This is a genomic window from Corallococcus sp. bb12-1 (assembly GCF_026626765.1).
Classification (GTDB): Bacteria; Myxococcota; Myxococcia; order Myxococcales; family Myxococcaceae; genus Corallococcus; species Corallococcus terminator.
This window is the reverse complement of the sequence record NZ_JAPNJZ010000007.1, coordinates 54,378-112,048: the sequence shown is the minus strand read 5'-3', so window position 1 is coordinate 112,048 and position 57,671 is coordinate 54,378. Positions and strand designations below refer to the sequence as shown.

At 69.4% G+C, this 57,671-nt stretch carries 48 protein-coding genes (2 of these 48 cut by a window edge); 21 read left to right on the top strand and 27 right to left on the bottom strand.

Annotation, left to right across the window (positions count from 1 at the left end):
* A protein-coding gene (locus OV208_RS11230) for an acetolactate synthase large subunit (RefSeq protein ID WP_267573826.1) crosses the window boundary here: on the bottom strand, positions 1 to 585 show its beginning. 1,047 nt of this gene lie to the left of the window's left edge; the window shows 585 of its 1,632 coding nt (coding positions 1–585); its start codon is at positions 583 to 585; its stop codon lies beyond the left edge, outside the window.
* Between the two features lie 101 nt (positions 586 to 686).
* Between OV208_RS11230 and OV208_RS11225 the strand changes: the two genes are divergently transcribed.
* Positions 687 to 1,571, top strand: coding sequence for a LysR substrate-binding domain-containing protein (locus tag OV208_RS11225; RefSeq protein ID WP_267573825.1), 885 nt, complete (start codon positions 687 to 689; stop codon positions 1,569 to 1,571).
* A gap of 39 nt (positions 1,572 to 1,610) precedes the next feature.
* Here the strand turns inward: OV208_RS11225 and OV208_RS11220 are convergent, their stop codons facing one another.
* The 5 genes from OV208_RS11220 to OV208_RS11200 form a co-directional block, all read right to left on the bottom strand.
* Positions 1,611 to 2,000, bottom strand: coding sequence for a hypothetical protein (locus OV208_RS11220; protein ID WP_267573824.1), 390 nt, complete (start codon positions 1,998 to 2,000; stop codon positions 1,611 to 1,613).
* Between the two features lies 1 nt (position 2,001).
* Positions 2,002 to 3,084, bottom strand: a complete 1,083-nt coding sequence (locus OV208_RS11215; protein ID WP_267573823.1) for a peptidylprolyl isomerase — start codon at positions 3,082 to 3,084, stop codon at positions 2,002 to 2,004.
* A 96-nt stretch (positions 3,085 to 3,180) separates the two neighbouring features.
* Entirely contained in the window at positions 3,181 to 4,227 is a 1,047-nt protein-coding gene (locus OV208_RS11210; protein WP_267573822.1) for a hypothetical protein, read from the bottom strand.
* Between the two features lie 93 nt (positions 4,228 to 4,320).
* Positions 4,321 to 5,223, bottom strand: coding sequence for a bile acid:sodium symporter family protein (locus tag OV208_RS11205; RefSeq protein WP_267573821.1), 903 nt, complete (start codon positions 5,221 to 5,223; stop codon positions 4,321 to 4,323).
* Positions 5,224 to 5,322: 99 nt separating this feature from the next.
* Complete coding sequence (locus tag OV208_RS11200; RefSeq protein ID WP_267573820.1) at positions 5,323 to 6,579, bottom strand: serine hydrolase domain-containing protein; 1,257 nt, start codon at positions 6,577 to 6,579, stop codon at positions 5,323 to 5,325.
* 187 nt (positions 6,580 to 6,766) lie between these two features.
* On the opposite strand from OV208_RS11200, the gene OV208_RS11195 reads away from it, so the two are divergent.
* From OV208_RS11195 to OV208_RS11150, 10 genes are all read left to right on the top strand, one after another.
* Positions 6,767 to 7,630 (top strand): hypothetical protein, encoded by an 864-nt coding sequence (locus OV208_RS11195; RefSeq protein WP_267573819.1) that lies wholly within the window; start codon positions 6,767 to 6,769, stop codon positions 7,628 to 7,630.
* A 31-nt stretch (positions 7,631 to 7,661) separates the two neighbouring features.
* On the top strand, positions 7,662 to 9,341 hold the full coding sequence (locus OV208_RS11190) for a hypothetical protein (protein WP_267573818.1): 1,680 nt from the start codon (positions 7,662 to 7,664) through the stop codon (positions 9,339 to 9,341).
* A 91-nt stretch (positions 9,342 to 9,432) separates the two neighbouring features.
* Positions 9,433 to 10,560, top strand: a complete 1,128-nt coding sequence (locus tag OV208_RS11185; protein WP_267573817.1) for an esterase/lipase family protein — start codon at positions 9,433 to 9,435, stop codon at positions 10,558 to 10,560.
* A 122-nt stretch (positions 10,561 to 10,682) separates the two neighbouring features.
* Positions 10,683 to 15,221: a hypothetical protein gene (locus OV208_RS11180; RefSeq protein WP_267573816.1), complete on the top strand. Its 4,539-nt coding sequence runs from the start codon at positions 10,683 to 10,685 to the stop codon at positions 15,219 to 15,221.
* 141 nt (positions 15,222 to 15,362) lie between these two features.
* Positions 15,363 to 16,691, top strand: coding sequence for a PQQ-dependent sugar dehydrogenase (locus OV208_RS11175; RefSeq protein WP_267573815.1), 1,329 nt, complete (start codon positions 15,363 to 15,365; stop codon positions 16,689 to 16,691).
* Positions 16,692 to 17,056: 365 nt separating this feature from the next.
* Positions 17,057 to 19,195 (top strand): Kelch repeat-containing protein, encoded by a 2,139-nt coding sequence (locus tag OV208_RS11170; protein ID WP_267573814.1) that lies wholly within the window; start codon positions 17,057 to 17,059, stop codon positions 19,193 to 19,195.
* 579 nt (positions 19,196 to 19,774) lie between these two features.
* Positions 19,775 to 21,898, top strand: coding sequence for a S8 family serine peptidase (locus OV208_RS11165; protein ID WP_267573813.1), 2,124 nt, complete (start codon positions 19,775 to 19,777; stop codon positions 21,896 to 21,898).
* A gap of 159 nt (positions 21,899 to 22,057) precedes the next feature.
* Positions 22,058 to 23,596, top strand: a complete 1,539-nt coding sequence (locus OV208_RS11160) for a hypothetical protein (protein WP_267573812.1) — start codon at positions 22,058 to 22,060, stop codon at positions 23,594 to 23,596.
* Positions 23,597 to 24,382: a DUF1588 domain-containing protein gene (locus tag OV208_RS11155; protein WP_267573811.1), complete on the top strand. Its 786-nt coding sequence runs from the start codon at positions 23,597 to 23,599 to the stop codon at positions 24,380 to 24,382. It begins immediately after the preceding gene.
* 4 nt (positions 24,383 to 24,386) lie between these two features.
* The gene (locus OV208_RS11150; protein ID WP_267573810.1) at positions 24,387 to 25,781 is read left to right on the top strand and encodes a DUF1552 domain-containing protein; all 1,395 of its coding nucleotides are present in this window, start codon (positions 24,387 to 24,389) and stop codon (positions 25,779 to 25,781) included.
* Between the two features lie 15 nt (positions 25,782 to 25,796).
* Here OV208_RS11150 and OV208_RS11145 read toward each other — a convergent pair whose 3' ends face one another.
* Both OV208_RS11145 and OV208_RS11140 read right to left on the bottom strand, forming a co-directional pair.
* Entirely contained in the window at positions 25,797 to 26,531 is a 735-nt protein-coding gene (locus tag OV208_RS11145) for an endonuclease/exonuclease/phosphatase family protein (protein ID WP_267573809.1), read from the bottom strand.
* Positions 26,532 to 26,625: 94 nt separating this feature from the next.
* A complete protein-coding gene (locus OV208_RS11140; RefSeq protein ID WP_267573808.1) occupies positions 26,626 to 27,747 on the bottom strand; it encodes a TPM domain-containing protein in 1,122 nt (373 codons plus the stop codon).
* A gap of 456 nt (positions 27,748 to 28,203) precedes the next feature.
* Between OV208_RS11140 and OV208_RS11135 the strand changes: the two genes are divergently transcribed.
* The 4 genes from OV208_RS11135 (at position 28,204) to OV208_RS11120 (ending at position 34,584) form a co-directional block, all read left to right on the top strand.
* Positions 28,204 to 29,244, top strand: coding sequence for a hypothetical protein (locus OV208_RS11135; RefSeq protein ID WP_267573807.1), 1,041 nt, complete (start codon positions 28,204 to 28,206; stop codon positions 29,242 to 29,244).
* Positions 29,245 to 29,535: 291 nt separating this feature from the next.
* On the top strand, positions 29,536 to 31,695 hold the full coding sequence (locus tag OV208_RS11130; protein WP_267573806.1) for a xanthine dehydrogenase family protein molybdopterin-binding subunit: 2,160 nt from the start codon (positions 29,536 to 29,538) through the stop codon (positions 31,693 to 31,695).
* Positions 31,696 to 31,697: 2 nt separating this feature from the next.
* Positions 31,698 to 32,183 carry a (2Fe-2S)-binding protein gene (locus tag OV208_RS11125; protein WP_267573805.1) on the top strand — a complete coding sequence of 162 codons (486 nt, stop codon included), beginning with the start codon at positions 31,698 to 31,700 and terminating at the stop codon, positions 32,181 to 32,183.
* A 121-nt stretch (positions 32,184 to 32,304) separates the two neighbouring features.
* Positions 32,305 to 34,584: a carboxypeptidase-like regulatory domain-containing protein gene (locus OV208_RS11120; protein ID WP_267573804.1), complete on the top strand. Its 2,280-nt coding sequence runs from the start codon at positions 32,305 to 32,307 to the stop codon at positions 34,582 to 34,584.
* Between the two features lie 116 nt (positions 34,585 to 34,700).
* Here OV208_RS11120 and OV208_RS11115 read toward each other — a convergent pair whose 3' ends face one another.
* The 3 genes from OV208_RS11115 to OV208_RS11105 form a co-directional block, all read right to left on the bottom strand.
* A complete protein-coding gene (locus OV208_RS11115; RefSeq protein WP_267573803.1) occupies positions 34,701 to 35,285 on the bottom strand; it encodes a DUF1152 domain-containing protein in 585 nt (194 codons plus the stop codon).
* A 138-nt stretch (positions 35,286 to 35,423) separates the two neighbouring features.
* On the bottom strand, positions 35,424 to 36,212 hold the full coding sequence (locus tag OV208_RS11110; protein WP_267573802.1) for a trypsin-like serine peptidase: 789 nt from the start codon (positions 36,210 to 36,212) through the stop codon (positions 35,424 to 35,426).
* 3 nt (positions 36,213 to 36,215) lie between these two features.
* Complete coding sequence (locus OV208_RS11105) at positions 36,216 to 36,986, bottom strand: zinc-dependent metalloprotease (protein ID WP_267573801.1); 771 nt, start codon at positions 36,984 to 36,986, stop codon at positions 36,216 to 36,218.
* A 373-nt stretch (positions 36,987 to 37,359) separates the two neighbouring features.
* Here OV208_RS11105 and OV208_RS11100 point away from each other — a divergent pair, with 373 nt between their 5' ends.
* The gene (locus OV208_RS11100; RefSeq protein ID WP_267573800.1) at positions 37,360 to 38,550 is read left to right on the top strand and encodes a DUF6068 family protein; all 1,191 of its coding nucleotides are present in this window, start codon (positions 37,360 to 37,362) and stop codon (positions 38,548 to 38,550) included.
* Between the two features lie 42 nt (positions 38,551 to 38,592).
* Here OV208_RS11100 and OV208_RS11095 read toward each other — a convergent pair whose 3' ends face one another.
* Both OV208_RS11095 and OV208_RS11090 read right to left on the bottom strand, forming a co-directional pair.
* On the bottom strand, positions 38,593 to 41,691 hold the full coding sequence (locus OV208_RS11095) for a poly(A) polymerase (RefSeq protein WP_267573799.1): 3,099 nt from the start codon (positions 41,689 to 41,691) through the stop codon (positions 38,593 to 38,595).
* A gap of 187 nt (positions 41,692 to 41,878) precedes the next feature.
* On the bottom strand, positions 41,879 to 42,610 hold the full coding sequence (locus OV208_RS11090; RefSeq protein WP_267573797.1) for an SIR2 family NAD-dependent protein deacylase: 732 nt from the start codon (positions 42,608 to 42,610) through the stop codon (positions 41,879 to 41,881).
* A gap of 68 nt (positions 42,611 to 42,678) precedes the next feature.
* Here OV208_RS11090 and OV208_RS11085 point away from each other — a divergent pair, with 68 nt between their 5' ends.
* Complete coding sequence (locus OV208_RS11085; protein ID WP_267573796.1) at positions 42,679 to 43,173, top strand: GAF domain-containing protein; 495 nt, start codon at positions 42,679 to 42,681, stop codon at positions 43,171 to 43,173.
* A 14-nt stretch (positions 43,174 to 43,187) separates the two neighbouring features.
* On the opposite strand, the gene OV208_RS11080 is transcribed toward OV208_RS11085, so the two are convergent.
* On the bottom strand, positions 43,188 to 44,105 hold the full coding sequence (locus OV208_RS11080; protein WP_267573794.1) for a pseudouridine-5'-phosphate glycosidase: 918 nt from the start codon (positions 44,103 to 44,105) through the stop codon (positions 43,188 to 43,190).
* A gap of 128 nt (positions 44,106 to 44,233) precedes the next feature.
* On the opposite strand from OV208_RS11080, the gene OV208_RS11075 reads away from it, so the two are divergent.
* The gene (locus OV208_RS11075) at positions 44,234 to 45,160 is read left to right on the top strand and encodes a DMT family transporter (protein WP_267573792.1); all 927 of its coding nucleotides are present in this window, start codon (positions 44,234 to 44,236) and stop codon (positions 45,158 to 45,160) included.
* 80 nt (positions 45,161 to 45,240) lie between these two features.
* Here the strand turns inward: OV208_RS11075 and OV208_RS11070 are convergent, their stop codons facing one another.
* The 3 genes from OV208_RS11070 to OV208_RS11060 are packed head-to-tail and all read right to left on the bottom strand — an operon-like array spanning position 45,241 to position 48,819.
* Positions 45,241 to 46,980 carry an FHA domain-containing protein gene (locus tag OV208_RS11070; protein WP_267573790.1) on the bottom strand — a complete coding sequence of 580 codons (1,740 nt, stop codon included), beginning with the start codon at positions 46,978 to 46,980 and terminating at the stop codon, positions 45,241 to 45,243.
* Between the two features lie 52 nt (positions 46,981 to 47,032).
* Complete coding sequence (locus tag OV208_RS11065; protein ID WP_267573788.1) at positions 47,033 to 48,208, bottom strand: DUF2314 domain-containing protein; 1,176 nt, start codon at positions 48,206 to 48,208, stop codon at positions 47,033 to 47,035.
* Positions 48,205 to 48,819, bottom strand: coding sequence for a deoxynucleoside kinase (locus OV208_RS11060; protein ID WP_120545249.1), 615 nt, complete (start codon positions 48,817 to 48,819; stop codon positions 48,205 to 48,207). The genes OV208_RS11065 and OV208_RS11060 overlap by 4 nt, the downstream gene beginning before the upstream one ends.
* Positions 48,820 to 49,006: 187 nt before the next feature.
* Between OV208_RS11060 and OV208_RS11055 the strand changes: the two genes are divergently transcribed.
* The 3 genes from OV208_RS11055 to OV208_RS11045 all read left to right on the top strand — a co-directional run bounded on the left by OV208_RS11055 (position 49,007) and on the right by OV208_RS11045 (position 51,895).
* Complete coding sequence (locus OV208_RS11055; protein WP_267574278.1) at positions 49,007 to 49,807, top strand: lysophospholipid acyltransferase family protein; 801 nt, start codon at positions 49,007 to 49,009, stop codon at positions 49,805 to 49,807.
* Between the two features lie 17 nt (positions 49,808 to 49,824).
* A complete protein-coding gene (locus OV208_RS11050; RefSeq protein WP_267573785.1) occupies positions 49,825 to 51,201 on the top strand; it encodes a tetratricopeptide repeat protein in 1,377 nt (458 codons plus the stop codon).
* A 133-nt stretch (positions 51,202 to 51,334) separates the two neighbouring features.
* On the top strand, positions 51,335 to 51,895 hold the full coding sequence (locus tag OV208_RS11045) for a hypothetical protein (protein WP_267573783.1): 561 nt from the start codon (positions 51,335 to 51,337) through the stop codon (positions 51,893 to 51,895).
* A 126-nt stretch (positions 51,896 to 52,021) separates the two neighbouring features.
* Here the strand turns inward: OV208_RS11045 and rplQ are convergent, their stop codons facing one another.
* The 10 genes from rplQ to secY all read right to left on the bottom strand — a co-directional run.
* Positions 52,022 to 52,438 carry a 50S ribosomal protein L17 gene (gene rplQ / locus OV208_RS11040; RefSeq protein WP_120543265.1) on the bottom strand — a complete coding sequence of 139 codons (417 nt, stop codon included), beginning with the start codon at positions 52,436 to 52,438 and terminating at the stop codon, positions 52,022 to 52,024.
* A gap of 196 nt (positions 52,439 to 52,634) precedes the next feature.
* Positions 52,635 to 53,657: a DNA-directed RNA polymerase subunit alpha gene (locus OV208_RS11035; RefSeq protein ID WP_120543264.1), complete on the bottom strand. Its 1,023-nt coding sequence runs from the start codon at positions 53,655 to 53,657 to the stop codon at positions 52,635 to 52,637.
* A gap of 202 nt (positions 53,658 to 53,859) precedes the next feature.
* On the bottom strand, positions 53,860 to 54,486 hold the full coding sequence (gene rpsD / locus OV208_RS11030) for a 30S ribosomal protein S4 (RefSeq protein WP_120543263.1): 627 nt from the start codon (positions 54,484 to 54,486) through the stop codon (positions 53,860 to 53,862).
* 66 nt (positions 54,487 to 54,552) lie between these two features.
* Positions 54,553 to 54,993 carry a 30S ribosomal protein S11 gene (gene rpsK / locus OV208_RS11025; protein WP_120532353.1) on the bottom strand — a complete coding sequence of 147 codons (441 nt, stop codon included), beginning with the start codon at positions 54,991 to 54,993 and terminating at the stop codon, positions 54,553 to 54,555.
* Between the two features lie 73 nt (positions 54,994 to 55,066).
* Entirely contained in the window at positions 55,067 to 55,450 is a 384-nt protein-coding gene (gene rpsM / locus OV208_RS11020) for a 30S ribosomal protein S13 (RefSeq protein ID WP_120532354.1), read from the bottom strand.
* 55 nt (positions 55,451 to 55,505) lie between these two features.
* The gene (gene rpmJ / locus OV208_RS11015; protein WP_002633586.1) at positions 55,506 to 55,622 is read right to left on the bottom strand and encodes a 50S ribosomal protein L36; all 117 of its coding nucleotides are present in this window, start codon (positions 55,620 to 55,622) and stop codon (positions 55,506 to 55,508) included.
* A 67-nt stretch (positions 55,623 to 55,689) separates the two neighbouring features.
* Positions 55,690 to 55,908: a translation initiation factor IF-1 gene (gene infA / locus OV208_RS11010; protein WP_002614803.1), complete on the bottom strand. Its 219-nt coding sequence runs from the start codon at positions 55,906 to 55,908 to the stop codon at positions 55,690 to 55,692.
* Between the two features lie 157 nt (positions 55,909 to 56,065).
* A complete protein-coding gene (gene map, locus OV208_RS11005) occupies positions 56,066 to 56,809 on the bottom strand; it encodes a type I methionyl aminopeptidase (protein ID WP_267573779.1) in 744 nt (247 codons plus the stop codon).
* Positions 56,810 to 56,918: 109 nt separating this feature from the next.
* Positions 56,919 to 57,569 carry an adenylate kinase gene (locus OV208_RS11000; protein ID WP_267573777.1) on the bottom strand — a complete coding sequence of 217 codons (651 nt, stop codon included), beginning with the start codon at positions 57,567 to 57,569 and terminating at the stop codon, positions 56,919 to 56,921.
* A 90-nt stretch (positions 57,570 to 57,659) separates the two neighbouring features.
* Positions 57,660 to 57,671, bottom strand: the 3' end of a protein-coding gene (gene secY, locus OV208_RS10995; RefSeq protein ID WP_267573775.1) for a preprotein translocase subunit SecY. 1,335 nt of this gene lie beyond the right edge of the window; only the last 12 of its 1,347 coding nucleotides appear in the window; its start codon lies beyond the right edge, outside the window — the gene reads right to left on this strand; its stop codon occupies positions 57,660 to 57,662.

Below are 57,671 nucleotides of genomic sequence, written 5' to 3'. Positions count from 1 at the left end.
CGAAGCGAGCGTCTCCACCGCCTGCGCGATGGCCGCCTCATCCGCCACGGGCCTGCGCGCGACTCCAGGCGACAGGGGCACGGCGTCGGTGGACTCGCGCGCGATGTCCTCGGGCAATTCCAGGTGGGTGGCGCCGGGGCGCTCCTCCTCCGCGCGGCGGAAGGCCTCGCGAACCGCCGAGGGGACGTGCTCCGCGGAGACGAGCGTGCGGGTGGACTTGGTGAGCGGCCGCATCATCCCGACGACATCGACGATCTGGAAGTGACCCTGCTTGCTGGCCTTGATGGGCTTCTGGCCGGTGAGCATCACCATGGGCATGGCGCCAAGCTGCGCGTAGGCGGCGGCGGTGACGAGGTTGGTGGCTCCCGGACCCAGCGTCGCCAGACACACGCCCGCGCGCCCGGTGAGCCGTCCGTGAGTGGCGGCCATGAACCCTGCCGCCTGCTCGTGTCGAGTGACGACGAGGCGCATGCCGGCGGCGCGCATGGACTCGAGCAGGTCCAGGTTCTCCTCGCCGGGGAGTCCGTAGACGCAGCGCACGCCCTCGGCTTCGAGCGCTTTGACGAACAGGTCGGATGCCTTCATGGGGTCCCTCTCCTTCATGACGAGGAAGATGTACCCGGGGGCCTCGATTCGTACATTCGTCTGTTCTCATCAACCCGATAGATGCCATCTATGATGGCACCATGGAGCTTCGACACCTCCGCTACTTCTCCGCCGTCGCCGACACGCTGCACTTCGGGCGCGCCGCGCGGCGGGTGCACATCTCGCAGCCCACGCTGTCGCAGCAGATCCGCCAGTTGGAGGAGGAGGTCGGAACACCGCTCTTCGAGCGGGCCCGCGCCGGGGTGCGGCTGACACAGGCCGGCGAGCTGTTCCGCACCTATGCGTCGCGCGCGCTGGAGGACGTGAACGCGGGCCTGTCGGCGGTGGGCGCGCTGCGGGGGCTCGCCACGGGGGCCCTCCGCGTGGGCTACCCACCGAGCATGCGCGGCATCGTGGTGCCGGCGCTGACGGCGGTGCTCCGCAGGCACCCCGGACTGGCGCTGAGCGCGGAGGAGGCGGTCGTCAGGAGGCTGGAGCAGCGGCTCGCGGACGGAAGGCTGGACGTGGGGCTGGGCTATGCGCCCGCGCGCCTGGCGGACCTGGATGCCGAGCCCGTCTTCGACAGCCGGCTCGCGCTCGTCGTCGCGCGCGGACATGCGCTGGCGGGGGCGGAGTCCGTGGGGGTGAAGCTGCTCGCGGAGGAGCCCTTCGCGCTGCTGTCGCGCGGGTTGCGGGTGCGCACCCGGGTGGACGCGCACTTCGCGGCGATGCGGTTCGCTCCCCGGATCGCGCTCGAATCCAACGCGGTGGCCACCGTGCTGGCCATCGTCCGCGCGGGCCTCGCCGTCACGGTGCTTCCCGAGCCGCGACTCGCGGACGCGGAGCGGCTGGTGGTGAAGCGGCTGTCCCCGGCGCCCCGCTCCGAACTGGCGGCACTGCTCTGGCGCAAGGGCGCACCCCGCACGCCCGCGGCGGAGCTGTTCGCGGCGGAGGTGCGCGCACGGGCGAAGGAGGACACCGGATGAGGTCTGCCCGTCTGCTAACCCCGGGGCAGCGCGCTGGGTTCAGGCTTCCCCGAACCACAGACCCAGGCCGCCCAGCAGGCCCAGTCCGACGAACATCGCCATGAGCAGCCACGCCTGGCGGCGCGACCACCCGAGTGCCTTTCCATACCGCCGGGCACACACCCCGACGAGGATGGCGAACCCCAGACAGATGGACACCGGCCCCAGCGCGACCAGCGCCTTGCGCGTCGGTCCGCTCACGTCCAGGAGCGCCAACAGCAACAAGGGCCCGAAGCCAATCACAAGCACGCCCAGCACGAGGCCCAGGCCCCACCACCCCGAGGGCCCGGACAGCTCCAGCGCGTCCAGGATCTGCCTTCCCAGGGAGCGGGGCGGCTCCCGGGCTGGCTCAGGACGGCGGCGCCGGCGTGGAGGGGGCAACGGCTCCATTTCAGCCCTGCTCGGCGCCCTCGAAGGTCACGCGGGCCTTCGACATGACGTGCTCGACGACCATCAGGTGCCAGCCCATGTCATGCAGCCGCTTCGTCGTCTCGGGGGACTCGCGCAGCGCGGCGCTCACGTCCGCGGACGTCAGACCGAAGGGCTCGGTGGACTCTTCGAGGAGCTCCTGGAGCTTCTGCGGCGTGAGCGTGAGCTGATCCCGCTCCGCCACGGCCTTGAGGCCCAGCCCGACGCGGATGCGGCGCTCGGCCTGCTCGCGCGTGGCGGGGTCCGTCAGCCAGCCCTGGACCGCCTCCTCCTGCTCCTCCACGCTGAAGTTCTGCTCGACCATGCCAAAGCCTTCGGCGGCGGCCCAGCGGCGGCGGATCTCCTCGTCCACCAGCTTGCGCGGAATCTCCACCTCGGTGCGGCGCGCCAGCTCTTCCAGGACCAGCTCCTGCGCCTGGACCCACAAGCTGTCGGAGAGCTCCTGCTCCAGTTCCTCCTGGAGGTGGTCCATGACCGCGTCCAGCGAGTCGCCGAGCGCCATCTGCTTCAGGAAGTCGGGGGCCTCCTCCTCCGGCATCGTCACCTCGCGCGCGGCGCGCACGTCGACGAGGAAGCGGACCGTCTTTCCACGCAGCGACTCCACCGGGTAGTCGTCCGGAAGGTCGAGCATGAGCTGGAGGCTGCCGCCCACGGTGCCACCTTCGGCCAGGCCCTCCGCGAAGCCAGGGAGGGCTTGCAGCGGGGCCAGCTCCATCCACTGTCCGAAGCGGGCGGAGAAGGGAATGAGCCGGCCGTCGGCGTAGCCCAGCACGTTGAGCTGCACGTCGTCGCCCGCCGCGAGGTGCTCGCCCTCGGCCCGCGCGCGCACGGTGGCCCGCTCGCGCTTCTTCTCGTGGAAGCGGGTGATGAGGTCCTCCGGCGTCAGGTCCCGGGCCAGGGGGACCTTCACCGCGAGGCCCTCCAGGGAGGGCGCCTTCGCCTCGGGCAGTGACACCGGCCCCGCCGCCATGAGGCTGGCGATGGGGCTCATCTTCAGGAGCCGCTCGACTCCCGGTCCTTCGCCTCGACCACTGTGGCTGCTCACGGGGACTCCAGGGACGTAGCCCGGCCCTCGCCCATGCCAATGCGGAGCGAAGGGCCGGTGCGCCATGGAAGCTCTTCTAGTGCAGCCGGGCGCTTATTAGAAGAACGCGCCGACGATGCTGGAGATGGTGGACACCGCCGCACCCACCTGGCTGACGATGGGGATGTTCGTCGCCGCGGCGATGGAGCCGACCGCGGTGATGACCGACGTCACCTTCTTGCCCGTGCTGGCATTGGAGTCCGCCAGGGTGGCCACCGCCTGAGCGGTGTCCACGGCCGCCATGGCGATGTTGAGGCCCGGAGCGAACCGGGCCGCCGCCTTGGCCGCCGGACCCGCCGCCGCGCGCGCACCGGCCTTGAGGGCGGCCTCGCCGGCCTCACGACCCGCCGCGCTCAGCACCGCCTTGCCCGCGGCGCGAGAGGCGCTGCCGGCGCCCCGGGCGATGGAGCCCGCCGCCTTCTGGGCCGTCTCCGTGGCGACCTCGGTGATGGCGCGCCGCGCCGCCTTGGCGGTGGCGCCCTCGAAGACCTGCTTCAGCGCCGTACCGGAGGCCGCCTTCGCGACCGCCTCGCTGGCGTTGGGGGCCACGCGCTTGAACGCTTCGAGCGCCGCCTTCTCCGCGCCCAGCTTCTGGGTGACGACCGCCGCGTGGAGGATGCCGCCCGCGACCTTGCTGCCCTGGATGCCGCCCGAGACGACGTTGAGGCCGGCCTTCGCCGCGTCCAGCGACGAGCGCGCCGCCTTGGTGATGTCCTCACGGCTGCCGGAGCGCACCGCGTTGCGGATGTCGCCCGCCGCGGTGGCGACGGCCTTGCCCGCGGTCAGGACGCTGAAGGCGGCCAGGGGGCCCTTCGCCTTCGACATCACCTTCTGGAAGGCGCCGAACTTGCCGGCATCGACCGTGGGGTTGGAGATGAAGCCCAGCCCCTTGGAGCCGAGGATGCCCTCCAGGGGCTTCTTGCCCACATTGCCCACCTGCTCCATCACGTCCTTGCCGAACGAGATGGCCTTCGAGGCCTGGCTCACGACCGCCGTGCCGCCCTTGATGAGGCTCTCGTTCTTCTTGACCGTGTCCTGCACGGTCGAGACGGCCTGCTTCGCCTGCTGGGTGGCGCTCTGGAAGATCTTCTTGATGGAGGTCATGGACTGCCTCGATTGGAAAGTTGAGTCTTGCTGCCATTATCGGGCTTGGGCGCAAGAAGTTGCATGGTGGGGATTTGATTACACCCACACACCTCAAGTCTGGCGCGTACCGAGGTCCGCCGAGGCGGCGCTCGCGGCCTGCCTCCGGGCGACGAGGGCACCGAAGACTCCCGCGGTGAAGAACATGATGACGCTGTAGATGGCCGCGGGGATGGCCATCACGCCGTCATTGAGCAGCCGGGGGCTGGACGCGATGGCGATGGCGAGCGTGCCGTTGTGGATGCCCACCTCCATCGCGATCGCCACCGCCTGCTTGCGCTCGATTCTCAGCAGCATGGGCACCACGAAGCCCACCGCCATGCTGGCCAGGTTGAAAGCGAGCGCCGCGAGCCCGACGCTCTGGAAGTAGGTCACCAGCTGATCCCGCTCCTTGAGCGTCGCCGCGAGCACCACCAGCACCAGGAACAGCGCTGACGTGATGCGCACCGGCCGGTCCAGTCCATCCGCCAGCGTCGGCCGCTTCGCGCGCACCCACATCCCCAGCGAGATGGGCACCAGGACGATGGCGAACACCTGGAGGATCTTCGCGAACTGCAAGGGAATGGCGCGCTCCTCGCCCATGAAGTGCGACAGGGAGAGGTTCACGATGAGCGGCAGTGTGAACAGCGACAGCACGCTGTTGACCGCCGTCAGGCTGACGTTGAGCGCGACATCGCCCTTGGCCAGGTGGCTGAAGAGGTTCGCGGTCGCACCGCCCGGCGAGGCCGCGAGCAGCATCAGCCCCACGGCGAGCTGCGGGGGCAGACCGAAGCCGCTCGCGATGGCGTAACAGACCAGCGGCATGAGCAGCGTCTGACAGCCCAGCCCCACCAGCGCCGCGCGCGGATACTGGGCCACGCGGCGGAAGTCCGCGAGGGTGAGGCTCAGGCCGAGCCCGAGCATGATCACCCCCAGCGCGAGCGGCAGGAACACCTCGGTGATGGCACTGGTCTGCATTGCGGGGGCCCCCAGCGAAAGCATCCACTCTGCCAGAAAGCCCTGTGCGGAGGATCCGATGCGCGCGCAATCCGTGCGCGGGTTCGGCACTGCGCTGCGTCAGGGCGCGGCCTGCAACCCGCCCATGGCCGCCGCGACGATGCGCGCGGCGATGTCCGGCCGGTCCTGCCCCATGCGCAGCGTGTTGACCGAATAGACGAGCCGCCGGCGCAGGTCGCGCGTGGCCCCCATGCCGTTGTTGTAGCCGTGCCGGTCACCGCTCTTGCCCCACAGCGTGAGCCCGCCCACCTGGATGCGGGACAGCCCCGCGCTGTAGATGGCGCGGCCGCCGTCCACGTTGGGCACGTCCGGGACGGTGAACAGCTCCTCCCGCTGCGCGTGCGGCAGCAACCGGCCCTGGAAGAGCGCGACGAGGAAGCGATCCAGGTCGGCCGTGCTGGAGACCATCTCGCCCGCCGCCCACGGGACGGACTGGCTGGCTTCGGTGACGTCCACCAGGCACCGCGCCTGATAGACGATGGCTCCCGCCGGGCACACCCCCGCTTCGGCCTGGATCTCCTCATAGCCTCGGGCATGCGGCCCCGGAATCGTCACCAGGTTGCCGGGCACGAAGGTGTCCCCCAGCCGCAGCGGGCGAAGGATGCGATCCCGCACCGCGTCACCGTAGGGACGGCCCGTCACCTGTTCGATGAGCAGCCCGGCGACGATGTAGCCGATGTTGCCGTAGTCCTGCTGCGTGCCCGGCGCGAACCGGGGCCCCTCGGGCAGCGCCAGCGCGATGAGCTCCCGGGGGCTGTAGCGTCGGAACCGGTTCACGAAGAACCAGTCCGGATCCTTCTGCGGCACCGGCACCCCGGGCAGGCCATGCGTGTGATTGAGCAACTGCCGCACCGTGATGGGTGCGTAGACGCCCGCCGGCAGGAGGCGCGGCAGGTACTCCTGGACGGGCCGGTCCAGGTCCACCCGGCGCTCAGCGGCGAGTTGCAGCACCACCGTGGCGGTGAAGACCTTGGTCATGCTGCCAATGCGGAAGCGTGCGTCCGCGCGCACCGGCGCCCCGGTGCGGACATCCGCCACGCCAGACGCCCCCAGCCACCGCCCTTCCGAGCCTTCCGCGCCCTCCACCCGGACGAGCGCGCCCGTGACCTCCGCATCCGGCAGGCCCGCGATGGCCTGACGCAGGGCCTCGCGGTTGAGCGGGGGCAGGCGCGAGCCCGCCTCCAGTCCCAACGCGGCCGACTCTTGCTCCCCGACCTCCAGGATGCTTCCAGGCGGAAGCTCCGGACCACACGCGGGAGCCATCACGCTCGCGAGCAACGTCATGCCCAGCCGCAGTCCACGGTGCAGGACAGTCATGTTCCATCTCCTCGTTGGGTAGGCCGGAAGTGCCGGCGGACGGATGGAACACCGCCCCCCTTCCGGGTTGTCACCCGGACCTCGGCCTCCAGTGGCACGCGCCCCGCCCGCGCGCCGGCTTGGGAAAACGTGGAGACGCGCGTGATACATTCCACGCACCGTCGCGCCCGCTCCCGAGCCCGTCACCATGTCCAGCCCCTGGTTCGACGTTCCCTTCCTGTATTGCCGCCTGCGCCTGCGCGTCTCGCACACGTTCGACAAGAGGGACGCCGCTGACGGTCCCATGGCCAACATCTGGCACCACCGCGCGGACTTCGCCGTCTCCGGCATGTTCCGGCTCCAGAACGTGCCGGGAGAGATGCGCCCCACCTTCCACAACCCCAAGGTGTCGTTCCGGATCGCGGGGGATGCCGTGGGGGTGGTGGTCGCGGGCGACGGATCGATGGAGTCGGGCACCCGAAACTCCTGCGCCGTGCGCACCACGCCGGGCCCCTTCACCCTGACGCTCTATCCCGATGACAAGAACACCGCCAACCTCGCGACCGGCGAGGTCGACGGCAACGATGGGCTGCCCTTCAAGATGCTGACCCAGGGATGGCTCAAGACGTCCTTCGGGCATCACGAGGAGACGACCACCCGGGGAGAAGGTGTCCTCAGCCTGCTGCTGCAACAACCCTTCCCGGACAAGCCAGGCGAGGTGCGCCTCCAGGCGGAGCCCTCGGCCCTCGTCCTGTCCACCCCCTTCTGTCCTGGCGTCACCGCCTGCGAAATGCCGGTCATCCTCGGCGGCGTCCGACTCACGCCCGGCCTGCCCACGTTCCGCATCGTGGACGACACGCTGGAGCAGAAACCCATCCCCCACTGCCGCGTGCGCGTGCTCTGCCCGGACGGAACGGAGCGCGAATGCGTCACCGATGAAGAGGGGAACATCTTCCTGCCCTCGAGCGGCAAGGACGTCTACACGTTGCTCGAGGTCCTCGACGACGGCGGGCCCCTCGCCCTGGCGCAGCCCGGGGAGTGGAGCCTCGAACCGCTGCAGGACTTCAGCTGAGCCTCCCTCCCCGACCGACGCCCGACGACCGATGCCAAGCCTCGACACGCTGTTGATGAGCACGCTGCTGCTGAACGCGGATCCCAGAGCACCGTACACGTCCTTCGCCGAGGAAGGGGCGTCCGCGGAAGGAGCCGCCCGCGCGAGCAAGGGAGCCGTCTGGGCCTGGACCCACGACACCGAGAACCCCGGCCGCGTGACGAACGTCACCCACCGCCTGCGCAAGACGGCCTGGTTTGCCGAGCAGACCCTCACGGTGCTGGACGAACTCGTCTGGCATCCCATCGAGATCATCTACCGGGGCACGACGCTGAAGCTGGAGCTCACCCGCAAGTTCCTCCTGCGCAAGTACGAGGTGGGCAGCGGCTCCATCGGCGAGGAGCGTTCGCTGTTCTGGATCCCCGCGGAGCTCGACCGGAGCATGCTGCAGGTGTTCGGGTTCCAGGTGAACCTGCGCACCGGCTCCGGGACCGTGGAGCTGGAGCCCATCCCTCGGGACGTGCTGGACCGCGAGGACTTCATGCCGTACGAGAACAGCCCGCCGCCTCCCAAGCCACCCGTCATGAAGGTGAAGCGCACGGAGACGGGCACGCTGCAGATGACTCCCCTGCGCGTCATCGTGTGCGCGGAGTTCGTCTGCTGCCTGGAGCGGGCGGACTACGTCCCCAAGGCCAAGGCCGCGACGTCGAGGTTCCGGCCCCACCTGATGTTCGTGAGCAACCGCCCGCTGGAGCGGATGGCCGCGAGCATCAGCGTCCGCCGTCCCCCCATGTCGGACATGGCCCACCCACCGTCGCCGGGCGGTGAGCCGCACGCTCCTCACACCCCGCCCCCCCACGCTCCGCACGACCACGACCACGCCGGGGCCCACGCCACGGCGGGGCCCCCCGCGCACGACCCGGCGGACGACCAGGACGAGATGGCGCATGCGATGGCCACGGGCATGTGGTCGGACTCGAACAATGGGCTGTTGGCCTGGCAGAACCTCGCCAACCTGTCGTTCCCCCCTCTGTGGAACGGCATCTTCTCCCGCGTGAAGACGAACCTTCCCGCGGGCTCGGGCTACCTGATGGCCTCACCCGAGCTCGTCGAAGGCCCGGGGTTCAATTCCTACCTCTTCACGGGCGTCGAATACAAAGCGTGGCAGCAGAACCTGAAGGCGCGCCAGGGCTACTTCGACAACATCCACGTCGCGCCGCCCATGAAGGCCCCCAAGAGCATCCGCGCCAGGCTCACCCAGGCCCAGGTGGACCACTACCAACTGGAGTCCATCGCCATGGCGCCCTTCTGCATCCACGACTGCCTGCACATGCACTGGCGCTGGCTGCCCGCGGACGAGAAGCACCTGTGGGGTTGGGACGCCTCCCGGCCGTATGCCATCCCGGGCGTACCGCACATCCCGGCCCATCAGCACCTGCGCGTCGAAGTGGACGCCCCCCACGCGTTCACCTACTCCGTCCACGCGGACACGTGCCTTGATGCAGGCCGCTGGCAGTACGTCATGCACGAGGGGATGGCCTACGGCAACAGCGCGGCCGACGAGCAGTTCGCCAAGATGATGCACCTGGGCCTCCAGCTGTTGGACAAGTGGCCGGCGCCGGCCCAGAAGTCGTGGGCGATGTTCTACTGGTCCCTGCGCTACTGGCACACGGAAGGCGCGGCCCGGGAGCGGCTCCTGGAGGACGGAGCGCAGGGGCTGCCCTATCCCTGAAAGGGCAGACATCCCGTGCCAAGGGTTCGGGACCACACGTTGAGGTCCGCCACCCGGCGTCGGTGGCCGTCCTCACGTTAGGCTTGCCCCCATGGCAAACCGGCACCGCGTCTATCTGGTCCCCGGCTTCTTTGGCTTTACCCAGATGGGTGACAAGGAAACGGAGCGAATCGCCTACTTCCAGAACGTCCCCCGTCTGCTCCAGCAGCGGTTCAAGGAGCGCGGCATCGACGCGCAGGTGCATGCCGTGGCCTCCTCCCCCACCTCCGGGCTGGAGGCGCGGGCCCGCGACGTGTTCCGGGAGATGGCGCGGACCGCGAACGAGGACGACGCGCAGCTCCACCTCGTCGGGCACTCCACGGGCGGGCTGGATGCTCGGAGCGTCGTCTCACCCCGCATGGCCCGGGAGGCTCCGGCCTTCGTGAAGCGCGTGCGCTCGGTGGTGACCATCGCCACCCCGAACCACGGCACCCCGCTGGCGACCTTCTTCCACCAGGGCGACGTGGGGAAGACGCTGATGCGCTACCTGTGGCTCTTCACCTTCCTCACCCTGCACCGCAAGGCCATGCCCTTCCGGACCGCCGCGCTCCAGGCGTGCTACTGGCTCGTCCTGAAGAGCGAACAGGCGAAGCTGCCGCCCAACCTCTTCAATCAGATCGTCCGGCTGACGGCGGACCTCTCCGAGGACGAGCGCGAAGAGCTCATCCGGTTCTTCAATCAGGTGGGAGAAAACCAGACGCTGATCCAGGACCTCACGCCAGCCAGCGTGCAGGCCTTCAACGCGAACACGGCGGACCGGGAGGGCGTGCGCTACGGCTGCATCGTCACGGGCGCGCCGCCGCCCGCTCTGGCCCTCCGCCTGCTGCTCTCCCCGGACGCGCTCCTCTACGGAATCTTCTCCTTCCTGTATGGGAAGAGCGCGCCCCTGTCCCGGGAGCTCCAGATTCCCGAGCGCACGGCGGCGCAGATGCAGGCCCTCCAGGATGTCCTTGGCAGGAAGTTCGAATCCCGGAGCGACGGCATCGTCCCGAGCCGCTCCCAGGTCTGGGGACGGGTCCTCCACGTCGCGAGCGCGGACCACATGGACGTCATGGGCCACTTCGACCAGCCCCCTGAGTACATCAGCTGGCTGAAGTCAGGCTCCCACTTCCAGGAGGAGCAATTCCAGGCGCTGTGGGAGCGGGTGATCGACTTCACGGTGGGCGGCCCCAGCACCTGAGCGGACCCGCCCCAGCCTCGCGTCCGTCTGCCTTTCGATTCGCGCCCCACGTCCGGTAGAGTCCGCGCCGACAACGGGGGAAAATCCAAAGGGCCTGAAGCCTCCCCCCGGGAACAGCTTCCATGCGCCATTTGCTCATCCTGCTCGCGGCCGCCTTCCTCGCCTGCTCCTCGGGTTCACCTCCCGTCAAAGGTGAACCCGATGCCGGCGTGACCTGTGGCCCTGGAAGCTGCGCGGGCTGCTGCGACGCCACCGGCCAGTGCCGCGCGGGCACGGAGCAGACCGCCTGCGGCATGGCGGGGGCGACGTGCAGCGACTGCCTCACCGCCGTCTGCGTCACCGGTGGGTGTGAGACCCCCGTGGAGCCGTTCGCGGGCGACACCTGCGCCGCGCCCGTCGAGCTTCAGGTGGACTCGGAGGGCCTCGCGCGCGCGACCCTCGACCTGACAGGCCTCGCCGACGACACCGCCGCGAGCTGTGGCAGCGGGGGCGCGGACGCGGTCGTCGCCTTTGACGTGCCGGAGAACGACACCTATGTCGAACTCGTCGTGCGCTCGGACGCCGAGGGCGTGCGGCCCCTCGTGGCCCTGCGCGGCAATTGCACCCATGGCGGCACGGAGTTCCGGTGCGACCTGGCTCCGGCGGGCACCGGCAGCGTACGGATCACGACGGTGCTCCCGCGCGGACGATTCTTCGCCTGGGTGGAGGCGGTGGGCTCCGCCAGTTCTTCCCTGAAGGTGGAGCTGCGGCTGTCCCCCCCCAGGGCGGGTGATACCTGCGCCGCGCCCCGCACGTTCGCGCTGGCCGAGGGGAGCGCCACGCTCCGGGACGACCTGCGCCGCTACGCGCCCGACGTGCTCGGCTGCGTCGAGGGCTCGCGCGACGCGGTGTACACCTTCACGCTCGCGGCCCCGGCGGAGGTGGACCTCTCCGTCGTCTCGCGCACCCCGGGGTTCGAACCCGTGCTCACGGTGGGTTCCTACTGCACGCGCCCGACCTGCGAGGCCTCCGGACTGGAGACCTCCCACTTCGAAGGCGGGCTGGACACGGGGACGCACTTCGTCATCGTGTCCGCGCGGACCCTCGCCGCCGGCGAGTTCGACCTCACCCTCGGCACCCGGCCGCAGCCCTCCGGGGAGAGCTGCTCGGAAGCCGCCCTGCTGACGTTTGATGCCAACCGCCGGGCCACCACCTGGGTGCCGACCCAGGGTCGCGCGGACGACTTCACGCTGGACTGCATGCACTGGACTCCCGGTCCCGACTCCGTCTACCGCTTCCGGGTGGACCAGACGAGCGACCTCGCCGCGACGCTTGGCAGCGGCGGGTTCGGGCAGGGCAACGTGCTTGCCCTGCGCTCCGCGTGTGACGGCGTGGATCTGGGCTGCGGCCCGACCCTCTCCGTCGCGGACCTCGCGCCGGGCGAATACCTCCTCTTCACGGATTCGTCCTCCTACGAGACCAGCACCCTCACGCTGTCGGCGCAGCTCACCGGAGCACGCCCCCAGGGCGAGACGTGCGCACGTCCCATCCCCATCACGCTTTCGGGCGGCACCGCCCACCTCACCGACACCCTCAGCGGAGCGACGGACGACCTTCCCGAGATTTGCGTCACGAACGGCCCCGTGCCCGAACGCATCTACTCGCTCACCCTGGACCAGCCCCTGCTCGTCAACGCCACCGCCACGCGGATGGGGACAAGCGGCTCGCTCGCCCTGAGCCTGCTGGAGGCACGCCACTGCGGGACGGGCTCTTCGACGGACTGCCAGGTGGGGACGACCGCCACCGTCCAGAAACTGCTCCCCGCGGGCACGTACTTCTTCGTCGTCGAGTCCGCCACCGGCATCGGCTACACGCTCGACGTGAGCGCGGTGCCCCCACCCGATGGGGAGTCGTGCGCCAACCCCGTCGGCTTCGACCTTGCCATGGGGGGCGGCACGCTCACGCATCAGGCCAGCACGCGGGGCAGCTCTCAGGAGAACTACAACAACGCCTGCATGGGCTACGACCTGCCCGACCGCGTGCACCGCCTCACGCTCACCGCTCCGCACTCGAACCTGGTGGTGACGGCCACCGCCCTGGGCACGAACAATGCCCCGGCCCTGCTCCTCGTTCCGGAGTGCATGGACGTCGAACCCCAGGCGCAGAACTGCGAATCGACGGTCCAGGCCTCGCGCGTCCTGCGGCAGACGGCCGTCCCCGCGGGCACCTACTTCCTCTGGGTGAAGGGCCCGACGGTGGCCGGCACCGACTACCGCCTGGACGTCTCCGCGACGCCGACCCCGGAGGGCGACACCTGCTCGGTCGCGACCCCGGTGACGCTGTCCGGAGGGCCCACGGGTGGAACCGCCACGCTCACGGGGACGACCGTGGGCATGTCGGACGACCTCAGCGCCTGCATGCAGGTCAGCCCCTCCTTCCCAGAGCATGTCTATTCGCTCACCCTCGATCGCGAGTTGGACGTGAAGGTGAAGATGACGCCCGCGCAGACCTCGGCCCGGGGCATGGTGTCGCTCGTCGACGCCATGTGCAGGGCGTCCTACAACGTGTGCGGGATGCTGGAGGCGGACGGCGTGACGACCCTGCGCGCGGGGAGCCTCAAGGCCGGCACCCACTTGTTCTCGGTTGACCACACCTCCGGTGGCCCCGACGCCTATTCGCTCGAGGTTTCCGCGGCCCCGCATCAACTGGGAGAGACCTGCGCGAATCCGCGCCCGCTGGTGTTCTCCGAAGGCAGCGCGGGCGGCACCGCGGTCTTCACGTTCGACCCGCGTGACTTCTTCGATGACCCGAACCTCGACTGCCTCAACAACGGGGCGGACGCGTTCTTCACGTTCACCACCGACCGCGTGCTGGACCTGTACGTCCACGCGCCCACCGGGACGACGGAGCTGTCGCTCACCCGGACCTGCGGCGAGGCGCTCCCCTGCCAGTCGGTCAACCTGTCCTCGGGTCCGTTCGGGCGAGGCAGCCTGCAGCCGGGCACGTACATCTTCGCCGTGGACTTCAGACACCCATACCTGGAGCAGCCCCTGACGCTCCAGGCTTTGCTGACACCGCCCACCCCCGGTGACACCTGCGCGCTCGCCCTCCCGCTCGGTCTTCCCCCGGAGGGAGGCACCACCGTGATCCCCGGAACCCTCACGGGCGCCTTCAACGAACACCAGAGCGACTGCTCGTTGTACGTCTACGAGGACCGCGTCTACACCTTCACCCTCACCGAGCCGATGAGCTTCATCGCGGAAGCCACCAACGCCTCGGGCACGAAGGCCCCAACCCTCACCCTGCGCCGCGGCACCTGTGACGGCACGGTGTCCACCTGCACCGTGGGCGGCAGTGCGCGCTCGTCCATCCGCGACACGAGCCTGGCCGCGGGGACCTACTACCTGTTCGTGGACAAGGCGTCCTACGAGGATGCGCCCACCGACTACTCGCTGAAGGTGTCCCTGGGCTCGATGCCGGCGGGTGACTCCTGCGCCAACGCGCTCCCCCTGGGCCTGCCGACGAGCGGCCCCGGCCAGGTCACCGTCCAGGGTGACACGGGACGCTTCTTCCACGACCTGACGCCCTCCTGCGGGGCACCGTACGTGAGGCGCGAAGCGCCGGACGCCGTCTACACCTTCACCACCACGGAGCAGATGAACCTGCGCCTGTCCACGAAGGCCCTCACCCCCGGTTTCCGGCCCACCGTGTCGCTGCGCCGGGGGTGTGGCGGCCTCGATACCGACCTGCGGTGCGCGTGGACTCCTACCTATTCGCCCGACACCTGGACGAGCTACCGCGACCTGCCCGCGGGCACGTACTACGTCGTCGTCGACGGCAACGAAACCGCCCACGTGGGTGACTTCGAACTGGTGGCGCGCCTGTCCCGGTCGGGACAGGTGGGCGAGAGCTGCGCGAGTCCGGAGCCGTTGACGCTCTCCCTGGGCACCCACGGTCGCGCGACGCTCACGCGCGCGTTCGCGGACTCTTTCGATGACCACGCGGACTGCTGGGGCCGCGAAGGCAGCGATGCCGTCTTCGCTGTCAGCACCGACCGTCCCCGGCGCCTCCATGCCCGCGCCACGGGCTCGCCGGCGGTGACGCAGCCGGTGCTGTCCGTCCGGCGCAGCCCCTGTGACGACACCGCCTCGCAGCTCGCCTGCGAGCGCGCCTCCCTGGACGGCCTCGCCCGCGCCTCCGCGGACCTCCCCACGGGCACGTCGTACCTCCTCGTCAAGTCGCCGCTGGCCAACCCGACGGGCACGTTCCAGCTCGACGTGAATGTCGACGACTTCGTGCCGGGCGATGTCTGCGCGGACGCCCTCCCCCTGTCCTTCTCGAATGGCGCGGCGGGCGGCACGGCGACCGTCACGCTCGACCCGGCCGCGCACGGCACGGACGCGAAGCTGACGTGTGATTCCGGCAACCGGCCAGACACCTTCTTCACCTTCACCACGGACCGCATGCTCAACCTGTCGGCCACGCTCCTGCGTCAGAACACGAGCGATACGTTCTCCATGGGGCTGCTCGCCGACTGCGGAGGTCCGGAGTCGGTGTGCCGCGCCACCAGCTTCTCCACGGCCCCCCTGGTGCTCACGCGGAGCGCACTGCCCGCGGGCACCCACGTCCTCGTCGTCCGGGGTGGAACGGGCTTCACCGTGGACCTGTCGCTCGCCCCCTGAGCGGCCGGTACGGCCGACGCGCGCTCCCTGGCGTCACCCGCGCCGGGGGGCGGCGGCGCGACTGTTCACCAAGGCAAACAGGGGGCATGGCGTGCCCGTCGACGGGTGACGTCCAGCCCTTCTCGACGGAGAGTCGTCCCCATGCGCACTGGACTCGTGACCCCACTCCTCGCCTCTCTCCTGCTGAGCGCCGCCCCCGAAGCGGCGGCCCAGACGACCCGACCGCCAACGCGCCAGGAAGGCAACCTCGCCCCGGGACGCGGGGGTGACAGTCAGCAGTCCGTACCGCGACAGGGTGACATCCCCTCGGGCGCGCCCGTGGAGACCGCGCCGCCCAACGTCCCGGAGTTCAAGCCCGCGTTTCCGCAGCAGACGCGTGCCCCCGCGGTGAAGACGCGCACGCCCATCGTCGTGACGGAGATCGCCTCGGGCTTCAACAAGCCGTGGGCCATCGCCTTCCTGCCGGAGGGTCGCTTCCTCGTCACGGAGAAGCCCACGGGCTCGCTCTTCATCGTCACCGCCGCAGGCAAGAAGTCACCTGCGGTGACGGGCCTCCCCAAGGTGGATGGTCGGGGACAGGGAGGTCTGCTCGACGTGGAGATCGGCCCCGACTACTCGAAGAGCGGGCTCATCTACTGGACCTATTACGAGCCGCGCGAGGGCGGCAACGGGCTCGCGGTGGCGAGAGCGCGGCTGGTGGACGGTCCGAAGCCGCGCATCGAAGGACTCCAGGTCATCTTCCGCATGCAGCCCACGCTCGAATCGACGCTGCACGCGGGCGGGCGGCTCGTCTTCACGCCGGACGGCAAGCTCTTCGTCACGCTGGGCGAGCGCTCCATCCTCAAGGGCCGCGTGCAGGCGCAGGACCTCAAGAGCGACTTCGGGAAGATCGTCCGCATCTTCCCGGATGGCTCCATCCCCCAGGACAATCCCTTCGTGGGCAGGAAGGACGCCCGGCCGGAGATCTGGTCCTCCGGACACCGCAACATCCTCTCCGCGGCCCTGGACGCCCAGCAGCGGCTCTGGACCGTGGAGATGGGACCGCGCGGAGGCGATGAGCTCAACCGTCCCGAGCCCGGCAAGGACTACGGCTGGCCCACGATTGGCTATGGCGAGGAATACTCGGGCGAACCCATCCACAAGGCGACGCAGGCCGCTGGCATGGAGCAGCCTGTCTATTATTGGGATCCGGTCATCTCCCCCTCGGGGCTCGCCATCTACTCGGGGGCGCTCTTTCCAGAGTGGAAGGGGAACTTCTTCATCGGCGGCCTGTCCAGCCAGGCGCTGGTGCGGCTTGTGCTGAAGGACGACCGCGTGGTCGGCGAGGAGCGCCTGCTCACGGAGCGCAACGAGCGGATCCGCGAGGTGGTCCAGGGGCCCGACGGTGCGCTCTACCTGCTCACGGACGATTCGAACGGCCGCATGTGGAAGCTCACCCCGGGAGCCACCCCGCCAGCCCGCGCCCCTTGAAGTCGTCCTGACCGGGCCAGGGCGCTCCTCCAGGCGTCTCGGCCTGCGAGGTCGAAGCCCTGGTCTTCGCCCGCTGTGGCGGCTGCCACGACGCGGTGCCACCGAGGAACTTCCCATGCCGCTCGACGCGATGCGCGCGCCGTCGCGCAGATGCACTGCCGTCACATGCGCCCGCTTCGCGCTGCAGGAGGTGACGTTCGAGGCGCATGCGAAGGAGCGGGGGCGGGCGAAGGACAGCCCGGAGCTGAATGCATCCATCAAGTCCTATGTCCGGGATCGGGAGTTGAACGGGGAAAGACAAGAGTTCAGGATTCGCCGCGCCCGAACGGAAAGCGATTCCCGCACAGCCCTTCGAGGCTCGCCCCATGAAAAGACTTGCATTGATTCCATCCCTGCTCACCTTGCTGGCCTGTGGCCCGGATGCCGCGGATACGGACTCCGTCACTCCCAGCACCCAGCGCTCCGCCTTGGGGACGCCCCGGTGGACTGCCACGACCAGCGCCCTGACGGCCCGGAGCGGAGCCACGGCCACGCGTCTGGCTTCAGGGCAGGTGCTCTTCACAGGTGGCTCCTCCGCGACTGGCGTGCTGCTGCAGAGCGCGGAGCTGTACAGCCCGTCCACGGCCTCCTGGTCATCCACGGGCGCGATGACCACCGTGCGCCGTGGGAACACCGCGACGCTGCTGCGGAACGGCCAGGTTCTCGTGGCCAACGGTTATGCGGGCGGAGGCGCGGGTGTGTATCTGAGTTCCGCGGAGCTCTACAACCCGAGCACGGGCTCGTGGACAGCGACGAGCGCCAGCCCCACGGTGCGTTCGGACGGCAAGGCCGTGCTGCTTTCCTCGGGCAAGGTGCTGATCGCGGGCGGGGCCGGGAGCATGGGTCCCATCAGTGCCGCGGAGCTGTATGAACCGTTCAATGGCAGTTGGACCCCCACAGGGTTGCGCCTTGCCCGATACCGGCACACCTTGACGGCGCTACCCTCCGGCAAGGCCCTGGTGACGGGCGGGAGCTCCCGGCTCAGCACGCTCAGCTCCGTGGAGCTGTTCGACCCGGTCACCAATTCCTTCTCCTCTGTCGCGCCCATGAGCCAGACGCGCCACAGCCACACCGCGACGCTGCTGCCCAACGGCAAGGTCCTGGTGGCGGGTGGAAGCGGGGCGTTCACGGCGGAGCTCTATGACCCCGCGACCAACACCTGGACGCCCACGGGCTCCATGACGCGCACCCATCCGAACCATGAAGCGGAGCTGCTGCCCTCGGGCAAGGTGCTTGTCTTCGACTCCAGTGGCACCAGCGAGCTTTACAACCCGGCCACCGGGACCTGGAGCATCGCCGCGCCCCTGATTTCCAATCGCAGCCAGGGGGCGTCCGCGCTGCTTCGTTCGGGGCAGGTGTTGTTCGCCGGAGGCATCGTCAACTCGGCCACCACGGCCGCCGCGGAGGTGTACGAACCGGGGCAGTCCTCCTGGAATGCCACCTCGCGGCTCTTCGTGAACCGGTGCAAGCACTCCGCCACGGAGCTGCCCTCGGGGCGGGTGCTCGTGGCCGGCGGTTCGGGAAGCGGGGGAAGCGTAGAGGCGTATGATCCGGGCACGCGAACCTGGATCTGGCTGGGCGCCATGAACGAGCCCCGCTCCGGTCATCAGGCCGTCCGGCTGCCGTGGGGGCAGGTGTTGGTCATCGGAGGCAATGACTCCACGACCCAGACCACCGCGGAGCTGTACGACCCGGACAGCAACGCCTGGACCCCCACCGGCAGCCTGCTCACGGCGCGCTCGGGGTTCACGGCCACGGTCATGCCCTCGGGGCAGGTGCTCGTCACCGGAGGCCGCAACGGGTCCGTCTATCTGACCAGCTCGGAGCTGTACGACCCGGTCACGGGGACCTGGTCCGCCACGGGGAATCTGGGCTTTGGCCGTGCGGATCACGCGGCCCTGCTGCTCAGTGACGGACGGGTGCTCGTGACTGGCGGCGCCTACGTGGCGAACACGATCACGAGCCGGACCTCGAGTTCGGAGCTGTATGAACCCGCGATAGGCCTCTGGACCGCCACCGGCTACCTGGCCTCGTCATCGCGAAGCGACTTCACCCTGAACCTCTTGGGTTCGGGCGTGCCCCTCGCCGTGGGCGGACGCAACGGATCCTCCATGCCCTTCGGCCCGTTCTCCGTGGCTTCGACGGAACGGTTCTCTCCGACGTCGGGCACCTGGTCCCATGCGGGTCAGATGACCGCGGCCCGTCACTTCCATGCCACCACGGCGCTGGCCTCGGGTGCAGTCCTGACCGCGGGAGGCAGCACCACGGTGGGCGGTGGGCAGCCCGTCACCACCGCGCAAGCCAGCGCGGAGCTGTACGATCCGGGCTTGAATCAGTGGACGGCCACGGCCGGAATGCTCGTCGCGCGCTCGGGCCTGACGCTGACCCCGCTCTATACCCAGGAGGTGCTCGCGGTGGGCTGTGGGCCCAGCACGGAGCCGTCCGCGGAGCTCTACACGCCGTAAATCCGCCAAGCCTCCCGCAGGGCTACGGGTACCGAAAACTGCGTGTGTTCCTCCAGTGGAAGCTCGGTCCCGCCACGCCGTTCGCGGGACCGGAATGCCCGGGACGGCTCGGGTGTCACGGGCCACGCGGAGAAGCCTGAGGAGGAGCCCTGAGCGCGCACCGTTTCCGCGGAGGGTGCAAGAGGGCCTGACGCGACGTTTCTGTTCAGACACCGCCAGTGAGGCATTCGATTTCTGGGTAGACCCAACGAAGGTCTCCGCCTGATGGGGCCCCAACGCCGGCGACACGAGCGACGTGCGAACGTTCGAGCTCCGCGTCGGCGGCAGGCATCGGGTCCTCACCCATGCGCCAAACGGCGATACCTACGACTTCACCGGTGAATTCCGCGCGCTCGAACCTGGCACGGGGCGCTCGACAAGTTGGAGCGCGAGGCGCGCCAGTGGGCCAGTCGTCAGATTGAGGTGGGCAGCACTCTCCAAGCTTATCCGGCATATCAGGAAATAACTGACCACAAAGATTGACACACCCCGGGTACGTCTGACTTCTAGTGCCTCCAAGTCCTTTCACTTGGAGGCCATATGAAGAAAGCTGTTCGAGCGAGCCTGCTCCCCGTGCTGCTGTCGTCTGTCTTGAGCGCCTGCGGAGGCGAGGTCCCCACCCCGGGAGCCTCCTTCACGGCGGACACCGCGCTGTCGGAGTCCGCTGCGCCCGCGAAGAATCCCCGCCGGTTCGTGCCGGGCCAGGCCATCGTGAAGTTCAAGGGTTCCGCCAGGGGACTCGCGGACGGCGCGCTTCCCCCGGTCCGGGGCTTCCAGGCGCAGCTCGTCAAGCCGCTCTCCAGTGGCTCCTTGCTGGTGGCGCTGGAGCCGGAGCAGCGGTCCGTCGCGCCCTCCATCGCGGAGGAGGAGGCCCGAACCCTGGAGGCCATCGAGGAGCTGCGCAGGAATCCGGACGTCGAGTACGCGCACGAGAACCTCTACATGGAGTTCTTCGCCACGCCGACGGATCCCCTGTACTCGGTGCAGTGGAACTACCCGGCCATCAACCTGCCCACGGCCTGGAACACCGTCACCGGCAACGTGAAGATCGCCGTGCTCGACTCCGGCAGGCTCAACCACCCGGACCTCATCGGGGCCTGGACCGGGGGCTATGACTTCGGAGATGGGGACGCGGATCCCACTGACACGACCACCTACCACCACGGCCTGCATGTGGCGGGCATCCTCGCGGCCCGCACGAACAACGGAGTGGGCGGCGCCGGCGTCTGTTGGGGCTGTCAGCTCATGCCCGTCAAGGTGTCCAATGCCAGCAACAGCATCACCCTGGCCGCCGTGGACGATGCCATCCGGTACGCGGCGGACAACGGCGCGCGTGTCATCAACATGAGCTTCGGCACGGCCTACAACGTCAACTTCCCCACGGCGGTCTACCCATGTTCGAACTACGCTGACATCCAGAGCGCGGTGACCTACGCCACTGGCAAGGGCGTGGTGGTCGTCGCCGCCGCGGGCAATGACGGCGTGGCGGGCCTCCAGGCGGCGAACATCACCCCCGCCTCCTGCACCGGCGTCATCGCCGTGGGCGCCAGTACGCAGACCGGTGCGCGGGCGACGTGGAGCAGCGGCGGCTCACGCGTTGACGTGGTCGCCCCGGGCGGCACCGCCAGCTCCGGCTTCTACGGTCAGGGCTTCAGTTGCCCCACGGATCCCAATGTATGGGACCCGTACAGCGGCACTGATCAGATCGTCTCCGCCTGGGCCATTGGCAAGCCCGGCGCCACGCTCCTGCCGGGCGACTATTGCCACCGCTACCTGAGCGGCACCTCCATGTCGTCCCCGCACGTCGCGGGCCTCGCCGCGCTCATCCTTTCGCAGAAGCCGTCCATGACGCCCGCGCAGGTCACCGCGCGCATCAAGTCCACCGCGACGGCCGTCTCCGGCTGCGGCAGCAACTGCGGCACCGGCCGCATCAACGCCTCCGCGGCCATCTACACCAACCTTCCGCCGCAGCCGGCGAAGGGCCCCTGGTACAACCCGGCGCGCTCTGGCAACGGCCTGGACATCAGCCACCTGGCCAGCGATCAGATCCACGTCACGTGGTTCACGTACACGGCCACGGGCACCCCCATCTGGTACCAGAGCTTCCTCTTCGCGGAGCCCGGCGAGTGGCGCGGCGACCTGTGGAGGAATTTGTGGACGGGTTCGACCGCGACGTTCTCCACGGTGGGCAGCATGCGCATCACCTACACGGGTGGGCTGTGGCGCCTGTATTGGACGCTGGGAGCGCTTTCGGGCAACGAACCCATCCAGTTCCTCGCCTTCGGCAGCGGCGGCACGGTGATGAACCTGAATGGCCTCTGGTACAACGCGGCGGAGTCGGGCTGGGGCGCGAACTTCAACACGCAGGGCAACACCCACGTCCTCAACCTCACCATCTACCAGGGCAGCAATCCGGTCTGGGTGCAGGGTGTCACGACGAGCACCTCCACCTCGCTCTCGTTCCCCATGCAGTACATCACCGGCACCAACCTCTGCCCGGGTTGCACGGGAACGACGTCCACGTCCTCCACGGCGGCGGGCACGTTCACCGTCAGCGGTTCGGCGGGCGCTCCCGGTGGCATGGCCGCCTCCTCCGCGGTGAGCTTCCCCGGAGGGACCTGGAACCGGCCCTCCTTCACGCTCAACCGGCTGACGGGACCGTAGGCGTCGTCTTCCAAGCGCCGTGTCGACGCCCACGTCGCGTCGGCACGGCGTTCGCCGGCCCACGGGGTCCAGCGCGCCCACTCAAGCTCACCCTTCGGGCCCCCGTCGCCGCGCCTCCAGACTTGCAGCCTCTTCGTGGCTGGCCTGATAGGCGCGTCCATGAAGAACCAGGTGCTGCTGCTGGGCCTGCTGCTGCTGGTCGCATGCAAGGGAGCGATTGGCGGAGACGCGTCGCCCGACGCCTCCGTCCCTGACGCGGGGGGGCCGCCTCCGGAGCCGTCCGCCTCGGCCTGCGAGGTCGAAGCCATGGTCGTCGCCCGCTGTGGCGGCTGCCACGGCGCGGTGCCCACCGAGGGCGCCCCCATGCCGCTCAACTCGCTGGACGCGATGCGCGCGCCGTCGATGAAGGACCCGGCGGTGTCGAACGCGCAGCGCTCCCTCATCCGCATGGCGGACACCGCCGCGCCCATGCCCCCCGCGCCTGGAAGCCCCGCCACCCAGTTGGAGGTGGCCGTGCTCGCGGGCTGGATGGCGGATGGCATGCCGTCCTGCACGACTTCTCCGGATGGGGGAACGCCCACGGTCGCCTCCCCCAACCTCATCCCGCAGGCGGAGCTCTTCGCCTGTTCCGCGGGCGTCGCGTCGGACGCGCCGACGCGGCTGCGCCGGCTCAATCGCTGGCAGTTCACGCGCAACGTCAGCGGTTCCGTCACCCGCTCCTGGACGGGCTTCACGTTCTTCGACAACCCGTTCGACGCGGAGGCCCACGAGCAGTACAGCAGTTGGGCGTCCACCGCGACCGTGGACGATACGACCCTGGACCTGTTCCTCCCCGTCGTCGCGGACGCGCCCCTGCCCTACCCCTTCACCGGCAACAACCGGATGGAGTGGATGAATGAGAATGGCTCGGCGCAGCGCTGCATGTTCCACGAAGATCATCCCAGCGCCGCGTGCGTGAAGGGCTACGTCAGCGCGTTCCTGGAGCACGGCGTGTTCTACCGCCCGCCCCTGGAGCGCGAGGTCAACCGCCTCACGGCCTTCGCGGTGGAGGTGCTCGCGCAGGAGCCCGCACCCAACCCGACAAACCGCACCGCGACGTTGGCGCGCATCTCCACCGCCGCCTGGGTCATGCCCGGAGCACTCTTCCGCGACGAGTTCGGGACGGAGGAGAACGGGCGCGCGGTGCTTGGGCCCTGGGAGCTCGCGCAGCAGTTGGCGTACGCGGTGGGCAACCGCGCCCCCGGGGCGACGCCCACGTGGATCTACACGCCGCAGCCCTACTCCGAGGATCCGGTGAAGGGCTACATGGGAGGCATCGCGGAGGCGGCGCGCGATGGCAGCATCCGCGATGACGCCCGGGTGGACGCCCTCTTGCGCCAGTACGCGGGCGGGGTGGACCCCACGCGCTTCGATCTGGTCCAGGACCACCGGGATGCGGATCGCCGCAAGCGCCGGGGCGAGTACTGGCTGGCGGATGGCCTGTCCGGCTTCTTCCGCGAGTGGCTGGGCTACGAGCACCTGGCCCTGGGCTTCAAGGACGACCCCGCGAAGACGTCCCGGTTCGACGACGAGGGCCAGAAGGCCAGCGACAGCTCCTACTCGTACTTCAACCTGATGACCGGCTACTACGGCCCCGAGTCGACGCTGGTGCAGCAGTTGGACGACGTCGTCGCGAAGGTGGTGCTGGCCGACAAGTAGGTGCTGAAGACGCTGCTCACCACCCGGGACTTCCATCTGGCGTCGACGGCGGAGCCCTCGAACTACGCCAAGCAGGTGCTCTACACCGGCCACCCCTACGGCACCGAGCAGTCCATCCCCAACGCGCCCGGGGTGCGCTGGGTGACGATGCCCGCGGCCGAACGCGCGGGCGTGCTGACGCACCCGGCCTGGCTTGGCGCCCACGCCGGCAACTTCGAGGACGACCCGTCCGCCATCTACCGTGGCAAGTGGGTGCGCGAAAACCTGCTGTGCGGCTGGGTCCCGCCGCTCAACTCCGTCCGGGTGATGGCCCAGGTCGGCCCCTCCGCTCCCGACAAGAGCTCGCGCCGTCGCCTGGAAGAGGCCACGAACAAGTCCGAGTGCGCGGGCTGCCACAGGCTGATGAACCCGCTCGGCTTCCCCTTCGAGGTCTACAACCACGCGGGCTATCTGCGCGCGAAGGATCACGCACCGGACGGGAGCTGGGGCCCACCGGACGGAAGCTCCGTGCTCACCGGCATGCCCGATGCCGCCCTGGACGGCCCGGTGAAGAACGCCGTGGAGCTGAGCGCGAAGCTCGCGGAGTCGCAGTACGTGAAGCGCTGCTTCGTGCGGCAGGCCTTCCGCTACTACATGGGTCGCCCCGAGAACCGGACCGACGCCTGCACGCTCATCCGCATGGAACAGGCCTACGACGCCGACGACGGTTCGTTCCTGTCCATGCTCAGTGCCTTGACGACCAGCGACACCTGGAAGACGCGCCGCCTGCCCGGAAAGGGAGAGTAGAGCCATGGTGACACGACGCACGCTCCTGCAAGGCCTTGGCGCCGGCCTCTTCGCCCCGTTCATGTCCGACGTCCTCGCGCAGCCCGCGAAGCCCGGGCGGCTGGTCATCGTCCTCGAATGCAATGGCATCTACCCCCGCGCCCTGCTCAGCGCGGGGACTCGCACCGCGCTCGGCGGACGGGCCCTCCTGTCGGACTACAACTTCTCCGACGCCTACCCGGAGACCCCACTCATCCGCACGGGGGACGCGCTCTCCACCGCCCTGAGCCTGGGCCCGCTCGCGGCCCCCGCGGGAGGCGGGCTGTCGCTCGTGGAGCGCTCGGCGGTGGTGCTGGGACTGTCCAGCACCATCGCGGGCGGTGGGCACTCCAGCGGAGCGGGCGCCTTGAGCTGCGCCGTCGACGGGACGGGGCCCACCTTCGACACGGTGATGGCCCCCAGGCTCAAGCGCACCACGCCCTTCGGGGCCGTGCGCCTGGGCACCAGCTCCTCGCTCAGCGCCATCGCGTACCAGACCTGCAGCCTGGGCCCGCGCAAGCCGGTGGGCGTCCTCGTCAATCCAACGCTGGCCTACGACAGCACCTTCGGCGCGTTGATGGGCGGGGCGGCGTCGGGACGCGATCGCAACATGCTGTTGGATCTCGCCCGTGCGGACACGCGCGACGCCCTGGCCGTGTTCAAGGGCAACTCCCATGAGCGGCTCAAGCTGGAGCGCTACCTGGAGTCGCTCGAAACCCTGCGCGCGCGCGAGGACCTGTTGCGCAGCCTGTCCAGCAAGGTGACCCCGCTGCTGCCCCCGTTGCCAGCGGACAACCCGCTCCTGACGGGGAGCGAACGGCCGGACTCGCTCGCGGTGCTCGAAGCGCAGTTCCAGATCGCGACGACCGCGCTGCTGGGCGGCCTCACCAACGTCGTCGTCCTCGCCGCGGGCACGTCGGGGTTCGACGTCACCTACCCCGCCGACATCACGGGCCTGACGCGCCACCAGCTCCAGCATGAGATTGAAGCTGGCGCCAACTGGAACGCGGTGGTGGAGGTGACGCGCCGCCATGTCGCGCTGGTGGCGAAGCTCGCGCGGACGCTGGCGGCCACGCCGGAGGTGGGCGCGAGCGGCTCCATGCTGGACCACACCGCCATCCTCTTCATGTCCGACAACGGCGAACAGCACCACTCCACGGGCCGCGAGTGGCCGCTGCTGCTCGTCGGAGGCAACGCGCTGGGGCTGAAGACAGACGGGCGCACCGTGGTCTTCCCCCGGGATGGCCGGGCCCGGAACCGGCAGGTGTCCAACCTCTTCAACTCCCTGGGACACGCGCTCGGGGATACGTCGCTCGACCACTTCGGTCTGGAGTTCAGTACGCGCATCGCGCCGGGGCCGCTCAGCGAACTGTATGGCTGATGCGCCCTGCGTCAGTCAGTACGCGACGGTCGCGGTGTAGGCGAAGTGGTCGGAGCCGAACTTCTCCAGGCGCTCGGCGGGACCGGTGCCAATGCCCTGGAGGACGTAGAGCTGGTCGATGGGCACGCCGTCGACGCCCGCTGTCCGCAGGTGGTTCATCCCGGGGATGTCCTGCGACAGGGGGCGGTTGAAGTCGCCCACCAGGACGACGGGCAGGCCACGGCCGCGCAAGTCGGCGACGACCTCATGCACCACGGCGTTGTGCGTCCGCCAGCGCTCCTGGCGCTCAGGGTGCTCCCCGTTCCAGGCGCCGGAGAGGTAGTGCGTGTTGATGAAGGCCAGCTTCGCGCCGGTCTCCTTGTTCTTCAGCACGACCCAGTTCACGAAGCGCGAAGGCGTCACTTCGGCCTCACCGCCGTGCGTGAGGCGGGAGCCGTCACCGGTCTTGTCGTACTTGTTCTTGCGCCAGGAGATGGCGATGGAGTTGCGGGCGTCGAGCCGGTTCTCGCCGGGCCGGAAGTGGTCATAGTTCTCCAGCGCCCCCAGCTTGGAGTGACCCGCGGAGGTGTCCACCTCCTGCCAGCCGATGACGTCCGCGAGTGGCTTGAGCGTCGCCTCCCCGTGCAGGGTGTTGTGCGTCGCGACCGTGGTCGTCGTGACGGCGAGCGCGGCGGTCCGCTCCGGGGTGGCGGGCATGAGCCCCAGGGAGAACAGCAGGCTGAGCACGGCGGACGACAGGAGTTTGAGCATGGTTCCCTCGAAGCTTGCGCCGGGCGCCTCCCAGCGCATCAAGGAAAACTAGCCAACTCCGGAAATGTCGAAAAGGACGTAGCGAGGTACGCGGCTACCAGCTTCCGCTGGAGCCTCCTCCCGAGGAGCGCCCGCCTCCGGACGAGGAGCGTGAGGAGCTCGAAGAACTCGACGACGACGAGGGCCGGGTGCGGCGCGGTGTGGAGCGGCGCGAGACGGACACGAAGGCGCAGTGAGCACACCGCACCGTCACCTCCTCCTCGCCGCCGTGATCGTACGTCGCGCTTCGCAGCGTCCGTGAGCTCTGCTTCCCCGTCACGTAGTTGCATTGAGTGCAGCGCGCGAGGCTGGTGAAGAACGCGCCATAGCGCTCGATGAGCACGTCCGAGCACGGCTCACACCACCAGGCGTCGTAGTCCACCGAGCCCATCGATTCCTCGACCCGCTGGCCCGCGTCGAGATGCGCATCGTCCTCCACCTCGCCGAGCCGCAGCCGCTGGGTGCCACATGCCTTGCACTTGCGCGGACGGCGGCGGAGCCAGGCACGACCCGCCAGCCCCGCCGCGCCGAGCACGCCCGCGCCTCCGGCGATAGCGCCCAGGCCCGGCTCCATGGAGGCCTCTTCCGGAGGGCTCCAGGTCACCTGCGACGAGGCGTCCTGGATCTCCACGGAGGGGGGGCTGTCGGGGACATCACTCCCGGCGACGGGCTCCGGGGCAGCGGTATCGGGATTGTTGAGCCGTGAGTTTTCGATGAGGTCCTTCAGGCCTCGTGCACCCATCTGGACCGCGGCGTTGGGATCCTTGCGCTTGAAGGCCGGCACGATGGCCTGCGCCATCACCGCGTCGCTGGCCTCTTCGTCGGCGGGTTCATCCACCCCGTCGCCCAGGATGATCTCCACCTTGCGGTCGGCGTACGCGACGAAGAGCAGCACGCCATCGTCGCGCCCGGGATGGCCGATGCCCCAGCGGTTGAAGAGCGCCAGCGCGAACTCACGCGAGGGCCTGCCCGACGTGGTGTCCAGCATCACCACCATGAGCTGACCGAGCCCACGGTCGTTCAGCTCAGTGCCCGTCTGTTCGAGCTCCGCCTGGACCGACGGCTGGAGGACGCGGTTGGCGGTGACGTCCACCGTCCAGGAGCCCCTGGGAGGACGGGGCACCTCTTCCACCGTGACGCCCAGGGCCGGAGTGCCGAGGGCGCAGAACAGGACCATGAAACCCAGCCATGCGCGCATGGGTCCAATTGTAGCAGAGCCTCCGGTCGCCCCCGCGGCGGGGACGGCTGATGCTCCGGGTCAATCCTTCGCCATGTCACCGTCCAGCTCCGCCTTCAGCGTTGGAATCACACCGCCGCTGAAGAGGCGGTTTTCGTCCCGACGTAGCAGACCCGAGGGACCACGCCGACCGTGTGCGGCGCCGGCTCGCGGCTTCGAAGTCCTGGCGTCTGGTGACACGAGTCACCACCTCTGATGGCCCGCCTCACCAGGAGCGAGGGGTGCGCAGCCACTGCCGGATCCAGGGCTTCAGAGGGGAAACGGCCTCCAGCCGCCCTGGCGAAGCCCTGGCACACGCCGTGCTTAAGAGAAGCCACATCACGGACCGGACGCAGCTTCCGGCTCCCTCCTCCAAATCCCTCTCCTCCCCGCCCCCGCAGTCCCCCGAGGCCTCCCATGCGCGTCTCCAACAGCCCCCGCCCCGCGTCCTCCGCCGCCTCCTCCGCGCCTGCCTCCACCACCCCGACGCCGGACACCAGCAAGGGCAAGGGCTTCATCGACAAGAACCAGCCGGACACGAAGTTCAGCCAGCAGTGGGGCCAGGACATCTTCCTGGACCCGCGTAAGGGCGACAAGGCGGACGCCAGCGCGGCCAAGAAGGACGGGCGCCAGGTCACCCAGGGCAACACCGGCCCCGGCCAGGTGGCGGGCAATGAGAGCGGCAAGTACGTCTCCTGGCAGAAGGACGCGGCGGAGTTCAAGACCGGCACCGGCTTCAGCGAGGACGGCACCGGCGCGCAGATTGAAGCCAGCGCCGCCGAGGTCCAGGGCGATGCGTCCTACCGCGTGATGCCGTGGGAGATCGGCGGCCGGGCCGGTGCCGAGGCCAACATCGCCAGCCTGCGCGGCGACGCGGGCTTCGGTAAGGACCTGAAGGAGATCCCGGGCCTGGATAAGGTCGACGGCAAGGTCTACGGCGGCGTGCACGGCGAGGCGCTGGTGGGCGCCAACGCGGACGCCAAGGCGAAGATCGACCTGAACCCCAAGAATGGGGACATGGGCGCGGAGGTCGGCGCCGGCGCGCTGGTGGGCGCGGAAGCGAGCGCGACGGCTCGCGGTGAGTTCGGTCCGGTGCAGGGCTCGGTGACGGGCAGCGCCATCGCCGGCGTGGGCGCCGCGGTGGACGCGAAGGTGGCCTTCGAGGACGGCAAGCTGACCATCGGCGGCAAGGCCAAGGCGGCCCTGGGCGTCGGGCTGGGCGTCGGCACCAGCTACACCATCGACTTCAACAAGGCGAAGAACACCCTCGACAACCTCACCAACGGCAAGGCCTCCGAGGCGGTCAAGGACGTGACGAACAAGGTCGCCGAGGGCACCAAGGAAGTGACGAACAAGGTCGCTGACGGAGCCAAGGACGTCGGCAACAAGGTCGCCGAGGGTGCCAAGGACGTCGGCAACAAGATCAAGGACGGCGTCAAGGGTCTCTTCGGATTCTGACCTGGAGCCAGCTCAAGAGGGACGCGCCAGCACTTCTCGCAGGAGCCCTCGCCACCGAGGAGAGTGGCTCCCTGGACAGGCTGGCTCGTCCTCGACGGCCAGGAGAACCTCGGGGCCGGAGTCGTCCGCGCCTCGCGTGAGTAGAACTGGCGGACTCCGGGCGGAAGAGACGTACCGTGGTCCGACACACCAGGGAGGATGTCTCCGCCCGGACGCACGCCCTGTCGGCCCACTGAACGCCACGGGCAAGGCCGTGTCGGGCGCGTCGTGGGCGTATGCGATGCTTCCCCCATGGCGGATACACTCAAATCGGACACGGCCGCTCCTGAAGGGATGGACCGGCGCCGCTTCCTGACGTGGGTCGTCGCTTCTCCCACGTTGATGATCGCGGCCCGGTTGGGGCTCGACCTGCCTTCAGCCTCGGCGGCGGAAGTCCCCGTGACGGAGGCGGCGACACCGCTCAGCCTGCTCCTCGCCCTCCAGAGCGATGGGCGTGTCGTCACCACCCTGCCCCGCACCGAGATGGGCCAGGGCATCACCACGGCCGTGGCCATGCTCGTCGCCGAGGAGCTCGACCTGCCGCTCGGCTCCGTCGACGTGCGCAGCGCGGACGCGGATCCCCGCTGGCTCATCCAGCTCACCGGCCTGTCGACGACGATGCGCTACCTGTCGGGCCCGCTTCGCGCCGCGGCGGCCGATGCCCGGGCACGGATTGTCACCGCCGCCGCGCACCGCTGGCGGGTGCTGGCCCTCACGCTCACCACCGCGAACGGCGAGGTGCGCGCGCCCGACGGTCGCCGCTTCGGCTATGGCGAGCTGGCGGAGGAGGCCGCGCGCGTGCTGCTGCCCGAAGTCCTCCCGCTGCCAAAGCCTCCCAGCCAGTACACCGTCGTCGGTCAGCCCACGGGCCGCATCGACGCCCGGGACATCGTCACCGGCAAGGCGCGCTACGCCCTGGACCTGGACGTTCCCGGGGCGATGCCCGCGGTGGTGGCGCGTCCCCCCACACTGCGTGGCAGGGTCCAATCCTTCGATGCCGCCACGGCTCGGGCGATGCCGGGCGTGCTGGGAGTGGTGACCCTCCCGTCGGGCGTGGCCGTGGTCGCGGAGACCTTCGGGCAGGCCTTCGCGGCGCGTGACGCCCTGCGGATCTCCTGGGCGCCGGGACCGGCCAGCACGCTGTCCGACGCCGACATCCGCGCCCGGTTGCTGTCGGCCATCGGGCCCAGGCCGCTGCCCCCGCTGCTGACCACCCGGACGGTGGAAGGACGCTTCGACTTCCCCTACCTCGCGCACGCGCCCATGGAGACGCAGAGCTGCGTGGCCCGCGTGCAGGGTTCGCACGCGGAGGTCTGGTCGGGGGCGCAGGATCCGAAGTACGCGCAGCGCGAGGTGGCCCGGGCGCTCGGCTGGGAGCTCACCCCGCGGAACGTCACCGTGCACACCGTGCGCGCTGGCGGTGGGTTCGGCCGCCGGTTCTTCCCCGAGGCCGCGGTGGAGGCCGCGCTCGTGTCACGGGCTGTCGGCCGGCCGGTGAAGTTGATGTGGAGCCGCAACGACGACATGCGCCACGGGCACTACCGGCCCGCCAGCCACCACCGGATCCTCGCCCACCTGGGGCTGGGGGGGAGCATCACCGGTTGGAATCACCGCGCCGCCATTCCCACCGTGGAGTTTCCCCACGGCTTCGGAGATGTCGTCACCGCGCTGGTCGGAGAGGTCCTGCCCGAGGTGACGAGCGCGGTGTTCTTCACGCTGACCCAACATGTCCCCTACCGGTTCGGCTTCGTGACCCAGCAGATGACCGAGGTCCCGATTCCCATCCCCACCGCGTCCTTCCGCTCGGTGTTCACCAGCCAGGTGGGGGTGGCCAACGAGGTCTTCGTCGACCAGTTGGCGCGCGAGCTCCAGGTGGATCCGGTCGCGTTGAGGCGCTCGCGGCTCACCTCCAGCCGGCTCCGGGCGGTCCTGGACAAGGTGGTGTCCGAGGGACGCTGGGGCCGGGCGCTTCCGCCCGGGGTGGCCCAGGGGGTCGCCGTCCTGGAAGAGTATGACAGCGCCATCGCGCACCTCGTGGAGGTGGACTGCACCGCGGAAGCGCCACGGGTGCTGCGTGTCGTCATCGCCGCGGATGTCGGTCTGCCCATCAACCCGAAGGGCATCGAAGCGCAGCTCCAGGGCGCCGCGGTGGACGCGATGTCCACCACCCTGAGCGCGGGCCTCCACATCGACGCGGGGGCGGTGCGCGAGGGCAGCTTCGCGGACTACCGCTGGCTGCGGATGAAGCACGTCCCGTCGGAGATCCAGGTGCATCTGGTCCGGTCGGATGACCGCGTGGGCGGCGTGGGAGAGCTTGGCTATCCCAGCGCCGCGGCGGCCCTGGCCAATGCGATTGCTCGGGCGAGCGGAACCATGCCCACGCGCTTTCCCATCCACGAAGGAGGCGTCTGACCATGGCGGCCCATCAGTTCATCCTCAATGGACAGACAGTCACCGTGGAAGCGCCCGAGGACCTGCCCCTGCTGTGGGTGCTCCGCGACGTGCTGGGCGTCACGGGCCCCAAGTACGGCTGCGGGGTGGGCGTCTGCGGCGCCTGCACCAGCCACCTGGACGGCGAGGCCTTCCGCCCCTGCCTCCAGCCCGTGGCCAGCGTCGCGGGCCGCGAGGTGCTGACCATCGAGGGACTGGGAGGAGAAGGGCTGCATCCCGTGCAGGAGGCGTGGATCGCCGAGGACGTGGCCCAGTGCGGCTTCTGCCAACCCGGGCAGATCATGGCCGCGGTCGTGCTGCTGCGAAAGAACCCCTCTCCGTCCGACGCGGACATCGACGCCGCGATGAGCGACAACGTCTGCCGTTGCGGCACCTATGTCCGCATCCGGGCCGCCATCCAACGTGCAGCGCTGCTGCTGAGAAGCGGAGCGGGCATCCAGGGTGGATGAACCCTCGCGGCGGTGCCTCGGGTGCCAGACATCTGGCGATGCGGAGGGGCCCGGCTCGCGTATCGAGCGAGAGTGCAGGCGGCACCGTGCCCCCGGCGCGGACGACTGCTAGCATGGCCTCATGCGATGGACCGGGTTGGGACTCATGGTCGTGATGCTCGCGTGCGCGAGCGGTGGGCGTCAGGCATTGGAGTCCGCGGCGCCGCTGGAGGAAGTGGCGCTGACTGTCCGGGTCCGGAACAGGGAGGGCCATCCCGTTCCGGGGGCGACGTTGGTGGTCTGGCGTGCGGCCCCGGCGATGCCCTCCAGGTACGGGACCACGGATGCGCAAGGGACGATTCGACTGAGCCGGAAACCCGGACGGTATGTCTTTCAAGCCCAGGCGCGCGGCTTCGTGTCCAGCGCCCGCACGGAGGTGCGGCTCGCTCCGGAGTCGGAGGCAGGGTTGGACCTGACGCTGACGCCCTCGGTGCCGTTCTCGGGCCACGTGGTGGACACGAAGGGAGCCCCCGTAGAGGGCGCGAAGCTGCGCCTCATGCCCTCCAGCGATCCCGACCTCCGGCTGGACCTCGAGAGCGACGCGCAGGGCCGCTTCGTCTTTGAAGGGGTGCCCGAGGGACCGGCGGTGCTCCGTGTCGAGAAGGAAGACTGGAGCCTGACGCGCCTGGAATTCAAGGCGCCTCAACAGGACCTCGCCGTGGTGCTGAGGGGCCTTGGCTCGTTGCGGATTCAGCTCCTGGATCCAGAAGGGAAGCCGTTGCACGACGAAAGGACTCACATCATCCCCCGGGCTTCCGACTTCCATCGCGCATTGTCCCCGGAGCGGACCAGGGAGTTCCTCGTCTATCGGCACCTGTTAGCAGGGCGCTATCAGGTGCTGGCCGCCTACTCCCCTTCGGAGGAATGTGATTGGTGGCGCGTCGTGGATGTGGACGTCCTCGCGGAACAGTCCGCGGAAGTGACGGTGGGCTTCGAAGGTGTTCGTGAGGTGGGTACCTTGCAAGGTCGGGCGGTGGATCGCGACGGCAGGGCCCTGGGCGACAGCGAGGTGGCGGCCTGGTCGGGAGGTGCCCACGACGAGCCAGGCTTCTACGGAACGTGCAAGGTGCCCACGGCGCCGGACGGACGGTTCGTCCTTCCCCATGTGCTGGAGCAGCCCAGGAAGCTCTCCTTGAACGCCCAGGGCAGATGGCACTGGGAATCGGCAAGGGCCCCCTTGCCCGGGGAGGATGCGCAGGTGGTGTTCCAGCCCAGCGGCGGATCATTGGAGGGCCGGGTCCTGGGACCGGACGGACGACCCGTGGAGCGTTTCAGGCTCGACGGCTCCCCCGAGAATCATCCGCAGGGCCGCTACGCGTTCACTACGCACTTTCCCCAGACCTACCAGTGGTTCATCGACGCGGACGGCTTCGCGACCGCGCTCGTGCGCGCGGAGGGCCGACCGGACGGGGTGATCGCCATCCCGGATGTCATCCTCGACGTGGGCCGCACCGTCCAGGGCCGTGTCGTCGCCGAGGATGGCCGCACGGGCGTGCCCTCGGTGGAGGTGTTGCTATTGGATCCCTTCGAGTTGGAGACGCGCCGCTGGGAGCACACGCGGACGGCGCTCACGGATGCGGACGGACGCTACCGGTTCGAGCATGTGGCGGGGCGGCCCCAGTGGCTTCGCGTGGACGCGACGGAGCAGGGGACGGTCTTGTACGAGCTGAAGCCCGACGAAGTGTCGGTGGACCTTCGCCTCGCTCCCCTGGCGTCGCTCTCGGGCGTGGTCACGGTGGGTGCTCGGGTCCCGCTGGCGAACGTGGACCTGGACGTGCGCTGCAGGGGGAGGTTCGACGTGAGCACCTCGACGGACCCCACGGGCCGCTACTCGGTGCGCGTGCCCGGTGACCGCGAATGCTTCGTGCACCTGTCGGAGGGGGCCCACAAGGACGAGCTCCGGCCCCAGCCGCCTCCGCTGGCCTTCTCCCCCCAGCGGATCCAACTGCCTCCGCACACACGGCGGTCATTGGATTTCGAGGCAAGGCAGGGCCCGGCGGCGCTGCACTTGCGCTTCCCCGGTCCCAACGAGTTCCTTAAGGTCTTACTTCTTCCGGGCGCCCCTCCAATGCCAGGGACGACACCGGAACTGGAGTGGCTCATGCGCTCCGGGTTCATCGCGGATTGGACTCCCACCGGTGAAGTCCCGGAGGCATTCGACGTCACCTCCATCTGGTTCGGCCGGAGCGACTTCATCTACAGCGCGCTGCCCCTGGGTCGGTACACGCTCTTCTTCGTCCAGGAGATGAACCAGGCGCTGCATGTCCTGCGAGTGCCAGTGGACCTCAAGGATGCAGGGATGCGGCTGATCACCGCGGACCCTCCCGGCCAGCATGAAAGGGCGACCTTCTTTCCTCGCTGAGGCAGACGACTGCCCAATCCGACACATCCCCGGGCCATGTCGCCCCGAACGGATTTGCCCTCCGCTAGACAGGAATGTCCTCCCACGGCTTGGAAGGATGCCCGTTGCGAAAGGCTTCAATGCGGGTGCCCACCTTCCAGGAAGTGCGCGTGGCAGATGCCATGGAACGCATCCGCCCCAAATCCCAGACATAAAATCAGCTTGTCTCGCAGCGACGGCGCGTCCACCGCCGTCAGGCTCGCGATGTCCTCCTCCGGCGTGCCCAGCCCCGCTTCATCCCCGCGCGTGAGGATGTCCGTGCCGGCGTCCACGAGCACGACCGTGTCGAAGCCCAGCTCCGCCTGCAACGCCACATAGGCCGCGTGCAGCGGACCGACCCCGGTCTTGTCGAAGCAATAGACGGGAACCGACTCGCCCCGGGCCTGGAACCACCGGGCGAGCACACCCTCCGGGAAGTAGTGCTCCGGTCCCTGCGTGTCCGCACGCACCTCCACGAGCCCCGGCGCCAGGACACGCCCGTCCACGCGGTCCAGCACCGTAAAGCTCAGGTTCGCCAGCGACACCTGCTTGCCCATCGCACGCAGGCGGAAGTAGAGCGGCAGCGCGCTGTAGACATCGAAGCCGCCGCCGGCCCCCGCAAGGAGGACGTGCTCGGCCCGCTGGAGTCGTTCGAACAACGGCGAGGTCGAGAGGTCCATCATCCACGCTCCTTCCCGGAGGAGCCGGGTCGGGCATGTTCTCAGGCTGTTCGGCGGACGTCGAGCGATGGCCCTCCTGCGGCCGCCGCTGGCGAAGCGCCCACGGGGGACGGCTCCAGCATAGCAGGCCTCCCCAAAGCCTCAACGCTCGACGATGTCGGCGCTCTGCAGGTACGGGGACGCTTCGACAATCGCTTCCGTGGTCCAGCCCCGGTTGGAGCCCCGACCCCGTTCGTCGCAATCGCCGTCGGTGTGGATGCCCAGCAGGTGGCCCTGACGGTTGAGCACGCCCGCGCCGGAGCTGCCCACCAGGGTGTCCAGGTCCGAGTAATAGACAAGCTGATCACACGCATCCAGGTAGCTGCCTTCGGCGATGACCTTGGGCTTGCCCCGAGGGTGCTGGATGATGGCCAACCTCTCGGTCGCCACGGTCGACAGCAGGACCGGCGTCACGGCGGGCAGCACATCCAACTGGATGAGCGCGTAGTCGGGCGCGAGCGATTGCTCGATGACGGTGCCCTCGGTTATCAGGGTGTCTCCGTCCGCCGCGTCCTCGAAGTTGAAGACCAGCAGCGCCCGGTCGCCGAGTCCGACACAGTGCCCCGCGGTCACCACCACCGGCCCCGCGCTCGCTTCAATCAGGGTGCCGGTGCAGCGCCCATCAATCAGGACGACCGCGTCCTCGGACGCCTGGGCGACGTCCGCGAACGCCCCTTGATAGCTGTTGATGGGGGTGAAGTCCGCCGAGGGGCCGCACTGCGAGAGGCGGCGCACTTCCGGCGACTTCGTCTTCACGCAGACCGGAGCAGGATCCTCCGTGATCTCCTCTGCGGGCACCGACTTTCCACAGGCAGCAGCGCCCAGGAATACGGTGCCCGCGAGGATGGGGCCCCACAGCTTCAGGGATGGACCGTGGGGCCTTGTTGCCATGGACTAGTACAGGTAGTTCAGCGCGGTCTTGTCAGACGCGGTCCACTCGCCGGTCTCGGTCGAACGGAAGCAGGAGTTCATGATCGAACCGCCGACCGTGGCCGTGCTCGACGTGCCGGGGATGAGGATGGCGCCCACGCCCGCGGTGCCCTCGTTGGAGGCCGCGCCGCCGCAGCTGATGGCGCGGTTGTAGTAGTCCGAGTGACGGAAGCCGACCGCGTGGCCGAGCTCGTGCGTGATGACGTGCTCATTCACGTCCGCGCTGTAGCTCTGCAGACCGGTGCCGATGTTGATGGTCCCGTAGGGCCGGCCGCCCGTGGGGAAGCCCGCCGAGCCGCCAGCGCCGGACATGGTGGTCGCGGTGATGTTCGCGCTGCAACCCGTGGTCGGGCCACGCGCCATGGTGAAGCTCAGGCCGAGCTGGTTGTAGTTCTGGATGGCCGCGTCCAGGCCCGCGCTCAGGCGGCTGTAGCTGTTGAAGCCGGAGGTGGGGTTGATGCAGATCTTCGTCACGGTGGAGGCGACCAGGTTGGTCGTCCGGTACTGCTCCAGGCTCTCCTTGCCGGGCTGGAGCATCTCGCGGGACGCCTCGAGCGTCACGAGGGCGTCGCGGCCCACGTAGACGGCGTCGTCGACGACCATGATGTCGGTCTCAGGGAAGCCGGCCTCGACCAGGTTGGAGATGATCTCCTGGTTCTCAAGCTGCACGTCGTTACCGCAGCCGGACAGGAACGCGCCACAGGTCGCAACGAGGACTGCCGCTTTCTTGAACATTTGTCTCTTCCTCTGATTCTGGGGGGACACGCCCGCCGCCGCCTGACCTTCCCGTCAGCCGCGGACCAGCGTGCCCAGCCACTGAGCAACTGCCGGGCCACTCGCGGCCTCAGAGGGGGATGTCACGTATTCGGAGGATTGCCTGGAGCACCGACACTCCAGGTTCCCAAACTCTAAGAGTAAAGGAACGTGACGTCCGGAGCCCTAAGCGACTGCCCTGACAACGGTTTTTCCCCCAACGGTCTGGCCCTTCTTTTTCAGGACAGTGGTGTCTTTGAATCAGTCACCGGCACTGGGGTCGCGTTCACCCATCAACACCGCCTGTCTGGGTGGAGGTTGGGCGTGAATCCACTCCTGGTGTATCCCGTCGCACATGCCTATGCGCCAAGCCTCCCTTCCCTTCGCCGCGCTGTTGGGCGCGGCCCTGTCCTTCCTGCCGGGCTGTGAGAGCACGAAGTCCAGCAGCGGCCCCTCTCCTTCCGACGCCCAGGTCCAGAAGTCCTCGCCCGCGCAGGACGCGGACGCCTGGAAGCGCGCCCGGGTGGGCGACGGCGTCACCTACGCCTTCTCCGCGACCCAGGGCCCCAGTCCCCGCGAAAGCGGCGGCACCGCGCGCACCCTGACGGGCCAGGTGACGTTGGAGGTGGTGGCCGTGCAGCAACCGTGGGTCTGGGTGCGCCTGGCGTTCACCGACGCGGCCGGCAAGCCGCTGGCCCAGGCGCGGCTGGCGCAGGAACTGCTCGTCCCCGTGCGCTCGGACACGACGCGCCCGCTCGACGTGCCCCACGGGGGCGAGGCCACCGCCGAGCGTGCCTCCAGCGCGGGCCGTGACTGGGAGGCCCTTCGCTACGTCAGCGACCAGCGCCCGGTGGACGGCCCCCTGCGCACGCGCGTGTATGCCAATACGCCAGGCCCGCTCTACCTCTCCCACGGCCTGCTGGACGCGAGCACCGAGTCCGCCGGCTTCCACACCCCGGGCGGCATCAAGCTGACGCTGCGCGAGTTCCGCGAGGGCTCGGCGGACGCCAATGCTCCCGTGCCCGCGCTGGAGCGGCCCCTGGGTCCGGGCGCGTACTACGAGCGGAAGGTGGACGTGGGCCCCGCCCCCAGCGTGCAGCGGGTGTGCTTCACCGCCGAGCGCGGCTACCTCCTGCGCACCGAAGGCCCCATCGACGACGCCAACGCCGCCCCCTGCTCCGACTTCACCCAGGCGGAGCCGGAGCCCCTCGAGGAGGTGCTGCTGGGCCTGCCCTGGGAGGCATTGAACCCGGAGGAGGCGCCCGCCGCTGGCGCGTCTGTCACCCGTGGCACCTTCACCGCGGAGGGCCACACGGTGCCCGCGCTCACCGAACAGAGCAGCGAGAACGTCGAGGGCGTCCAGCGCGTCTTCTTCCAGGTCACCGCGGCCGAGCCGTGGGCCCCGGGACTCGCGGGCCTGCCCCTCGAAGCGCGCTTCCAGCCGCTCTCCAGCAACACCGAGCGCGTGGTCGGCGGTGGCAAGCGTGAGTCCGAGGGCGGCACGCAGCTCGTGCGGTGGGGCTCGTGGCTGGGGGGCTCGAAGTAACGCAAGCCCTCGCGGAAAGTCGCGCGCCGTCCCTGCGAGGCTTTACGGAGTGGATGCGTCGGAAGGGCTTCGGTCATTCCCACGCATCCATTCCACGCGAAGCGCTGTTCCTTCGGGGCGGTGCGTCCATTCCTGGAATGACAGACGAAACGCCTCCACGGCTTCGAACAGCGGGCCGTGGGGCTGCCAGGACAAGGCCGCCGCCTCGCGCGCCTCCAGGCCGATGAGCAGGCTTCCACTGGCGTTCGGTGCCTGGAGGGGACGCACGGCGAGGCGCCGGTCTCCTTCCAAGCGATACACCAGGGCCGTGAGGTGACCCAGGAGCCAACCCGCGACGACCTCCCGGGCCTCTGGGGTGGGGCCATCGACGGACAATCGCAGTCGGGTCGGCAGGTCGTGGTTCGCATCCACGGGGTGGAACAGCGCCGCCCAGGCTTCGGGCGTGCGCGAGGCGCGAGCACGGGCCACGAGCTCGCCGGCACGCAGCAGCTCCTCTTGCAGGACGCGGAACGTGGAGCGCGACACATTGCGCGCGGTGTTTCGCGCCGGGAGCGCGGGGGCGATGACAGGCAGGAGGTCGCGCTTGCCTTCAGGACGGTAGCGAGCCGTTTCGGGCGTGAGCGTCACCGGCTGCGGCCAGGGCCAGGAGGCGAAGGACCTGAAGAAGTGCGCGAGCAGTGATGCATCGGACGTCATGACGTCGGGGGCCGCGCGCGTACAAGCCCAGGCCGCGAGCAGCGTCCATGACAGCCCACCGAGATAGCCCAGTGCGTGCGAGTAGAGGCCCCGGGCCCGGGCCCACGCTTTGACCGCGAGCAGCAGGGCGTGGAACCGCTCGGTCCGTCCGCCTTCACGGGCAATGACCTCCAGGAGCCCCAGCGTGTCCGCCAGTCCCAGGACGGAGCGAAGGCCCGCGGGGTCGAGCTGGGAGCCATGCCGTTCGAGCAGGATGAGCGGGTCTTCTTCGGGGGGCGAGCCCTCCGGACGGCTCGCATAGGCCAGATCGAAGCTCACGCCCCCCAGGGACACCTTCACCAGGGGGATGGCGGCATCCGCCACGTAGCGAGCAGAGCTGGCTGAAGAGGCGGCCAGTTCCTGGAGGAGAGAGCGCGCGAAGTCCTCGCGGGAGAGGTTCGCCGGGCCGATGGCGACCGCGTCCACGTCGCTACCCGCGCCATCCGTGCCCAGCAGGTACGAGCCATACGGATGCAGCGAGGTTCCCACCCGCTCGCAGTGCTTGCGCAGTTGCTCCACCGCCGCGGTCCTGGCGGCGCGCCCCTCGCGCGAGCTGCCCGCGCCCAGGGAGGCCAGCACCTCCCGCAGCGGGGTGTCTTCGTGCTCCGGGGCGGCTTCGCGTGCGCGTGGCGTGGAGCCCGGCAGAGGAATGCGTCGGAGGACCTCGAAGGGTGTGTCGCCCTTCCTCCGGATGAGACAGAGCTCGCCCACCGCGAACTTCAACGGCCGCCAGCTCCGCTGCCACCCGGCGAGTGTGCGGGCGGGGTCCTCATCCGGCGAAAGCGCGAGCTGGCCCACCGAGAGGTGCGGCGTGAAACCGCCATGGGCGGAAGCTGAGCATTCAGGCAGGGCCGCCACGAGCTTCGCGTGCAGGGCCGCCAGCGCGTCCGCGGGCTGGGCGTCGGGACGGAGCCATGCCGTCGCGTTGGCTCGGTGCTCGAAGAGGCCGAACGCGGAGAGCGTCACGTCGAAGGGTTCGATTCCCTGGAGGGCATCCGCGAGGAGCGCCTCCACCGTCTCGAAGTCCTCCTCCGGGACGAAGGGATAGAGCAGCGTGATGTGGGGCATCCACCGCTGGAACTTCGAGTCGTGCTTCTTGCGCAGCGCCTGGATGGGAGCCCAGACGTCCTCGGGAGGGATGAGCACCAGGGCCGTGTGGTGGACCAACGCCGCCGAGGTCGGTGAGGCAAGCGCCACCGGGGACGCCCCCGCCTCGCGGTGCAGGACGCAGCACAGCCCGAAGTGATCCGAGGCGAAGAGGGCCTTCCCCGTGGGCGCGGGCGGCCCATCCAGGGGGGCTTCCGCGAAGAGGCCGATGCTCCGGGGAGCAAGCCGCTCCGACGCGGACGCCACCAGCACCCGGTCCAGCCGTCGCAGCCGCCCCGACACGGTGGTGAGCGCCGCCAGCGAGTTCAACTGGGGGTTGAACGTCTCCCCCGCTTCCGAAGGCCTCAGCGCGGTCCACGCATCCACGAAGCCCGCACGGGCGAAGACGTCCACTTCGGGCTCCCCGTCGCCGAAGTTGAAGTCACCGGCCAGCACCAGGTCTGGAGCCTCGGTATCGCCCGTGGCACCGAGCGCGCGGGCCCATTCGAGGAGGGCCTGGACCTGCACGGCGCGCGCGGAGGCTCCGGCGGCGTCACGGTTGCTGGTCAGGTGCGGTGTGGCCACCCACAGCGGGCCACCGGACAGCCGCAGCTCGGCGGCGATGATCCGTTTGTCCCGGGAGAAGACGCGCTGCCACACGGAGGCAAGTGGCAGGCGGGACAGGAGCACCTGACCATAGGTCTCCACGGTGTTCGCGCCGGGGCCGTCCGACAGCCAGTAGCGCTCGCGCACCCAGGGCTCCGCGAGCAGGGCCCGGAGGAAGGGCGCGGTGACCTCCTGCAAGGCGATGAGGTCCGCGTCCGTCTCTCGAAGCAGGGCGAGCGCCGCCGGGGTCCTGCGCTCGGTCGCCAGCAGCTCCGCGTCGTACAGGTCGAAGAGGACGTTGAAGGTGGCGACGGTGAGCGACGCCGGCGTGGGGAGCGTGTGGCCCAGGTCGCGGGGAGCCTCCGCCCAGGAGCCCGAGCGCGCGTCGTACCGGTACGCTGGCAGCGGCGTGAAGCCGGGAACCGAGACGGGGCGGTGCGGTGCGGCCGCCTCGGCGCTCCCGGTGTTGTTCGTGCTCAGGAGATCGAGGCGCTCCTTGCGATCCCACACCACCTGATGGCCGCGTTTGAAGTACCAGACGCGGTGCCACGGAATCTCCCCGTCGGGGACGAACGCCTCGAAGGGCATCTCCTCCAGCGCGCCCGGTCCCCGGTGCGCGTCGTAGCCGACGACGAACTCACGGGCGTCGAGCCGGGGATCCCACCGGATGCGGTGATACAGCTCGCGGCTGGTCGTGAAACGTTCCTGGGACATGGCGAGGCTCCGTGGGCGGAGGGGACCTGGATGCAACGCCGGTGTCCCCGGAGAAGCAATGCCGCGCACGCCACGACGGGCCGCGCACACGCCCGCCCCCTGACGCGACGGTCGGGGCCGGGCTGACAGTCAGTCGTCCGCCTGCGCACGTCCAGCCCGCGAATCGAGCCGGAGACCGCCACCGTCGTCAGACGAGCTTCGCGAGCGTGGGCAGCACCTGGCCACTGAGGCCCTGGACGAAGTGCTGGAAGCGCTCCGTGTTGGCGGCGGACTCGTAGTTGACCAGCCACGTCTCTCCGCCCGCGGTGCGCACCTCGTCCACGAGGCCCGCGGCCGGCCACACCGCGCCGGACGTGCCCGCGGCCAGGAACACCAACCGCGTGCCGTCCTTGCGCGAGACGAACTCGCCGATGCGCTCCAGATCGGCGGAGGCCAGCATCTCCCCGAACCAGACGATGTCGGGCCGGAGCCGACCGCCGCAACTGTCGCACTTCGGCACCGTACCGGACGGGTGCACGGAGGTGTCGTCGAAGGGCTCCCGCCGGCAGTCCGCGCACTTCGTGCGGAAGAGGTTGCCGTGCATGTCCACCACGCGCTGGCTGCCCGCGCGGGTGTGCAGGCCGTCCACGTTCTGGGTGGTCAGGAGGAAGCGATCGCCCAGGTGGGCCTCCCACCGCACCAGTGCGTCATGGCCGGGGTTGGGCTTCACGTCGGCCGCGCCCGTCCGGCGCTGCGAATAGAAGCGCCACACCAGGGCAGGGTCCGCCTGGAAGCCCTGGGGGGAGGCGACGGCCTCCACGGGGTGGTTCTCCCACAGGCCGTTCATGCCTCGGAAGGTGGGCACCCCACTCTCCGCCGACACTCCGGCACCGGTGAGCACGAGCAGACGGGTTCGTGAATCCAGGACGAGCTGTTCCACACGGCCTCCTGTGCCAGCGGGCACCAGGGTTGTTAGAAGGGGCGGCAACCCCCTCTTCGAGGCCCATCATGGCGGAAGTCACCCTGGATCTGCGCGGTCAGCCGAAGTCCGAGGCGTATGCCGAGCTGAAGTCCCATGCCCTCGCCATCCTGGAGGGGATGGACGACGACATCTGCGCGATGGCGACGATGAGCTGCCTGCTGCACCACGCCTTTGGCCACCTGTGGACGGGCTTCTACCGGGTGGTGACGCCCGGGAAGCTGCTGCGCGTGGGCCCCTACCAGGGGACGCTCGGGTGCCTGGAGATCACCTTCGGCAAGGGCGTGTGCGGCACCTCCGCCGCGAAGGGCGAGACGGTGGTGGTGGCGGACGTGCACGCCTTCCCGGGCCACATCACCTGCGACGGAAGGTCCGCGTCGGAGATCGTCGTGCCGGTGTTCGGCCGCGATCGCGAGCTGCTCGCGGTGCTCGACATCGACTCCGAGCACAAGAACACCTTCGACGACGTGGACCGCGCGGCGCTGGAGGACCTGGTGTCCTGGTTCCAGCACCGCGCGCCCTGACAGCACGTCGGGGTTCAGCGCTTCGCGATGCGCGCGTAGGCCACGGCCAGCGCCCCCGCGAAGCGCGCGTTGTTCACCAGCAGCGCCAGGTTCGTCTTGAGGCTCTTGCCGCCGGTGCGCTTCGCCATCTCGCCCAGCAGGAACGGCGTCACGGCCTTGCCCCGGACCCCCTGCCGCTCCGCGTCCGCCAGCGCTGACGCGATGTGCAGCTCCACCTCGTTGCGAGGCAGCGCGGCCTCCTCCGGAGGAGGCACGGTGTAGAGCACGCCACCCTGGCCCAGCAGCTCGAAGCGGGCGTGGGCGATGCGCGCGGCCGCCTCCGGATCATCCGCGCGGTGCTCCAGCGAGAGACCGGACTCGCGGCTGTAAAAGGACGGAAGCTCGTGCGTGCCCACGCCGATGACGGGCACGCCCGCCGTCTCCAGCAGCTCCATCGTCTTGGGCAGGTCCAACACGGACTTGGCGCCCGCGCACACCACGGCGACCGGGTAGCGCGACAGCGCGGCGATGTCCTGGGAGATGTCCCAGTGCTCCGCGGCGCCCCGGTGCACGCCACCGATGCCGCCCGTGGAGAAGACGCGGATGCCCACCGCCGCGGCCAGCTCGCAGGTGGCGCTCACGGTGGTGCCGCCGCTGGCGCGGGTGGCCACGGCCACGGCCAGGTCGCGCGAGCCCAGCTTGAGCAGCTTCTCCTTGCCCTCGGCCAGCCGCCGCATCGCGGCATCCTCCAGGCCCACCCACACCTCGCCATCCACCACGGCGATGGGCGCGGGCACGGCGCCAGCGCGGCGCACGGCCTCTTCGCACGCGCGAGCGGCCGCGAGGTTGTCGGGGTACGGCAGGCCCTGCGCGACGACACTCGTCTCCAGCGCCACCAACGGCTGCCCGGAGTCCTTCGCGCGTCGCACCTCGTCCGAAAAACGGAAGTCCATGGGCGGGCATTTACGACACGGGCAGGGCGGCCGGACAAGCACGGGCGTGGGGAAATGTCCGGGTTGCTTCCCTGCCCGCCCATCCCCGTCGTTGCATCTGGCGCAGCGCCGCCCTATGCCCCGCGGCCGTGAGTACCTCGTCCCCCGCCGTCGCAGCGCCTGCCCGCCTTCTGTCCGCATCCGACCTGGCGATGCTCGCCGTGGTGGTCGTCTGGGGCACCAACTACACGCTGGTGAAGGACGCACTGGAGGGCATGCCGCCCCGGGCCTTCATGGCGTTGCGCTTCGGGCTCGCGGCGCTCGCGATGGGGCTGGTGCTGGGAGCGGTGGAGGGCTGGAAGCCGATGCCGTGGAAGGTGTTCCTGCGGCTCACCGGCCTGGGGCTCGTGGGCAACACGCTGTACCAGTTGTGCTTCATTGAAGGCCTCGCGCGCACGACGGCGGCCAACAGCGGGATGCTCACGGCGGTGAGCCCGGTGGTGACGGCGGCGCTCGGCGCGGCGCTCGGCATCGAACGGCTCCGCCGCCCGGTCATCGCCGGGCTCTCGCTGGCGGTGGTCGGCATGCTGCTGGTGGTGGGAGCGAGGGGGCCGAACCTGGGCGCGGCGACGTGGCAAGGGGATGCCCTGATCATCGGAGCCTCCCTGTGCTGGTCCATCTACACGGTGGGGACGCGCACGGTGGGAGCGGACGTGTCCGCGCTGCGCATCACCGCCATCACCATGCTCACCGGAGCCCCAGGCGTGGTGCTGGCCGGAGCGTCACAGGTCATCGCGATGGACACGTCGCGCGTGAGCACCTCGGGGTGGATGGCGCTCGTGTATTCAGCGCTGGTGCCCCTGGTGCTCGCGTACTTCGTCTGGTTCCGCAGCGTGCAGCAGGTCGGCACCAACCGCACGACGCTCTACGGCACCGGCATCCCCGTGGTCGCGGCGCTCACCGCCTGGGCCGTGCGAGGCGAGCGCCCCACCCTCGTCCAGACGCTCGGAGCGGCGCTCATCCTCACGGGCGTGCTGATCAGCCGTCGCAAGGACACGGCCATCACGAAGGCCTGAAGCGCATCCGACCCGGGTCCCTCCAAGAGGGGCAGCATCGGGTTCCTGGATTCCGACCTGGGCGCCACAGCGCTACGGCATCACCCGCGAGGCCCGCGCTCCAGCGTGAGTTCGTACTCAAGCATCTTCCGGTCGAGCGTCGGCCGGCTGATGCCCAGCAACTCCGCCGCGCGGACCTTCTTGCCTCCCGACTCGCGCAGCGCCTCCGCGATGAGATCGCGCTCCAGCCGGGCCACCTGTTCCGGCAACGTGCGGGGAGCGTGCCCCACCGAGCCCTCACGGACTTCGGGAGGAAGCTGCGCGATGCCCACCTGCCCCGCCGCGTACACGCGCCCCAGCCGCTCCGCCACCAACTCCAGCTCGCGCACGTTCTGCGGCCACGGGTAGTCCGCCAGCAGGCGCCGCGCCTCCGGGCCCAGCACCGGCGCTTCCCGCCCGCTCTGCCGTGCCGCGCGCAGCGCGAAGAACTCGAGCAGCACCGGCACATCCCCGCGACGCTCGCGCAGCGGCGGCACCTCCAGTTCGAAGCCCGTGAGTCCCCGAGCAAGCGCCGCATCGAACTCACTGCGCGAAGCCAGCCGGGACACCGGAGCGGCACAGGTGGCCACCACCCGCACGTCCACGGGTTCCTCACCGCCCTGCCGGGCCGGAGCCGCGCGTCGGGCGAGCATCCGCGCCAGTCGCTCCGCCGCCGCGCGAGGCAACGCCTCCACATGGCGCAGCAGCAACGTGCCCGCATCCGCACGCAGCACCGCGGACGTCACCGGAGGCTGCCCGGCCGCCCCGGCACGGCCGAACAGCGCCACCTCCACCGCCTCCAGCGGCTGCCGGCACTCCACCATCACCCACGGCCCCAGCGCGCGCGGCGAACGACCATGGAGGAAGCGCGCCAGCAGCGCCTTTCCCGTCCCCGGCTCGCCATGCAACACCACGGGCGCGACACTGCTCGCGGCCCGCCGAGCCTCTTCCAACAGCCCACGAAACCCCCGCGAGGTCCCCAGCGGAGTCACCCAGGGCACGTCGGTCGCTTCCGCATCCCCGCGCGAACGCACCGCCGTGTACGCCTCGCCCCCCAGCCGGCCGAGTGAAGCAAGCAACTGCCCCTCGCCCTCGGTGAATGGCGACTCCTCGCGCTCCACGTACAGCACGCCAAAGGGCAGGCCGCCCGAAGCCACCAGCGGAGAGCACAGCGCCGTGTCCGTGCGTCCCAACTCCTTGCGCTCCAGCGCGGCCTGCACCAGCGCGCGAGGCACCTCCACGGACGCGGCGCCGGACACCGCCGCGGTGCGCAGCCCCTCCGGCCCGCTCAAGAGCGCCGCGGAGCGATCCGCGTTGAGCGCGTGCACGGTCTCCTCCGCCAGCCGCCGCAGCACCATCGCCTCGCTGGTGGCCCCCAGCAGCGCCGTCCCCGCCGAATACATCGCCGCGGCCGCGCCCACGTGCGGCAGCACCTCCTCGATGGGGACGTGCCCCGGCTCCGAGGCCGACGACACGCCGGAAGGCTCGTCGACGATGGACACCGGCGGCGGCTCGAACACCGCGATGGTGGCGCCCACGCGCATCCGGTCACCCGGCCGCAGCACCGCCTCTTCCTGGAGTGCCAGCCGCTGTCCGTTGAGGAGCGTGCCGTTGGTGGACCCCAGGTCCCGCAGCCGCACCTGTCCCGCGACGGGGTCCAGGAACAGCTGCGCGTGGCGGCGCGACACCTGGTCGTCCTCCAGCGGGATGTCGCACGACGGACTGCGCCCGAGGGTCAACTGGGAGACGACGTCGTAGCGGCGCCCCGCGAACGGGCCCGTGAGCAGCAGGAGTGCCGGCATGCGATGGGGCAAGCCTAGCAGCGCCCCGAGGGGCGCCAGCAAGCACCGGCCACTACATGGGGCGTTCGGCGGTCAGCAGGGCCCGCAGCTCGGACTCATTGAGCGGGCGTCCTTCACGCGCGATGGCCAGGGCGTTGATCTGCTTCTCCTCCACCTCCACGTGGGCGCCCTTGCGCCACTCGGTGGTGTGCACCGCGCCATCCACCAGCCGGCCCACCACGGAGCCCTCGTCCCGCGTCACCGCCTCCAACCACAGGTACTCCACCACCGCCTCGCCCTCCGGGTGCGTCTCGAAGGGGGCGCGCACCAGGAACGTCAGGGGCTCCATCAACCCCTTGCGCTGGAAGCGCGCCAGGAACGCGGGAAGCAGCGCCTGAGCCTCCTCGTGCATGGCCGCGGTCTGCTCCTCCGGCTCCTTGGCGAAGCGCTCGCGGTAGCTCGCCAGCAGCTCCGCCGTGTTGTGCCGTCCCAGCGGCGACACCACCGTGAGGAACAGCCCCTCATGGCCTTCGAACGCGTCCAGCGGCACGCCCAGCAGGTTGGCGCGGGCCTCCTCCGACGGCACCATCGTGAAGCTCTGGCCCTCGCTGGTGGCCACCTCATGGCGCAGCGCCGGCCCCTGCGCGAACGCCAGGTCCGTGCACAGCTCGTGGAGGAAGCTCTCCGCGGCCTGCAGGTCTCCCTCCCCCAGGTGGAAGATCTCCACGTCGCGAGCGCCGAACTTCTCCATCCCGTGCGAGTGCACCCACAGGGGCGTGTCCCCTTCGGCCAGCTCGATGGCGTGCAGGTGCACGTGGTCGCGGATGTCGAAATCCAGCTCGGTGATCTCCACCACGTCCTCGGGTTCGTGCAGCTTGAACGCCGTCACGTCCACCAGCACCCCGGGCACCAGCTCCATCAGCGTGCGCACGGTCCACAGCGCCTCGAAGACGGGCAGCGTGGGCTGCGCTCCCCCGGGCTCCAGGAGGAACGCGTAGCAGGACTGGGCCTTCTCCACCCGGGCGAAGGCCTCCGGGCTGCCGCTGAACAGCTCTGGATTGACGCGCGGGCGGCCCTCGCTCTCCGGCTTGAGCACCACCCGCACCTCGGAGCCATCCGCGCGCACGGTGAAGCCCTGCGCGTCGTCATGCGGCACGAACTCCACCTCGTCGGTGGCGAACGCCGCGCGCAGCGCCTCCAACGGGGGTGGCCCCGTCTGCTCGGTGGCCAGGACGTAGACCTCCTTCACAGGTGCTTCTCGATCTGTCGGAAGAGGTCCACGCGGTCCACCAGGTCGGTGAGGTAGTCCAGCTTGTCCGTCCCCAGCACCAGCACCGGCGACAGCGAGTAGCCCTCGAACCACTCCTCGTAGAGGGCGTTGAGGCGCTTGAGGTACGCGGTCGGGATGTCCTTCTCCATGGCGCGTCCCCTCAGGCGGATGCGCTCACGCAACGTGGCCACCGGGCAGCGCAGGTAGATCATCAGGTCCGGCGGCGTGAGCGACTTGGAGATGGTCTGGTACAGCTCCCAGTACGTCCCCCAGTCACGCTTGTCGATGAGCCGCTGCCGGTGGAGGTTCTTGGCGAAGATTTCGGCGTCCTCATACAGCGTCCGGTCCTGCAGCACGGTGCCCGGCGTGCGCTCCAACTCCTGGTGCAGCCGGAACTTGTGCGTCAGGAAGAAGAGCTGCGAGCGGAACGCCCACGTCTTCATGTCCTTGTAGAAATCAGCGAGATAGGGGTTCTGGTCATTGGGCTCGAAGGACGGCGTAAGGCCGTACTTCCGGCACAGGAAGGACGTGAGCTCCGTCTTTCCGGCCCCGATGTTGCCCGCGATGGCGATGAACTTTTTCCTGGCCACGCCACCCTTGCTTGTAACCCCGCCGAGCGGCACACACCAGAAACAATGGTGGGGGAAGCCATGGTAGATAAACTGAATGCCCCCGTCCCGTCCCGCACGTCGAGGTGCCAGCGGCGCGTTAAGTCATGCGTCGCCCGGTTGCCCGTCCGCCTCACGGGGCGACCGGTAGGAGGAAACCCGACGCATGGTGCGCAAGCTGTGGTGCATATTGGTGGCGACGGTGTGGTCGGCGATCATGTTCTTCGTCTCCATCTCGGCCATGATCCTGACGCTCAACCCGTCGCGCTCGGTCTGGGTCGCCCGGCGCCTCTGGTCCCCCGTACTCCTCTGGGCCGGGGGCGCGCGCCTGGAGGTATTCGGCGCGGAGAACGTGGACCCGAAGCGTCCGACCATCTACGTAGCCAACCACCAGTCCACCCTCGACATCCCGGCCCACTTCATCTCGGTGCCGGTGGACTTCCGCTACGTGGCCAAGAGCCAGCTGCGCCTCGTGCCCTTCATCGGCTGGTACCTCTGGCTCGCGGGCCACATCTTCGTCAACCGCAGTGACCGGGCCTCCGCCATCGAATCGCTGGAGCGCGCCGCCCGGAAGGTCCGCAAGGGCACCAGCATCTTCCTGTACCCGGAGGGCACCCGCTCCGAGGACGGCAGCGTGCTGCCCTTCAAGAAGGGTCCGTTCGCGCTCGCCCTCAAGGCCCGCGTGCCCATCTGCCCCGTCACCATCGAAGGCAGCTCCACGCTGATGCCCAAGAACTCGTGGAACATCACCCCGGGCCCGGTGCGCGTGAAGATTGGCCGCCCCATCGACACCACGGCGTTCGCGGAGAACGACCGCGAGGGCCTGGCGCGGGCCGTGCGCGAGCAGATCATCGCCGACAACCTCTCCCTGGGAGGCAAGGGCGGCGACACCGAGGCCGCCATCGCCCTGCAGGGCAAGGAAGGCATCGCCCAGCAGCGGCCCTCCGCCCCCACCTCCAAAGCCTCCTGAGCGAGTCCTCCGTGCACGTGAAGCCCCTGAACCGTCCCCGCTCGCACCGCTGGACCCGCGTCGCCCTGCTCGGGCTGGGCCTGCTCGCCACCGGCTGCGGCCACGGCAAGGCCACGGGGACCGCGCTGGCGCCCCAGGCCCAGGCGCGCGCGTACCTGGATGAGAACCAGCCAGAGAAGGCGCTCCCGCTCCTGCGCGAGCTGCACGCGCGCACGCCGGACGACGTGGACGTGGCTCGGGCCCTCACCGAAGCCCAGGTGAAGGCGGGCCACGCGGACGCGTGGGCGGAGGAGCTGCGCCAGGCCATCGCCCGGAACGAGCGCGCGACGGACCAGTACATGCTGGGCCTGACGCTCTTCTCCCGGGCGAAGGACGCGGGCCAGCCCACGGTGGCCGCCTTCGAGCGCGCCATCACCCTGTCCCCCACCACCGCCGAATTCCACTACCGCCTGGGCGTCGCGCGGCTGGAGTCGGAGCAGTACGTCGCGGCGTTGGGCCCCCTGCGCAAGGCCGTGGAGCTCGCCCCGGAGCGCGCGGGATGGAAGCTGCCGCTCGCCAAGGCCCTGGCCCGCACCGGGGACACCGCGGGCGCCGTGGAGGCCCTGGGCACCGTCGTGCGCGGCACCCCGTCCCCCGGCGAGGTCGCCACCGCCCGAGCGCTGATGAACCAGTTGGCGGACCCCTTCCAGGGCTTCCCCAAGGCCGCGGAGGCGAAGCTCGAGGAGGGCATGCGGTTCCTGCACGAGCTGGATGCGCCCCAGCACGCCGTCATCGCCTTCGAGGAGATCCTCCACGACTACCCGGACCTGGCCGTGGTGCATTCCCTCCTGGGACTGGCCTACCAGCGACTGGACGACGCCGGCCGCGCCGTGGACGAGTTCAAGCAGGCCATCGAGCGCGCCCCGAGGGACGGTAAGAACCAGCTCTATCTGGGGGAGCTGTACCTGTCGCGTCAGCGGCCGGACGCGGCCCGCGCCGCCTTCGAGAAGGCCGTGGTGCTCAACCCGATGCTGGAGCTCGCGTGGTTCCGCCTGGGCGACCTGAGCCTGGACGCGCGCGACCTGCCCGCGGCGAAGAGTGCCTTCCAGGTGTCGGTGACGCTGGAGCCGAACTCGGTGCCCGCCCGGGGCAAGCTGGCGCTGGTGTACCAACTGGATGGGGACTACCCGGCCGCCCAGCGGGAGCTGAAGCACGTGGCGGAGAAGGATCCGGAGAACACCGAGTTCGCCCTGCGCCTGGGCCTGCTCTACACCGACGAGGCCCAGAAGGCGCGCGGCCCGCAGGAGCGCCAGAAGGCCACGGCCGAGGCGGAGCGCTGGCTGGGCAAGGTACTGGAGACCCAGCCCGACAACGCTGTGGCCAGCCGCGCCCTGCAGCTGCTCAAGGGCCAGTAGCCACCACCGCACCGACGCCTCTACACTCCGGCATCCGATGAGCGACGCGCGCAAACCCGCCCCCCCCAGCACCCCGCCCACCCGGACGTCGCCCCCATCCGGCGCCCAGCCCCGTGCGGCCACCAGCTCCGGCATGCGGGCCGTGAGCGCCGCACGCGTGGAGCCCCTGGACAAGGCGAAGGCCGAAGGCCCACTAGGCAAGCGCGTCGCCTCCGAGGCCTCCAACGTCGTCCTCAACGGCTTCTCCATCCTCAAGGAGCAGCTGGCGGACTTCCGCGCGAGCGACCGCTTCTTCAAATACAAGGCCGGCATCGTCGCCAGCTGGGTGGTGTTGTCCGTGGCCAGCTTCGCCATCGCCTGCCCGGCAAGCACCGTGGCGACGGGCGACATGGACGCGCGCATCGTGCTCAGCGACAAGTTGGATCGGCCCTCCATCACCATCTGGAATGAGAGCCAGGACGTCTGGCGCGAAGTCACCATCACCGTGAACGAGCAGTACCGAGCGGCGGTGGCGGAGGTGCAGCCCGGGGCGTTCGTCACCATCACGCCCCGGCAGCTTCTGGGAGCGGGCGGCACCACCGCACCGGCGGACCTGCGCTTCCAGTCCCTGAAGATGCGAAGCGCGGACGACCAGGCCGACCTCACCGAGGACCTGAAAATCGAGTGGGAGCGCCTGCGCGCCCCCAAGAAGTAGCCGCCCCGCGCCGCCCCCTGGAAACACGAAGGGCGCCCTCCCAAGCCGGGAAGGCGCCCTTTGTGCTGTCTCAGCCCCGGCCAGGCCTCTCACGAAGAAGAGACCCGGGCGCGGGACGAAGGGCGGCTAGCCCTCGGACTTCGTCTCGGCGGGGGCTTCCGTCTCAGCGGCGGCCGGGGCCTTCGCGGGCCGGTCCACCAGCTCAATGAGGGCCATCTCCGCGGCATCGCCCCGGCGGAAGCCCAGGCGGATGATGCGGGTGTAGCCACCGGGACGGGAGGCGTAACGCTCCTTGTACTCGCTGAACACCTTCTGGAGGACCACGCGGTCCTTCACGGTGCGCGCGGCGAGGCGCACGTTGGACAGACCGCCACGCTTGGCGAGCGTGATGATGCGCTCCGCCAGCGGCCGGACTTCCTTCGCCTTGGGAACGGTGGTGCGGATGGCACCGTGCTCCAGCAGCGACGTGACCATGTTGTTGAGCATCGCGAGCCGGTGGCTCGTGGTGCGGTGCAGCTTCCTTTGTCCGACCTTGTGGCGCATGCGCGTGCTCCGGGGCCTCTTCTAGAGAACCCCACCACTCCGGCCGTGTCAGGTACCGGGTGGGAAGGACGGCCCCGACACCTGGGACGTCCGTTGAATCGGGCCCTGTGTACCAGGGCCCCCTGCCCCGCGCCACCGTGAAGCCGTGTCGGTGGGAGGCGGGGCAGGTGCTGCGGCGACGGGAAACGACGAAGGGCTAGGCCTTGGGGGCTGCGGGAGCCGGCGCGTTCTTCGGCGGCCAGTTCTCCAGCTTCATGCCCAGCGACAGACCCATCTCCGCGAGGATCTCCTTGATCTCCTTCAAGGACTTGCGGCCGAAGTTCTTCGTCTTGAGCATCTCCGCCTCGGTGCGCTGGACCAGATCACCGATGGACTTGATGTTCGCCTGCTGCAGGCAGTTGGCCGAACGGACCGACAGCTCCAGCTCGTCCACCGAGCGGAACAGGTTCTCGTTGAGCTTCGCCTCTTCCTTGGGCGCCTCGGCGACGACCGGCTCTTCGGTCTCGTCGAAGTTCACGAACACCGTGAGCTGCTCCTTGATGATCTTCGCCGCGTAGGCCACCGCGTCCTGGGGGACCACGGAGCCGTCCGTCCACACTTCGAGCGACAGCTTGTCGAAGTCCGTGACCTGACCGACGCGCGCGTTGGTGACCTGGTAGTTCACCTTGCGGATGGGCGAGAAGAGCGAGTCGATGGGGATGGTCCCGATGGGCGCGCCCGCCACCTTGTTGGTGGACGCGGCGACGTAGCCACGGCCCCGGCGGCAGGAGAGCTCCATGCGCACCTTGCCACCCTCGGACACGGTGCAGATGTGGTGACCCGGGTTGAGGATCTCCACGTCCTGGTCCGCGATGAGGTCGCCCGCCTTCACTTCCTTGGGCCCCTCCACCTCGATGCGCAGCGTCTTCGGCTCGTTCGTGTGCATCCGGAGGAGGACCTCCTTCAGGTTCAACACGACGTCCGTGACGTCCTCGGCCACCTCGGGGATGGTCGTGAACTCGTGGTCCACGCCTTCAATCTTCACGGACGTGATGGCCGCGCCCTGCAGCGACGACAGCAGCACCCGCCGCAGCGAGTTGCCCAGCGTCGTCCCAAAGCCGCGCTCCAGCGGCTCCGCCACGAACTTCCCGTACGTGGGGCTCAGCGAGTCCTGATCCACTTCCATGCGGCGCGGCTTGATGAGGTCACGCCAGTTCTTCGCGACAAACGTATCGGCCATGGGGACTGCTCCTGGGAGCGTGCGCCATCACCAACCTCCCCGCCGAAGTGACGGGAGGACGGGCACGCGGGGACTGCGTAACGGCGCCGCCCGGCGCGCGCAGGACGCGCATTCCGGACGTTCCAAAGCAACAACGCCCCGGCCTCGTCGGCCAGGGCGTCCACTGCGGGAGGGGCCCGTTGAAGCGGGCCCAGCACCCAAACTACTTCGAGTACAACTCGACGATGAGCTGCTCCTGGATGGGCATCGTCAGGTCTTCACGGTTCGGAACCGTCTTCACCGTGCCCTTGAACGCCTTCTTGTCCAGGTCGATCCACTGCGGCGTGCCACGGCGGTCCACGGTCTCCAGCGCCTCGGAGATGCGGAGCACCTTGCGGCTCTTCTCCACCACCTCCACGGTGCTGCCCGGCTTCACGGAGAACGACGGGATGTTCACCCGGCGACCGTTGACCTGGAAGTGACCGTGACGCACCAGTTGGCGCGCCTCGTTGCGCGTGTCCGCGAAGCCCATGCGGAACACCACGTTGTCCAGGCGCAGCTCCAGCTGCTGCAACAGGTTCTCACCCGTCTTGCCCTTGGCCGCGGACGCGCGGTGGTAGTACCCGCGGAACTGGTTCTCGAGCAGGCCGTACATGCGCTTGACCTTCTGCTTCTCGCGCAGCTGCACGCCGTAGCCGGAGAACTTCACGCGGCCCTGGCCGTGCTGACCGGGGGGATAGGGGCGGCGCTCAATGGCGCACTTGTCCGTGTAGCAACGGTCGCCCTTCAGGTACATCTTCAGGTTCTCACGCCGGCAGATACGGCAGGCGCTCGCGGTGTAACGGGCCACGGAAATTCTCCTTGCAGATGGTCTGGAGCCGGCTCGCGAGAACGCGAGCCTGGCCCGAAGCAGTGATTAGACGCGGCGGCGCTTGGGCTGACGGCAGCCGTTGTGCGGAATGGGCGTCACGTCGCGGATGAGGCTGATCTTCAGGCCAGCGGCGGCCAGCGCGCGCAGCGCCGACTCACGACCCGCGCCCGGACCCTTCACGAACACCGTCACGGTCTTGAGGCCGTGCTCCATCGCCTTCGCGGCGGCGTCGCCAGCGGCAACCTGCGCCGCGAACGGCGTGGACTTGCGGCTGCCCTTGAAGCCGCGGGCCCCGGCCGACGACCAGGAGATCACGTTCCCGGACACGTCCGTGATCGTGATGATGGTGTTGTTGAACGTGGACTGGATGTGGACCACGCCGTTGAGGATGTTCTTCTTGCCCTTGCGCTTGTTCTTCTTCGCCGCAGGGGCCTCGCCGCCCTCGGCACCGGCCGGCGCGGCGGCGGTATTGATCTCGTCAGCCATGTGAATCGCTGCTCCTGGGAGTAGGTGATCAACGCCCGCGCCTCACGAAAGGAGGCAGCGGGCGCCAGAGGGTTTAGCGGGCCGGAGCGGCCGGCTTCGCGCGAACGATGCCGCGCTTGGGACCCTTGCGGGTACGCGCATTGGTGTGGGTGCGCTGGCCACGGACCGGAAGACCCTTGCGGTGACGCAGACCCCGGTAGCATCCCAGGTCCATGAGCCGCTTGATGTTCATGGTCACCTCACGCCGGAGGTCACCCTCGACCTTGTAGCTGGCTTCGATGATCTCGCGGATCTTTCGAGCCTGCTCTTCGGTGAGGTCCTTGGTCCGGGTGGTGAGATCGATGCCCGCCGCTTCGATGATGTCGTGCGCGGTCTTGTTACCGATCCCGTAGATGTACTGGAGCGAGATCACCGCGCGCTTGTTGGGCGGCAGATCGATGCCGGCGATACGAGCCATCTTCGGTCTTCCTTGTTGTGGAGTTGGTCTGAGGCCAACAGTCCCTGAGGGACTGTTAGCCCTGGCGCTGCTTGTGCCGGGGGTTGGAAGCGCAGATGACGCGCACGATGCCCTTGCGGCGGACAACCTTGCACTTGTCGCAGATCTTCTTGACGGACGCCCGAACCTTCATTGGAGCGAACTTCCTTCCTTCAACGGAGAAAACACAACAGCCGGTCCGCACAGGCGGCCGGCGCGAATTACTTGGCCCGGTACGTGATGCGTCCGCGGGTCAGGTCATACGGAGACAACTCGACCTTCACCTTGTCGCCCGGAAGGATGCGGATGAAGTGCATCCGCATCTTACCCGAGATGTGCGCGAGCACCTTGTGGCCGTTGTCCAGCACCACGCGGAACATCGCGTTCGGTAGGGGTTCCATGACGGTCCCCTCGACTTCGATGGAATCATCCTTCGGCAAGCGTCAACCTTCTTCCCGGACCACGAACCTTCTGGAAGCGCGGCGGGATAACACTTTGGTCCGTAAGTAGCAAGCACCGCGCGATTCGAAACTGGGACCTCTATCAACACCCTCTGACATCACCCTATTTCACCCCCGGTCCGGGGGTCCCGCAGGATCAGCGGGTCAGAACTTCCGGTCCCCGCTCCGAGATGAGGATGGTGTGCTCGAAGTGGGCGGACAACTTCCCATCCACCGTGACGGCCGTCCACTCGTCCTCCAGGACCTCCACGTCGGCCGTTCCCTGGTTCACCATCGGCTCCACCGCCAGGACCATCCCCGCCCGCAGCTTCATCCCCGAGCCCGCCTGCCCGTAGTTGGGCACCTGCGGCGGCTCGTGGAGCTTCCGGCCAATCCCATGGCCCACGAAATCCTGTACCACCGAAAAACCCCGGGCCTCCACGTGGCTCTGCACCGCATGCCCGATGTCGCCAATCCGGTTGCCCACCTGCATCACCTGGATGGCCTTCTCCAGGGACTGACGGGTCGCGTCCACCAGGGCCTGGGCCTCGGGCGTCACCTTCCCCACGGGAACCGTCCGCGCCGAGTCTCCGAAAAAGCCCCGGTACACCACCCCGAAGTCCAGCTTCATCAGGTCCCCGGCCACCAGCCTGCGCTTCCGGTTGGGGATGCCGTGAACCACCTCCTGGTTCACGGAGGCGCAGAGGACGCCCGGGAAGCCGTGGTAGCCCTTGAACGCCGACCTGGCGCCCTTCTTGGCGATCAACTGCTCGGCCAGGGCATCCAGTTCCCACGTGGACACACCGGGCGCCACGGCCTTCTCCAATTCGTCCAGGATCTCACGGACGATCCGCCCCGCTTCCCGCATCAGGGCGATGTCACCGGCGCTCTTGATCTCCATCGGGTTCGTGCGCCTTCTTCCCCACCGGCGCCCTGCCTCCGGGAACCCGTGGACGGAGGAGCGACAGTCCGGCTCATGCCAGCCCACCGCCCCGCTGCCTGGCCGCTGCTCAGGAAGGACGACCTGCTGCCTTCTTGATTTCTTCGTAGATGCCTTCGGGAGACCCGACGCCATCCACGCTCTTGAGCAGACCCTTCTTGTCGTAGAAGGCCTTCAACGGAGAGGTCTCCGCGTCGTACTTCTTCAGACGACGCTCGATGACCTCGGGAGTGTCGTCCTCGCGCTGGACGAGCTCCGAGCTGCACTTGTCACAGAGGCCCGCGCGCTTCGGCGGGTTCTGGGTGACGTGGTACACGGACCCGTCATTGGGGCACACGCGCCGGCCGGAGCCGCGCTCGACGAGCGTGGAGTGTGGAACCTCCAGGGACACAACCGCGTCCAGCTGCCGGCCCAGCCGCGCCAGCATCTGGTCCAGGGCATCCGCCTGCCCCGGGGTGCGCGGGAAGCCGTCGAGCACGAAGCCCTTGGCCACGTCCGGCTCCTTCAATCGCTCTTCCACGATGCCGATGACGACATCGTCCGGCACGTACTGGCCCGCGGCCATCAGGGGTCCGGCCACCTTGCCCAGCGCCGTGCCATCCTTCACGGCCTTGCGCAGGATGTCCCCGGTGGAGATCTGCGGGATGTGGAAGTCCGCGTAGAGCTTCTTCGCCTGGGTTCCCTTCCCGGCGTTCGGCGGCCCCAACAGGATGAGGTTCATGTCGCTCCTTTGCACCAGCGTCCATCCTTGAACGACGAGGCGCCCCTCCCCACCACTGGAGAGAGGCGCCTGGAACACAACCGCCAGCCGTCAGGCCGCCAC

Excerpts from the sequence above, each read along its gene's own strand:
- OV208_RS11145 (WP_267573809.1), bottom strand. The coding sequence starts at position 26,531 with ATGCTCAAACTCCTGTCGTCCGCCGTGCTCAGCCTGCTGTTCTCCCTG.
- OV208_RS11035 (WP_120543264.1), bottom strand. The coding sequence starts at position 53,657 with ATGGCCGATACGTTTGTCGCGAAGAACTGGCGTGACCTCATCAAGCCG.
- OV208_RS11205 (WP_267573821.1), bottom strand. The coding sequence starts at position 5,223 with ATGCAGACCAGTGCCATCACCGAGGTGTTCCTGCCGCTCGCGCTGGGG.
- OV208_RS11160 (WP_267573812.1), top strand. The coding sequence starts at position 22,058 with ATGAAGAACCAGGTGCTGCTGCTGGGCCTGCTGCTGCTGGTCGCATGC.
- OV208_RS11225 (WP_267573825.1), top strand. The coding sequence starts at position 687 with ATGGAGCTTCGACACCTCCGCTACTTCTCCGCCGTCGCCGACACGCTG.
- OV208_RS11045 (WP_267573783.1), top strand. The coding sequence starts at position 51,335 with ATGCGGGCCGTGAGCGCCGCACGCGTGGAGCCCCTGGACAAGGCGAAG.
- OV208_RS11135 (WP_267573807.1), top strand. The coding sequence starts at position 28,204 with ATGCGCGTCTCCAACAGCCCCCGCCCCGCGTCCTCCGCCGCCTCCTCC.
- rpsM (WP_120532354.1), bottom strand. The coding sequence starts at position 55,450 with ATGGCTCGTATCGCCGGCATCGATCTGCCGCCCAACAAGCGCGCGGTG.
- rplQ (WP_120543265.1), bottom strand. The coding sequence starts at position 52,438 with ATGCGCCACAAGGTCGGACAAAGGAAGCTGCACCGCACCACGAGCCAC.
- OV208_RS11095 (WP_267573799.1), bottom strand. The coding sequence starts at position 41,691 with ATGTCCCAGGAACGTTTCACGACCAGCCGCGAGCTGTATCACCGCATC.
- OV208_RS11190 (WP_267573818.1), top strand. The coding sequence starts at position 7,662 with ATGCCAAGCCTCGACACGCTGTTGATGAGCACGCTGCTGCTGAACGCG.
- OV208_RS11150 (WP_267573810.1), top strand. The coding sequence starts at position 24,387 with ATGGTGACACGACGCACGCTCCTGCAAGGCCTTGGCGCCGGCCTCTTC.
- OV208_RS11000 (WP_267573777.1), bottom strand. The coding sequence starts at position 57,569 with ATGAACCTCATCCTGTTGGGGCCGCCGAACGCCGGGAAGGGAACCCAG.
- OV208_RS11100 (WP_267573800.1), top strand. The coding sequence starts at position 37,360 with ATGCCTATGCGCCAAGCCTCCCTTCCCTTCGCCGCGCTGTTGGGCGCG.
- OV208_RS11085 (WP_267573796.1), top strand. The coding sequence starts at position 42,679 with ATGGCGGAAGTCACCCTGGATCTGCGCGGTCAGCCGAAGTCCGAGGCG.
- OV208_RS11180 (WP_267573816.1), top strand. The coding sequence starts at position 10,683 with ATGCGCCATTTGCTCATCCTGCTCGCGGCCGCCTTCCTCGCCTGCTCC.
- OV208_RS11130 (WP_267573806.1), top strand. The coding sequence starts at position 29,536 with ATGGCGGATACACTCAAATCGGACACGGCCGCTCCTGAAGGGATGGAC.
- OV208_RS11115 (WP_267573803.1), bottom strand. The coding sequence starts at position 35,285 with ATGATGGACCTCTCGACCTCGCCGTTGTTCGAACGACTCCAGCGGGCC.
- OV208_RS11070 (WP_267573790.1), bottom strand. The coding sequence starts at position 46,980 with ATGCCGGCACTCCTGCTGCTCACGGGCCCGTTCGCGGGGCGCCGCTAC.
- OV208_RS11185 (WP_267573817.1), top strand. The coding sequence starts at position 9,433 with ATGGCAAACCGGCACCGCGTCTATCTGGTCCCCGGCTTCTTTGGCTTT.
- OV208_RS11080 (WP_267573794.1), bottom strand. The coding sequence starts at position 44,105 with ATGGACTTCCGTTTTTCGGACGAGGTGCGACGCGCGAAGGACTCCGGG.
- rpsK (WP_120532353.1), bottom strand. The coding sequence starts at position 54,993 with ATGGCTGACGAGATCAATACCGCCGCCGCGCCGGCCGGTGCCGAGGGC.
- OV208_RS11210 (WP_267573822.1), bottom strand. The coding sequence starts at position 4,227 with ATGACCTCCATCAAGAAGATCTTCCAGAGCGCCACCCAGCAGGCGAAG.
- OV208_RS11125 (WP_267573805.1), top strand. The coding sequence starts at position 31,698 with ATGGCGGCCCATCAGTTCATCCTCAATGGACAGACAGTCACCGTGGAA.
- map (WP_267573779.1), bottom strand. The coding sequence starts at position 56,809 with ATGGAGATCAAGAGCGCCGGTGACATCGCCCTGATGCGGGAAGCGGGG.
- OV208_RS11110 (WP_267573802.1), bottom strand. The coding sequence starts at position 36,212 with ATGGCAACAAGGCCCCACGGTCCATCCCTGAAGCTGTGGGGCCCCATC.
- OV208_RS11120 (WP_267573804.1), top strand. The coding sequence starts at position 32,305 with ATGCGATGGACCGGGTTGGGACTCATGGTCGTGATGCTCGCGTGCGCG.
- rpmJ (WP_002633586.1), bottom strand. The coding sequence starts at position 55,622 with ATGAAGGTTCGGGCGTCCGTCAAGAAGATCTGCGACAAGTGCAAGGTT.
- OV208_RS11165 (WP_267573813.1), top strand. The coding sequence starts at position 19,775 with ATGAAGAAAGCTGTTCGAGCGAGCCTGCTCCCCGTGCTGCTGTCGTCT.
- OV208_RS11195 (WP_267573819.1), top strand. The coding sequence starts at position 6,767 with ATGTCCAGCCCCTGGTTCGACGTTCCCTTCCTGTATTGCCGCCTGCGC.
- OV208_RS11220 (WP_267573824.1), bottom strand. The coding sequence starts at position 2,000 with ATGGAGCCGTTGCCCCCTCCACGCCGGCGCCGCCGTCCTGAGCCAGCC.
- OV208_RS11200 (WP_267573820.1), bottom strand. The coding sequence starts at position 6,579 with ATGACTGTCCTGCACCGTGGACTGCGGCTGGGCATGACGTTGCTCGCG.
- OV208_RS11105 (WP_267573801.1), bottom strand. The coding sequence starts at position 36,986 with ATGTTCAAGAAAGCGGCAGTCCTCGTTGCGACCTGTGGCGCGTTCCTG.
- OV208_RS11140 (WP_267573808.1), bottom strand. The coding sequence starts at position 27,747 with ATGGTCCTGTTCTGCGCCCTCGGCACTCCGGCCCTGGGCGTCACGGTG.
- OV208_RS11170 (WP_267573814.1), top strand. The coding sequence starts at position 17,057 with ATGAAAAGACTTGCATTGATTCCATCCCTGCTCACCTTGCTGGCCTGT.
- OV208_RS11175 (WP_267573815.1), top strand. The coding sequence starts at position 15,363 with ATGCGCACTGGACTCGTGACCCCACTCCTCGCCTCTCTCCTGCTGAGC.